The following is a 54,864-nucleotide window of genomic DNA, read 5'->3' as shown; positions in this document are numbered from 1 at the left end:
TGCGCGGTCGGCGGCGAGACGGCTGTGGGCTTCCGACAGCGTCGCCTTGCGAGCGCCACGCCACGGCCGAGCGCGAGATCGGCCGCCATGCCGCCCGCAAGGCGACGCTGTCGGAAGCCCACAGCCGTCTCGCCGCCGACCGCGCAGAGGCCGAAGCCGCCTACGAATACGCCGAGGCGGGCATCAGCGAACTGCCGTCGAGCGAGGACACCGAGACCCGTCTCGCCGCGGTCCGCAGCGACATCGAAGGCCATCGCCGCATGGCCGCGCAGGTCCGCGCCGAGGCACAGGCGCTGGCGCGTGAAGCCGAGCTCGCCGACCGCCGCGTGCAGGCGATCCTCGCCGAGCGCACCGAGTGGCAGAACCGCAAGGAAAGCGCCGCCTCCCACATCGACACGATCCAGACCCGCATCACCGAGGTCTCGATCGAGCGCAGCGATCTCGAAAACGCACCCGCCGCGTTCGCCGAGAAGCGCAGCGCGCTGATCACCGAGATCGAATACGCGGAAAACGACCGCCGCATGGCCGCCGACGCGCTGGCCACCGCGGAGACCGCGATGGCCGAGACCGATCGCGTCGCGAAACTGACGCTCGAGGCCCTCTCCAGCTCGCGCGAGGCGACCGCCCGCGCCGAAGAGCGCATGGAAGGCGCGCGGCGCCGGCTCGATGACATCGAGCGCGAAATCCGCGACATGCTCGAGGTCGAGCCGCAGGCGGTCGCCGGCCTTGCCGAGATCGAGCCCGGCGCGGAGCTGCCGCCGCTGCACGACATCGAGGAAGATCTCGAAAAGATGCGCCGCGACCGCGAGCGCCTTGGCGCGGTGAACCTGCGTGCCGAGGAGGAGCTGCGCGAGGTCGAGACCCAGCACACCGGTCTCGTCACCGAGCGCGATGACCTCGTCGAAGCCATCAAGCGGCTGCGCCAGGGCATCCAGAGCCTCAACAAGGAGGCGCGCGAGCGGCTGCTGACCTCGTTCGAGGTCGTCAACAACCACTTCAAGCGCCTGTTCGTCGAGCTGTTCGGCGGCGGCGAAGCGGCGCTGCACCTGATCGAGAGCGACGATCCGCTGGAGGCCGGTCTCGAGATCATCGCGAAGCCGCCGGGCAAGAAGCCGCAGACGCTCTCGCTGCTCTCGGGCGGCGAGCAGGCGCTGACCGCCATGGCGCTAATCTTCGCCGTGTTCCTGACCAACCCGTCGCCGATCTGCGTGCTGGACGAAGTCGACGCGCCGCTCGACGACCACAACGTCGAGCGCTACTGCAACCTGCTGCACGAGATGACCGGCTCGACCGATACGCGCTTCATCATCATCACGCACAACCCGATCACGATGGCGCGCATGAACCGGCTGTTCGGCGTCACCATGGCCGAGCGCGGCGTGTCGCAGCTCGTGTCGGTGAGCCTGGCAGAGGCCGTGGACATCCTCGACCAGAACGTGGCTTGATATCGCGGTCGCGCCTCGACCATTGACGTCATCATCCGCGAAAGCGGATGATCCACTCCGCAGCGGCCGTTCTTTGACGGCCGCCTTCTCGGAATACTGGATGCCCCGCCTGCGCGGGGCATGACGATGGGACGATGATCTCACCCAACCTCCCCGCCGAACTCAAGGCTGCCCTCGACGCCAGGCTGCAGGGCTTTTCGCGCACCGACGCCGCGCAGCGATCGCAGAAGATCTCGAACGCCTATCGCACCGGCGGCGGCTCCGGAACGATCAAGTCGGAGGCCGATGCGCTCGCCTATGCGCTGGCGCGCATGCCGGCGACCTACGCCGCGGTCGCCGCGAGCCTGAACGCGCTGACCGAGATCGCTCCGGAACTTGATCCGGAAACCCTGCTCGACGTCGGCGCTGGACCAGGCACCGCGAGCTGGGCCGCAGCGGAAGCCTTTCCATCGCTGCACGACTTCACCCTGCTCGATGCCAACGACACGCTCAGCCGGCTCGCGCTCGGGCTCGCGCGGGACAGTTCACGGCTGGCAGATTGCCGCTATCTGCCCGGCGATGCCGGCACGAACCTCGCCGAGGCGTCGCCCGTCGATCTCGTCATTGCGAGCTACGTCATCGGCGAACTCGGCGAGAGAGAGCGGCGGACGCTTGCGGAGATGATGTGGGCCAAGACCCGCCGCGCGCTGGTCGTGATCGAGCCCGGCACGCCGGCCGGCTACGCGCGCATCCTCGCGCTCCGCCAGCATCTCATCGCGGCCGGTGCCTTCGTCGCCGCGCCCTGTCCGCACGAAAAGCCCTGCCCGCTCACCGCGCCCGACTGGTGCCATTTCACCCAGCGCCTGCCACGCTCCCAGGCGCACCGGCAGATCAAGGGCGCAGAGGTGCCGTTCGAGGACGAACGGTTCATCTACGTCGTGCTGACCCGCACGCCGCCTGCCGCGCGCGCCTCGCGCGTGCTGGCGGCGCCGGAGGTCGGCAAGGCCGAGATCACAGCCAAGCTCTGCACCGGGCAAGGCGTCGAACTCGCGAAAGTGGCCCGACGCGACAAGGCGGCGTACGCGAGCGCCCGGCGCTGGCGCTGGGGCGATGCGGTCATGGCGGACAATTAACCGCCTTTCCCGCTTTTTGCCTTGAACTCGGATGGCTCCCCACCCGACCAAGTCTTACCTTCCCTCCGTACCGGTCTCACGCCCGGCCTCGTTTTGGTCTAGGCTGTCGCCGCCTTCTTCCCCATCAGGAGTTCTCCATGTCGACCGGCTGGATCGTTCTCGGCGTCATCGTCGTCCTCGTGCTGTTCGCCTTCAGCGCCTACAACCGACTGGTCGCGCTGGGCCAGCGTGTCAGCCAGGCCTTTGCCGACATCGACGTGCAGCTCAAGCAGCGTCATGACCTGATCCCGAACCTCGTGGAGACGGTGAAGGGGTACGCCTCGCACGAGCGCGGCACGCTCGATGACGTCATCAAGGCCCGCAACTCGGCGATGTCGGCACAGGGACCGGCGCAGGTGTCCGCTGCCGAGAACCAGCTCTCCGGTGCGCTCGGCCGGCTGATCGCGCTGTCCGAGGCCTATCCGGACCTCAAGGCGAATGCCAACTTCCAGCAGCTCGCCAGCGAGCTCTCGGACCTCGAGAACAAGATCGCGGCCAGCCGCCGCTTCTTCAACAACGCGGTCCAGGAATACAACACCGGCATCCAGCAGATGCCCGCCGCGCTGTTCGCCGGCATGTTCGGCTTCACCAAAAAGGACTTCTTCGATCTCGGCGCCAGCCGCACCGAAGTCGAGGCTGCACCGCAGGTGAAGTTCTGAGGAAGCCGACAGGCCGGCAGGGCATCGCGTCATGGCCGCGTATGGTCTCTACACGCACATCGCCTCGAACAAGTTTCGTTCGATGCTGCTGCTCGTCGGCCTCTTCATGCTGTTCTACGTGCTGGTCTATGCCGGTGCGCTGATCGCTGAAGTCCTCATCGACGGCAACGAGAGCGTCGCCTACTATCTCAGCCGTGCGCTTGCCGATCTGCTCAAGGCGGCGCCCTTCGCCACGATCGCGGCGGCCGCCTGGATCGTGATCGCCTATTTCTTCCACCAGTCGATGATCGACGCGGTGACCGGCGGCCACGACGTCACGCGCCAGGAAGAGCCGCGGCTCTACAATCTCCTCGAGAACCTCTGCATCTCGCGCGGCATCACGATGCCGAAGCTGAAGATCATGGACAGCCCGGCGCTGAACGCGTTCGCGACCGGCCTCAATCCGCGACAATATGCGATCACCGTCACCACGGGCCTGCTGAAGGCGCTGAACGATCAGGAGATCGAGGCCGTGCTCGGCCACGAGCTGACCCACATCAAGAACGGCGACGTGCAGCTCATGGTCATCGCCGTCATCATCGCCGGCGTGGTCGGCTTCTTCGGCGAATTGTTCTTCCGCCTGTTCACGAGCTTCAGCTGGAGTTCGGGTTCGGGTGGATCGTGGTCATCTGGCTCCTCGTCGTCGTCATCGCGGTCCTCGTCGTCGAGCGACAACAAGAGTTCCGGCGGCGGCGCCGTGGTGATCGTCATCATCGCGGTCGTGCTGATCGTGGTGGCATGGCTGCTGTCGCAGGTGGTCAAGCTCGCGCTGTCGCGGTCGCGCGAATATCTCGCCGACGCCGGCTCGGTCGAACTGACGAAGAATCCGGACGCCATGATCACGGCGCTGCGCAAGATCGAGGGCCGCGGCGAACTGCCGGGCGCCACCTCGGCGGTGATGGAGCTCTGCGTCGACAATCCGCGCGAAGGCTTCGCCGACCTCTTCGCCACCCACCCCTCGGTGCAGTCCCGGGTCGACGCGCTGGTCAAGTTCGCCGGTGGCCGCGATCCGGGCCCGCTGCCCGCACCGGACGAGACGGAACAGCCGGCGGAACAAACCGGTCAAGCGGATGCCCCACCGCCCCTGCCGCAGGGACCATGGAGCGATGCGGCCAGGACAGATGAGCCCGCGTCCCCCGGATCGGCGCAACGCCCCACCGGAACCGGAATTGGCACTCCGATCGGCAATCCCATGGGTCCCTGGGGCCGTCATTGAGCCGATTTGGCGCCGGCGGCGGCGGGTTTCGCGGCGATTGGGAAAAACCCCGGGAATTGCCGTAACCACGCGCCAAGGAATTGAATTATCCCTTGTTTCTGCCATGTTCGCGCCCAACAGCAGACTCGGGACATCGATTTGGGGCCCGGCCGATTGCGACCTCGCGATCGGGGGCGCGCGTTAGGGGACAGCAATGGCAAAGCCGGCAGTGGTTGTGGTGGGCGCGGACAAGGGCGGGGTCGGCAAGACCACGGTATCGCGCACCCTGCTCGATTATTTTTCCGCCAACAACGTGCCGACACGGGCGTTCGACACGGAGTCTCCGCGCGGAACACTGAAGCGCTTCCACCCCGACATCACCGAGATCGTCGACATGACGACGACGGCCGACCAGATGAAGATCTTCGACACGCTCAACGCGGTGAGCCCGTCGGTGACAGTGATCGACGTGCGCGCCGGACTGCTCTCGCCGGCACTCGCCTCGCTGCGCGACATCGGTTTCCTCGACGCCGCCAAGGCCGGCCAGATCACCTTCGCGGTGTTCCACATCCTCGGCCCCTCGATCGCCTCGCTCGAGGAAATCGCCGAGACCGCGGGCTTCATGACCGGCGCGAAGTATTTCCTGGTGAAGAACTTCATCAACGACACCCAGTTCTTCCAGTGGGACCAGGCGACCTACAATTCGTATTTCCACCGCATCAAGGACGCGACCGAGCTGACGATCCCCAAGCTCAATGAAATGGCCTACGAGCAGGTCGAGGTGTCCTCCGTTCCGTTCCTGAAATTCGTCGCCAACAAGGGCATCCACGACGAGGCCGCCAACTACTCCTTCGTGCTGCGCGGCTATGTCCGGCACTGGCTGGCCAACGTGTGGAGCGAATTCGACCGCATCCGCCTCACGGACCTCGTCGGTTCGAAGCCCGCCGCCCGCAGCAGCGAAAAATAGTTGCGCAGCCTGGGGGGATGCGGCTGGATGGGGCGGTGAATCCGCCCGATATTGCTGTCGATGCCCGCGACCCCCGTCTACATCATCTGCTCGCCCCGCCCGCAGGTCGGCAAGACGCTGCTGGCGCGGCTTTTGACCGAATTCCTGCTGCTCAAGAACGGCGACGTCGCCGCCTTCGACGTCAATCTGAAGGAACCGTCGCTGCTCGACTATCTGCCGAAGGTGACGGAGACGGCGGATGTGATCGACACCTACGGCAAGATGCAGCTCATGGACCGCGTCATCGTCGATGACGGGCTCGCCAAGGTGATCGACCTCGGCTTCCATGCCTTCGACGAATTCTTCAAGATGACGGGCGAGATCGGCCTGCTGAAAGAGGCCGCGCGGCGCCACGTCGCGCCCATGATCCTGTTCGTCGCCGATACCGACCGCGTCTCGAGCCGTGGCTACGAGGTGCTGCGGGAGCAGATTCCGCGCGTCAATCTGATCACCGTGGACAACGAATACGTGGTGCGCGGCGAGCTGCCGCCCGCGATGGCCAGCGGCCGCCTGTTCCGACTGCCCGCGCTGCCCGGCTTCCTGAAGACCTATATCGACCGGCTGAACTTCTCCTTCACCGGCTATCTGCGCCAGGAGAAGGACTCTTCGACCGAGTTGCACCAATGGATCCGGCGAAACTACCTCGCCTTCCGCGAGCTCGAGCTCAGCCTGATCCTGCAACGGTCCTGATATATTTATCCGGGTAATATTGACCGCGATGACGCGTCCGGCTATCACCGTCCGCAACCATCACCCTGTCAGCGAGACCGCGCCGTGAGCATCGACCGGAAAGCAGCAATCGCTGCCTACAAGGAACGCAAGACCATCGCCGGCATCTACGTTGTCGGCTGCGCGGCATCGGGCGAGACGTGGGTCGGCCAGGCGCCAAACCTGGAGACCATCCAGAACCGCATCTGGTTCTCGCTGCGCCAGGGTAACCACAGCTGCCGCAGCCTCCAGGCGGCGTGGAACGCGCACGGCGAAACGGGACTGACCTTCGGCGAGTGCGAGCGGCTCGAGGACGAGGAAACGGACTATGTCCGCAATGCGCTGCTCCGGGAGCGCATGCTGCATTGGCGATCGAAGCTCGGGGCCGAGGCGATCTGACGATCGCCGCGACGGCGGCGCTCGTTCAGTGCCCGTCGAAGGTCATCAACGTACGCACCGGCACGTCCATCGCGCGCAGCTTGGCGGCGCCGCCAAGATCGGGCAGGTCGATGATGAAGCAGGCGGCGACCACGTTGGCACCGATCTGCCGCAACAGTTTCACCGCGCCTTCCGCGGTGCCGCCGGTGGCGATGAGATCGTCGACCAGGATGACGCGCTCGCCGGGCTGGATCGCATCGACATGCATTTCCATCTCGTCGATGCCGTATTCCAGCGAATAGGCGATGCGTACGGTCGTATGCGGGAGCTTGCCCTTCTTGCGGATCGGCACGAAGCCGGCAGAGAGCTGGTGCGCCACCGCGCCGCCGATGATGAATCCGCGCGCTTCCATGCCGGCGACCTTGTCGATCTTGTTGCCGGCCCAGGGATTGACGAGTTCGTCAACCGCACGCCGGAAGGCGCGCGCATCAGCGAGCAAGGTCGTGATGTCGCGGAACATGATCCCCGGCTTGGGATAATCGGAGATGGTGCGGACGCTCGCCTTCAGGTCGTGGTCAAAGGTCATTGGTCTCTCGCTACGGTTTTTCCCTCGTCATCGCGAACCGCCGGTCCGCGCAAGGCGCAGCCTGACGACTGACTCCGCGAGCGATCCAGACAGACAGTCTCTGCGAAAACGGTCTGGATCGCTTCGTCGGTTGGCGCCTCGCAATGACGGCACTCACTCAATTCGCTTCGGCATTCAGCCGGAATGCATTCTCGACAATCCGCAAGCCCACCTCGCCACTGAGCGACATCAGCGATTCCGGATGGAATTGCACACCGGCGACCGGCAGCGTCCTGTGCTCCAGCGCCATCGCGACGCCGTCCTCGGTGCTTGCGGTGACGGACAAGACATCCGGCATGCTCTCGCGCTCGACATAGAGCGAGTGATAGCGGCCGATGACGATCTCGTTGGGCAGATTGCGCATCAGGCGGCCGCCACGCACCTGCACCCGCGAGGGACGGCCGTGGGCGGGATGCGTGAGCTGGCCGAGCTCGCCGCCGAAATATTCGCCGATCGCCTGCACGCCGAGGCAGACGCCGAAGACCGGCAGCTTCTTCTCCAGCGCCGCATCGATCGTCTTGCTGATCCCGAAATCCTCGGGCCTGCCTGGGCCCGGCGACAGCACAAGCAGATCCCAGGCCCTCCGCTTGAGCATGTCGAGCGCGTGCACATGGCGGACCACGGTGACGTCGGCGCCGACCTGGCGGAAGTAATCGGCGAGCATGTGCACGAAGCTGTCGTCGTGATCGATCAGAAGCACCTGCTTGCCGCTTCCTGTCGCATCGGGCGCGAACGTCGACAGCGGCTTCGGCGGATCGCCGCGCAGCGCCTGGAACAGGGCCGCGGCCTTGACCTGGCACTCGCGATCTTCCGCGGCGGGATCGGAATCGAACAGGCAGGTGGCACCGACGCGCACCTCGGCGAGACCGTCCTTCATGCGGATGGTGCGGATGGTGAGGCCGGTGTTGATGCTGCCGTCGAAATTCACCGCGCCGATCGCGCCGGCATACCAGCGCCGCGGCGAGCGTTCGTGATCCTCGACGAACTGCATGGCCCAGAGTTTCGGCGCGCCGGTGACGGTGACGGCCCAGGCGTGGGTGAGGAAGGCGTCGAGCGCGTCGAAGCCGGGACGCAGTATGCCCTCGACATGGTCGACGGTGTGAAACAGCTTCGAGTAGGTCTCGATCTGCCGCCGCGCCAGCACCTTGATCGTACCGGGAACGCAGACGCGCGCCTTGTCGTTGCGGTCGACGTCGGTGCACATGTTGAGCTCGAACTCGTCCTTCTCCGAGTTCAGAAGCTGCCGGATCTGCTCAGCGTCGCCGATCGCGTCGGTGCCGCGCGCGATCGTGCCGGAGATCGGACAGGTCTCGACGCGGCGTCCGTCCGAGCGCACGAACATTTCGGGCGATGCCGACACCAGGAATTCGCCGTCGCCGAGATTCATCAGCGCGCCATAGGGCGACGGATTGATCACGCAGAGGCGCTGGAACACCTCGGCCGGCGAACGATCGCAGGGCTCGGCGAAGAGCTGGCCGGGCACGGCTTCGAACAGATCGCCCCGCGCGAAGGCCGCGCGCGCGGTCTCGACCGTCGCCTGATATTCGCCGGGCGCGTGGTCGGCAAAGCCCTGGCGCGGCGTCTTGAGATAGGGACTTTCCGCCGTCTCGCGCGGCAGGCCTGCGGTCGACTTGCCCTTCCAGGCGAAATCGTAGCTCAGGACGACGCCGCGCCCGGTGGCGCGGTCATAGGCCAGCAGGCGATCGGGGACATAGAGCACGATGTCGCGCTGGTCCCGCTCGCGCGGACGCTTCTGCACGAGATCCTCGATCTGGAACACGAGATCGTAGGCGAAGGCGCCGAACAGGCCGAGCAGCCCGTCGTCATTGGCAGAGAAAGCGCCGATGATGTCGCGCACCAGAGACATCACGCTGGCGCGCCGCGTGCGCTGGTCTTCCTCGACCGGCGCGTCGCCGCGGATGATGTGGCCGGACAGGCGTGAAGTGGTCTTCTCGGAGATCACGACGCAGGGGTCGCGCAGCACGTCGCCGAGAAATGCGATCAACACCGTGCCGCGGTCATTGAGCGCTTCGAGGGTGAAGTCGAAGCCCGCGGTCTCGAGCTTGAGCGGCGGATCGGAGAAGCCGAGGTCGAAGCTCTCGTAGCGGCCCGGCACGGTCGTGCCCGAGGACAGCACCACGCCGCGGCGGCGGTCGAGCAGGCTGACGAGATCGTCGAGCCGGTTGGCGCCGCCGGAAAACTGCTCGGCCACGCGCGTGATCGCGAGACCGGAGCGGGTCGCGTAATCGCTTCTGGCCGGGAGGGCAAAGACTGTCCTGTTCATGTGGTCCTCTTACGAAACTTGCCGAGGGAACGCCACACAGGACAAACGATCAGGCCGCCGCACTGCGTTGGCGACCTCAGACGATTTGGAAAGGAAAATCGCACCGGCCACCTCTTCAGGAGGTGCGCCACCAAAGACGGGTTGGGCGGGCTGCGGTGCTCATGGCCCCGTAGAGACCACGCTGGCGGGATCGCGTCAAGCCGGTTGGCCGGCCCGTGGCAGGCTCACGGGCCGGGAGCGGCACCGGTCTTCGGGTGCCGAAATCGAAGCGATGTGGCGCCCTACCCCAGGTGCTTCCGGAAGAACTCGGTCGCACGGCCCCAGGCGAGCTCGGCGGCCTCGCGATCGTGCACGGCCTGGCGCTGCTCGTTGACGAAGGCGTGCTCTGCGTCATAGCGGAACAGCTCCAGCGACTTGCCGGCGGCCTTCATGCCGTTTTCGAAGGCATCGACGAGCTGCGGCGTGCACCAATCGTCCTTGTTGGCGAAGTGGGCCTGGAGCGGAATCTTGACGTCGGCGGGCTTGGCCGCCTGCTCCGGCGGAATGCCGTAGAACACGACGCCGGCCGCAAGCTCCGGAATCTTCGTCGCGCCGATGATCGTCACGGCGCCGCCGAGGCAGAAACCGGTCAGGCCGACCTTGGCGCCGTTGCGCGACAGATATTGCGTGGCGCCGCGCACCGTCTGCGTGGTGGCGTCCATGAAGTCGAGCGAATTCATCTCTTTGCCGGCGGCATCCGTGTCGTGATACGGCACGACCTTGCCCTTGTAGAGGTCGGGCGCGAGCGCATCGAAGCCGGCGATGGCGAAGCGGTCGCAGAGGCCCTTGATCTGGTCCGACAACCCCCACCATTCCTGGATCACGACGACGCCCGGTGCATTGCCGCGCGCGGCGTTGGCGAGATAGCCGGACGCGTCCTTGCCGTCCGGGCGCTTGAAGGTGATGGCGGTTCCCATGGTGTCCTCCGACGATTTTGGGGAGAGCGGTTGCCGGTATTTTGACCGGTGCGGGCGCGCGGCGCAATCACCGCGCAAACAAACTCTCGTGCCCCCGATGCGAAGCGGCGCGGCGTGCCTTTGCGGCATGATGTCTCGCTGATCGGTGCCCGGCCAGACGCAAGCGCATCCCGGACTGGCCGGCACGAACAAAAAAGCCCCCTTGCGGGGGCTTTTCGATTCCATTGGCCTCGAGCCGCTCAGTGCGAGTTGGCCCAGACCTTCTTCTTGGTGAAGTACATCAGGCCCGCGAAGATGATCAGGAACACGAACACCTGGAAGCCGAGACGCTTGCGCGCCTCCATGTGCGGCTCGGCGGTCCACATCAGGAACGTGGTGACGTCCCTGGCGTACTGCGCGACCGTGGCCGGCGAGCCGTCGTCATAGGTGACCTGACCGTCGCTGAGCGGCTTCGGCATCTTGATGGCGTGACCCGGGAAGTACTTGTTGTAGTACGAGCCATCCGGAATCGTCACACCCTCCGGCACCTTCTCCTCGAAACCCTGGAGGATCGCGTCGACATAGTCGGGGCCCTGCTCCTGGTACTGGGTGAAGAAGTCGAAGATGAACCAGGGGAAGCCGCGGCCGTAGGAGCGCGCCTTGGTGATCAGCGACAGGTCGGGCGGCGCCGCGCCGCCGTTCGCCGCACGCGCGGCCTGCTCGTTCGGGAACGGCGACGGGAAATAGTCCGCCGGCCGGCCGGGACGCTCGAACATGTCGCCCTGGTCGTTGGGACCGTCCTTGATCTTATAGTCGGAAGCGAACGCCGCCGCCTGCGCCACCGAATAGCCGGGGCCGCCGGCCTCGGCGAGGTTGCGGAAGGCGACGAAGGACAGGCCGTGGCAGTTGGCGCAGACTTCCTTGTAGACTTTCAGGCCGCGCTGAAGCGCGCCCCGGTCGAACTTGCCGAAGGGGCCGGCGAACGACCATTTGTTGGCCGGCGGCTTGATCCCGCCTTCGTCAGCGCGGGCGTCCTGCAGGCTGCCGAAGAACAAGGCACCAGCAGCGACGAGCGCGACGGCGACGGAAGCCACGGCCTTGCCGCCCTTGGCGAGGATCGCCTCGGAGATCGAGTTCGGCACCGGCCGCGGCTTCTCGATGCGCGAGAGCAGCGGCAGCACGATCAGGAAGTAGGCGAAGTAGCAGACCGTCAGGACCCGGCCGGCGATCACGTAGATGCCTTCCGGCGGCTGCGCGCCGAGATAGCCGAGCAGGATGCAGACCGCGACGAAGATCCAGAAGAACTGCTTGGCCAGCGGACGATACTTCGACGACCGCGTCCTGGCGCTGTCGAGCCAGGGCAGGAAGCAGAGGATGATGATCGCCGAGAACATCCCGATGACGCCCGCGAGCTTGTTCGGGATCGAGCGCAGGATCGCGTAGAACGGCAGGTAGTACCATTCCGGCACGATGTGCGGCGGCGTAACGCCCGGATTCGCCGGAATGTAGTTGTCGGCGTCACCGAGATAGTTCGGCATGTAGAAGATGAACCAGGCGTAGAGCAGCAGGAAGCAGGAGACGCCGAACATGTCCTTGATCGTGGCATGCGGCGTGAACGGCACCGTGTCCTTCGGCGTCTTGGGCTCGACACCGTCGGGGTTGTTCTGGCCGGCGACATGCAGCGCCCAGACGTGGAGCACGACGACGCCCGCGATGAGGAACGGCAGCAGGTAGTGCAGCGAGAAGAAGCGGTTCAGCGTCGGATTGCCGACCGAATATCCGCCCCACAGCAGCGTCACGATGCTCTCGCCGAAATAGGGAATCGCCGAGAACAGGTTGGTGATGACGGTAGCGCCCCAGAAGCTCATCTGGCCCCACGGCAGCACGTAACCCATGAAGCCCGTCGCCATCATCAGCAGGTAGATGATGACGCCGAGGATCCACAGGACCTCGCGCGGCTCCTTGTAGGAGCCGTAGTAGAGGCCGCGCAGCATGTGGACGTACACGGCGAAGAAGAACATCGACGCGCCGCAGGCATGCATGTTGCGAAGCAGCCAGCCGTAATTGACGTCACGGACGATCAGTTCGACGGACTTGAAGGCGAGATCGGCATGCGGCGTGTAGTGCATCGCCAGGATCACGCCGGTCAGGATCTGCATCCCCAGCATGAAGGAGAGGATGGCGCCGAAGGTCCACCAGTAGTTCAGATTGCGCGGGGTGGGATAAACGACGAAGGAGGAATGGATGAGACCAAGGATCGGCAGACGCCGCTCGACCCATTGCAGTGCCGGATTGCTCGGCTGGTATTCGGATGGTCCGCTCATGATGCGATCCTGAGGAAATAAAACGACGAGACGGCGCGAAGCTTCGGACGGCGGTCCGAGGCTCAGCCGATCTGGATTTTGGTGTCGGAAACGAACTGGTACGGCGGAACCGGCAGATTCGCGGGCGCGGGCCCCTGACGGATACGGCCGGACGAATCGTACTGCGAACCATGACAGGGGCAGAAGAACCCGTCGTAATTGCCCTCATGAGCGATCGGGATGCAGCCCAGATGGGTGCAGATGCCGATCACGACCAGCCACTGCTCGTGGCCGGACTTGACCCGAGCCTCGTCGGACTGCGGATCGGGCAGGCTCGCCACGTTGACGGCGCGCGCCTCGTCGATCTGCTTCTTGGTGCGATGGCTGATGTAGATCGGCTTGCCGCGCCAGAACACCTTGATGTCCTGTCCCTCGGCGACCGGGCTGAGATCAACCTCGATCGGCGCGCCGGCGGCGATGGTCGATGCGTCCGGATTCATCTGGGAGATGAAGGGCCAAAGCGCTGTCGCGCCCCCCACTGCTGCGGCTGCCCCCGTTGCAACGAATAGGAAATCACGGCGTGTCGGATGGTCCGCCGAAGACGCTGTCGTCACGATTCCAACCCTTTCTTCTTATGCCACCGGTGGAACCGCTCCGGGGGGCGCCCAAAGGTCCCCGGAAAGGCTGCCGGCGCCCGCGGCCCCCCGCGGCGGCAGAACTTTGCGTGTTCACGCCGAAACGGGTGAAACAGCAGTCCAGAATCGTTCTATTGGCACCCTTGCCGGGCGAGCGCAAGCCCGCTATCGGCGCGGAAGCGTGCAATGCACGAATTCCCGGCCCGCCGATGTTTTATTGAGACATTTCCGGTCCGCACCAACCCGCCGCGACGCCATGCAGATAGCTCTTTTCCAACCCGACATTCCCCAGAACACCGGTACGATTCTCAGGCTGTGCGCCTGCCTGGGCATGGCCGCCCATATCATCGAACCGGCGGGCTTCCCGGTTTCCGACCGGCTGTTCCGCCGGGCGGGAATGGACTACCTCGACCACGTGACCATCACCCGCCACGACTCCTGGTCGAAATTCGAGGCCTGGCGCGCGGCGGAAGGCCACCGCCTGCTGCTGTTCACGACCAAGGCCGCCACCGATTATCGCGATTTCCGTTACCAGACGTCGGACATCCTGCTATTCGGGCGCGAGACCGCCGGGGTCACGGACGCGGTGGTCGAGGCCGCGGATGCGCGGCTGGTGATCCCGATCACGCCGGGCCTGCGGTCGCTGAACGTAGCGATGACCGCGGCGATGGCGGCGGGCGAGGCGCTGCGGCAGGTCCGGAAGCCGCCGGCCTGATACAGTGAGGAGAGAAGGTTGAGCTACGCGGTCAAGGAAATCTTCCTGACCCTGCAGGGCGAAGGCGCCCATGCGGGACGCGCCGCCGTGTTCTGCCGCTTTGCCGGCTGCAACCTCTGGAGCGGCCGCGAGGCCGATCGCAGCGCGGCGACCTGCAAATTCTGCGACACGGATTTCGTCGGCACCGACGGGACGCTCGGCGGACGCTATCGGACGGCCGCCGACCTCGCCGCCACCGTCGCCGCGCAATGGACCGCGGCGTCCGACAACCGCTACGTGGTGCTCACCGGCGGCGAGCCGCTGCTGCAGGTCGACACCGACCTGGTCGACGCGCTGCACGCGAACGGCTTCGAGATCGGCGTCGAGACCAACGGCACGATCGAGCCCCCCGAGGGGCTCGACTGGATCTGCGTCAGCCCCAAGGGCGGCAGCGATCTCGTGCTCCGTCGCGGCCACGAACTGAAGCTGGTCTATCCGCAGGCGCTGGCGGCACCGGAGATTTTCGAGGGCCTCCCCTTCGAGCGCTTCTCGCTGCAGCCGATGGACGGGCCGGACGCCGCGGAGAACACCGCACGCGCCATCGACTATTGCCTGCGCCACCCGCAATGGCGGCTCAGCGTGCAGACGCATAAATCGCTTGGCATCAGATAGGATTGGTTGACGGACAGATGTGGGAATTGACGAAATCGTTCCGCTTCGAGGCGGCGCATTCGCTGTCGGGAACGACGTTTGGCGCCGCCAGCGAGGAGATCCACGGCCACTCCTTCCGCGCCGAGGTGAGCCTGCGCGGCACGCCCGACCCCAGGACCGGCATGGTGGTGGATCTCGGCCTCGTGCAGCGCGCGATCGAGGACGTGCGGCTGACGCTCGACCACAAGTTCCTGAACAAGATCGAGGCGCTGGGAACGCCGACACTGGAAAACCTCTCCCGCTTCGTCTGGGAGCGGCTGGCGCATATCGGCCAGCTCACCCGCGTCAGCATTCACCGCGACAGCTGCAACGAGAGCTGCACCTATTACGGTCCGCAGGGCTGAATTCGGAGATATCGTGGGGTGGGCGAAGCGTAGCGCGCCCGCGATAGAAGACGATGGAGAGACGGTGGACATGGCGCTGACGCGCCTTTGCCCGCCCTACGGCAGGTCGGTTCGGGAATGAATATGGACGTTTCAACGATCGAAGACCGCAAGGCGCGCGCCCGCGCCTGGTTCGAGCGCCTGCGCGACGACATCTGCGCGAGCTTCGAACGGCTCGAGGACGAGGCCCCGGCCGAGCTCTATCCCACCGAAGCCGGCCGCTTCAAGCGCACGCCATGGCAGCGCACCGACCACAGCGGCGCCGCTGGCGGCGGCGGCGTGATGTCGATGATGTCCGGCCGCCTGTTCGAGAAGGTCGGCGTGCACTGCTCGACGGTACACGGCGAGTTCGCCCCCGAGTTTCGCGCGCAGATTCCGGGCGCGGCCGAAGACCCGCGGTTCTGGGCCTCCGGCATCTCGCTGATCGCGCATCTGCGCAATCCGCACGTGCCGGCGGTGCACATGAACACGCGCTTCGTCGTCACCACCAAGGCGTGGTTCGGCGGCGGCGCCGATCTCACCCCGGTGCTCGATCGCCGGCGCACGCAGGACGACGCCGACACCGTCGCCTTCCACGCCGCGATGAAGGACGCCTGCAGCGGAGCGAACGGCGTTGCCGACTACGACAAGTACAAGGCGTGGTGCGACGAGTATTTCCACCTGCCGCACCGGAAGGAAGCGCGCGGCATCGGCGGCATCTTCTACGACTGGCAGGACAGCGGCGACTGGGAGGCGGATCTCGCCTTCACCCGCGATGTCGGCCTCGCCTTCCTGAAGATCTATCCCGAGCTCGTGCGCCGCAACTTCGCGACCGCCTGGACCGCGCAGGACCGCGAGGAGCAACTGATCCGGCGCGGGCGCTATGTCGAATTCAACCTGCTCTACGACCGCGGAACCATCTTCGGGTTGAAGACCGGCGGCAATGTCGATTCGATCCTGTCCTCGCTGCCGCCCGAAGTGAAATGGCCCTGATGATGAAGCCTGCAATGAAGCCCCTTCCCCGCGCCATGCTGATCGACATGGACGACACCATCCTGTCGGCCTACGGCCGGCCCGAGATCGCCTGGAACACGATCGCCAACGAGTTCGCCGAAGAGCTGGCGCCGCTGTCGCCGCCTGAGGTCGCAGCCACCGTGCTGGCCTTCGCGAAGAACTTCTGGGCCAGCGCGGACGCCTCGTGGCGGATGAGGCTTGCCGAAGCGCGGCATCTGACCGTGAAGGGCGGGTTCGCCGCCCTCGCCGCCGCCGGGCACCGCGCCCTGCCCGACGATCTCGCCATCCGCCTCGCCGACCGCTTCACCACCTATCGCGAGGAAGAGATGTTTGTCTTCCCCGGCGCGCACGAGGCCATCGACAGGCTCAAGGCGCTCGGCATCAAGCTCGCGCTGGTGACGAACGGCGCCGCCGACATGCAGCGCGCCAAGGTCGAACGCTTCGAGCTGGAGCACCGCTTCCACCACATCCAGATCGAGGGCGAACACGGTTTCGGCAAGCCCGAGGAGCGCGCCTATCTGCACGCGATGGAGGCACTCGGCGTCACCGCCAAGGACACCTGGATGATCGGCGACAACCTCGAATGGGAAGTCGTGACGCCGCAGCGCCTCGGCATCTATTCGATCTGGATCGACGTGCACGGCGACGGCCTGCCCGAGGGCTCGACCGTCAGGCCCGATCGCATCATCCGCTCGCTGACCGAACTGGTGCCGGACCGGGCCTGACGCAAAATCTCGAAAACAACCCCATGCACAGTAGCCCCACCGGCAAATTCAGCGGCTTGCGGATTTTACGGAAAGCTTTGACCCGTCGGGCAAAACAGGCGCATGATGCGATGGTCGGGCAGTCGTCCTCCTCGCCGGTGACGACCACCGGCCGCAGCAACACCGAAGATCGCTTCGCCCGGCGCTCCTCATTTGAGTTGCGGTTCCTTGGCCAGATTGCCGAACAGCTTGAGGGCCGCGGCCTGCAGCCTTGAGGTTGCGGGAAATTGCAGTCGATGAATTTCGACCGCCGAGCGGCGCGAAAACACCCTTCTGATCACGTCGACCGGCAAGGTCAGGGGCTTGAACCAGGTGGCCGGATTTGCCGGCTTCTCCACGACCTTCCCGACGGCCTCGCCGAACGCCAGCGTACTCTCGAGGCTGACGAGCCCCTCGCCGGTGCCGTGGGTCCTCTCGATTTCCTTGAGGATCGCATCCTGCTTCTGAATCGCCTGCAGCTCGTCGGAGCGGAGTCCCGTCTCCAACAATTTCTCGACTTCCCTCAGTCGTTCCCTCAAGGACGACAATTCGCGACGAAGCCTGAGCATCTCGTCCGGGATGTTGTCCGGATTTGAACCGGCTCGGTCGAACACGACGCTCGCAAGCGGAGTGATGTTTCGCCTGACTTCTTCGTCCCCCAGATAATTGGCTTGGAACGCCTGGTCGAGTCTGTCCAGCAGCTGCCTGCGAACCTGCCTCTCGGACCTGACGATCGGTTGAAGAACGCTCGCCCGTGTCTCGTCGGGCAGGAGCGAGATGTGATTGACGTCGGCATAGGCGAGATAGAGGAAAGTCCGGAGAAGGAAGGTCGTGCTGCGATGAGACCCGACGTCCTTTTCGAGCTCCATCCGCATATCCACGTCGTCGGGAACGGTGCGGACCCACTCCTCGCCGGTTTTGAAATCGGCGATGTCGTCTGTTTTCACGGCAAAGGCCCGCTCGACCCAATCGGGCTTGAACAGGTTTTCGATCAGGGGCAGGAACCTCTCTTCGTCTGCTTCTTCTCCCAAGAACGCACCGAGATGCCCGCACGTCGCGTTGACCAGCTGCGGATCGAAAGTCGGATCATCCGCACGAATGATTCCGTTGATGGCGGCGACCACGCCGCTGTTATCGGTGAGCGACCGCAGCATTTCGTAAGCCTTCCGACCAAGCACGGCGATCTCGTCGTAGAGGCAGACGGTCTCGATCAACACCGAGAGATCATGAACCGATCGCCAGCTCGTCGTTGCCGGATTGATCTCGTGAGACGTCGCAGACACGAGCAGATTCTGCGTGATCAGTCGTCTACTGGACATCGCGAACCTCCTTACCGCAGGGATTGCACAGCTCGACTATACACATTCGAGCGTGCATGATCCGCGGCCCTGCCAACCATAACCAAACTGTGAAGAGGCTGGGAATCCGCGCCGACCCCCGCCTCGATGGCTGAGCAACGGCGCCGTTTTCCGCGTGTCATGACGGCCTGTTAGCTTCGCGGCCGAGTCGATCAACTCGGAGGACAATCCATGGAATTGAAAGCCGGCGATGTCGTGATGCTGAAATCGGGCGGTCAGCCGCTGACGGTTGCGGAGGTCAAAGGCGACGACATTCTCTGTCTCTGGATGGGCATGGAAGGCGATCTCTTCCGCGAGACGCTGCCGCTGGCCACGCTCATACAGGTCGAAGAAGACGACGAGGAAGAGGACGACGAAGACGAGGATGAAGACGACGAATAGCCGCGCCTGAGATAGCATCCCTGCTGGATCGGAGCGTTCGGCTCCGTCGCGCCCGATGTCCGCTTCTCATGACAGAGCAATAGCGGACATCGCCTTGTGCCGATCAGATCCTGGGCCGTGAACCCGCCTTTGCAAGCAATTGCAGCAAGGCCGCATTGAAAGCCTCGGGCTGTTGGGCAATCGCCAAATGGCGGCCGGGTATGGTGACGAATTGAGCGCCGGGGATGCAGCCTGCCGCTCCCTCCGCCGCGACGTGATAGTAAGATCGCGTGTCTGCGCCGACAGTGATCAATACGGGTATCTTGATCTGATGCAGCATCTCGCATGTGATTGAAGGTTGCGGTGGCGCTGCAAGAGCGGCCGTCCAGGTGCGTGCATTGTCGAGGAACATGGTTCGGATTTCCGGCGTCGTGGTTTCCCAGAAATCAGGCTGGTGATTGACCCCAATCGGCGCAAGCCGAGCCGCCCCTGCCAGGTCGCCGGCTTTCGCCGCCGCGATTGCAGGGCCAAGTGCGGCCGCGCGATCCTCGCTCGCTGTTTTCGCGATCGCAGGGTCGGTCACGTAGGTGAGAGAGCCAGGCTCATGGATGGTCAGGCTGTGCACAAGTTCCGGATGCTGCAAAACGACCAGCATCACGATTGGACCGCTGTACGACCAGCCGACGAGATCCACCGGACCGGCGTTCAAGCCGCGAATGAACGCGGCGATATCGTCTGCATTCGTCTGATGCGAGTATTTCGATCCATCATCGGGCCAGGGAGCCGTCCCGAAATATCGCATGTTCAGACCGATGAAGCGATAATGCTGCGCGATCACTCGGCGCTGCGCGTCCCAAGCCCGGTAATCCGTGCAGCAGCCATGAACGAAGAGGACAGGCGCACCATCTCCCTGTTCCTGATAAACGAGCGTAACACCGTTGGTGGTGGCCTGCTTGATCTCCGGAGCGGTTGGATCGGCCGCCACAGCGAACCCGACGGCAAGCAGTGACGCGAGCAGATTGATTGCGATGCGCGGCAACACGCTCGTGAGTTTCATCATTCCCTCCTAGCGTCGCTCGCTCTACCGAGCGGCCTTGTCGTGCTGGTACGGGATTGCAAATGAACTCGATCACGCCGAGGTGGTATTCACGGCGGCGGAAGCAGAATAGCGTTCCGGCGCGTGCAATACCATCGGTAACTCGTGGCCGGAGCGCGAATGCCGATCATCCCCGAGCGACCTACCCGACGAGCTGCCTTGCCGCCGCCGAGATCATCACCAGTCCGCCCGTGATCACGGCGACGTCGAGGATCGCCGTGTGGATGTGCACCGGCATGCGCTCGACGAAGGCCTTGGCCAGAAAGGCACCGGGGATGGCGATGCCGCCGATCAGGAGCGCGAGGGCGAGCACCTGCGCGGTCACGGCGCCGGCAAGGCCGAACACCGAGATCTTGATGAGGCCGGTGCCGAGCGAGATCATCGCGTCGGTGGCGATGACGGCGGCGCCTTCGAGCCCCGCGGCCATCAGCAGCGAGAGCAGGATCACGCCCGAACCGGACGTGCCGCCGACGAGCACACCGTAGCCGACCGAGCCGGCGGCGAGGCCGGTGTCGCCGATCCTGACCTGGCGGCGACGCAGCAGGCGGCGCAGCGGCACGCTCAGGATCAGCATGGTGCCGATCACGATCGCCGCGCCCGCGTTGGTGAGGCGAGTGTAGCCGTAGGCGCCCAGCGCCGTCGTCACGGCCGCACAGGCGAGCACGATCAGCGCGCGGCGGCGATCGGCATAGCGCAGATAGGCGATCGCGCGGCTCGCATTGGTGAAGATCGCGGAGATCGCGATGATCGGCACGACGGGCTCGGCCCCGACGAGGGGCACCAGCACCAGCGGCATCAGCGCGCCGGTGCCGTAGCCGGCAAGCCCTCCGATGATCGAGGCGAACAAAGCCATCGCCGCCACCAGCACGAGCTGGAAGATCGAGATGTCGGCGAAGCCTGAGACGATTGTCACGTTTTCTGATCGCGGCTGGCGCGTGCCGCAGCTTGATCGGCGATGGAGGCGAGCGCCCCCTCGTCTAGTGGAAAATCCGCCGCGAGCCAAGCGTCCTCGGCCAGCGTCAGCACACGCCCGAGCGCGGGCCCTTCGGCCATGCCGCGGGCGATGAAGTCGGCGGCCTTGAGCGGAAATTTCGGCGCGGTCCAGCGCTGCGGCAACTCCGCCAGTTCGCGCCAGCGTGCCGACGTCACGTCGCCGCCGCCTCTCGCCCATGCCAGCAACACGCGATCCTGATAGCGCTCCGCGCCGAGCCGGTAGAGCAGCCGCCGCGCGGTCGCCTCGTCCCGCGTGGCGAAGCGCCACCAGCGGTGCCCCATCGAATCCAGTGCCTTGGCTTCGACGTTGGACAGCCGCAGCCGCGCGGCGAGGCGCCTTGCATCTTCCGTCACGGCCACCGCCAGCGCCGCCAGACGCCGGGTACTGCTGGCGGGCAGGCCGAGTTCGCGCTCGATGGCGATCATGCCCGACAGCGGTCCGGCATAGACGACGCCGCCGGTCAGCGATTGCAGCAGCCCGCCATCGGCCATCGCCAGCGCTGCGGCGGACGCGCCGGCCGCGACCAGCAGCTTCAGCATCTCCATCCGCACCCGCTCGGCCGAGAGACCGGAGAGGCCCGCCCGGCCGCGGATGCAGGCGAGATAGCCGTCGCGGTCGGGATCGCCGGCGCCGAAGGCGGCATGGATGCGGAAGAAGCGCAGGATGCGCAGGTAATCCTCGGCGATGCGCCGGTCGGGATCGCCGATGAAGCGCACGCGGCGCGCGGCGGCGTCGGCAAGTCCGCCGACATAGTCGTACACGACGCCCTGCGCATCGACTGACAAGCCGTTCATGGTGAAGTCGCGACGCTCGGCATCCCTCACCCAGTCGCGGCCGAAGGCGACCTTGGCCTTGCGGCCGAACGTCTCGGTATCCTCGCGCAGCGTCGTGACCTCGTAAGGTGCGCCGTCGATGACCAGCGTGATGGTGCCGTGCTCGATGCCGGTCGGCACGCTCTTGATGCCGGCGCTCCTGGCGCGCCGCACCACCTCCTCCGGCAGCGCGGTGGTCGCGATGTCGATGTCGCCCTGCGGCAGATCGAGCAGCGCGTTGCGGACGGCACCGCCGACGACGCGCGCCTCCTCGCCGTTGGCATTGAGCAACGAAAGGACGCGGGCGGTCCCGCCCGAGATCAGCCACGGCGCATCGGCGAGTAACGGCTCCGCGCTCATCGTCCGGCCCTTATTTTTCCACGCCCGGTTTTTCCATGCCGGGCACGAGCCTGCCGTTCTCGATATGGGCGGGAACGTAGGTCGAATCCGGCGCGGCACCGGAGAAATGCGCGAACCCGATCAGTCCCGCGATCACCAGCACGAGCGCCGCCAGCGTCAGACGCGCGACGACATAGACCGGCCAGGATGATTGCACGAACAGTCCGGAACGGCCGGCGGCCAGAAACAGCGCATAGACGACGAAAGGGACGAGAAAAATTCCGATCTCGGTCAACACCGGCCGGATCATGATGAATAGATCCGCTCATAAAGCACACGCAGCATTCCGGCCGTCGCACCCCAGATGTAGCGTTCCGCGAACGGCATCGCGTAATAGGAGCGCTCCATGCCGCGGAATTCCCTGCTGTGCACCTGGTGGTTCGCCGGGTTCATCAGGAAGGATAGCGGCACTTCGAACGCGTCATCAACCTCGGATTGGTTGATCGTGAGATGAAAGCCGGGCCGGACCCTGGCGACGGTGGGCAGGATGCGGAAGCCGAAGCCGGTGCCGTAGAGATCGAGATAGCCGATCGGATCGACGAAATCGCGCGACAGCCCGACCTCCTCCTCCGCCTCTCGCAGCGCCGCATCGAGCGGCGAGGTATCGGTGGCGTCGATCTTGCCGCCGGGAAAGGCGATCTGTCCGGCATGGTCGTTCAAATTCGCCGAGCGCTGCGTCAGCAGGATGGTCGGCTCGGGATGGTCGACCACCGCGATCAGCACCGCCGCGGGCCGTACCGGCTGCTCGCGCGCGACGATCTCGAGCATCCTGTCGGTGCCGGGATCGCCCGAGGCCGGAATGATGTTCGGATCGTAGAGGCCGGGCGGGACGTCGAAACGAAGCCGCGCCCTGGAGCGGGCGAAGAATTCCGCCGCACCGGTCGCAACAGGCTCTCCCTTGGGGATAGGCTTGTTCAAAGCGCGGCCCTCACCTGCTCCGCATCGGCCATGGCGAAGAATTCGCCCGCCGACTCGACGCCGAACATCGGCTGGCCATCGACCATCCGCTCCTCGCCCATGTCAACCAGATCGTAGTAGAGCGCACGCGTGACCTTGGCCCAGAGATCGGCGCGCACATGGAGGTAGGGCGTCAGCCCGCCGTCCCTGGACTGCTCGAAACGCAGCCGGTGCGCGGCATCGCAAATGACCCAGTCGTCGACATTGGTCCGGAAGCGCAGCACGCGGCGACTGCCCTCGCCGTCCTTCTGCATCTCGACCGCCATGAACGGTGCGTCGTCGACGCGGATGCCGACTTTCTCCACAGGTGTGACCAGGAAATGCTTGTCGCCCTCGCGCTTCAGGATCGTCGAGAACAGGCGCACCAGGGGAGCCCGCCCGATCGGCGTGCCCATGTAGAACCACGTCCCGTCGCCGGCGATTCGGATGTCGAGATCGCCGCAGAACGGCGGATTCCACAGATGCACCGGCGGCAACCCCTTTTGGGCGCCCTCGGCATCGGACGCATTTCTGGCGGCGGCCGTCAGCCCCTCCAAACCGCGATCGGCGCTCTGCCCTTGGTTCGCCATGGTTTGCCCTGACTTTGTCTCTTGGCACATTTGGTGCAGGCCTGCTGGTGCAGGTCTACGTTGCACTTCGGTGCGCGGTTCCACGCCGGGCGAGCCCGGCGGGGAGGTCGCCACTTCGTGATGCCGTACATAACCCGAAGCCGATAAGGTGGGGATAGTTTAATTCAGCGAATACATGGCCTTCCTGCAAGTTTAGCATAGAGCCATGTCACGGAATGATGCGATGCGAGCAGGCCGCGTTAACGGCTTAAGGAGCTGACGGATGGCGGAAAGTGTCGAAAAGCTGGAAGACGGCATCGTCCGCTCGGCCGAGCAGGTGTCGGGCCAGATTCGCGCCGCGAAGGAGGCGATCGCGTCCGTCATCTTCGGCCAGGATCGCGTGATCGAGAACACGCTGGTCACGATCCTTTCCGGCGGCCATGCGCTGCTGATCGGCGTCCCCGGCCTCGCCAAGACCAAGCTGGTCGAGACCCTCGGCGTCACGCTCGGCCTGGACGCCAAGCGCGTCCAGTTCACGCCCGACCTGATGCCGTCGGACATCCTCGGCGCCGAAGTGCTCGACGAGAGCACGGCGGGCAAGCGCTCGTTCCGCTTCATCGCCGGTCCCGTGTTCGCACAGCTCCTGATGGCGGACGAGATCAACCGCGCCAGCCCGCGCACCCAATCGGCCCTACTGCAGGCGATGCAGGAGCAGCACATCACCGTGGCCGGCGCGCGTCACGACCTGCCGAAGCCCTTCCACGTGCTCGCGACGCAGAATCCGCTGGAGCAGGAAGGCACCTACCCGCTGCCGGAAGCGCAGCTCGACCGCTTCCTGATGGAGATCGACGTCGACTATCCCGATCGCGATGCCGAGCGCCGCATCCTGTTCGAGACCACCGGCGCCGAGGAGACGGCGGCGAAGGGCTCGATGACGGCGGACGCGCTGATCACCGCGCAGCGACTGGTGCGGCGCCTGCCGGTCGGCGATTCCGTGGTGGAGGCGATCCTGTCGCTGGTCCGTTCGGCCCGTCCCGGTCCGGACAGCGGCGAGGCCGGCAAGTCCATCGCATGGGGGCCGGGCCCGCGCGCCAGCCAATCGCTGATGCTCGCGGTGCGCGCACGCGCGCTGATCGACGGGCGCCTCGCGCCGTCCATCGACGACGTGCTCGACCTCGCCGAGCCCGTGCTGAAGCACCGCATGGCGCTGACCTTCCAGGCGCGAGCCGAAGGGCGCACGATTCCGGACGTGATCCGCCAATTGAAGACACGGATCGGTTGATGGCCGCAGAGACCGGGCACACGGCAAGGGAGCTCGTTGCGATCCGACGTGCCGATGGCGAAAGCCGTACGCTCGCCGCCTCGTTGCCGCGCCTCGTGCTGGAAGCCCGCCGTATCGCCGCCAACGTCATCCACGGCCTGCACGGCCGGCGCCGCGCCGGCTCCGGCGAAAGCTTCTGGCAGTACCGCCGTTTCGTCTCGGGCGAGCCCTCGCAGAATGTCGACTGGCGGCGCTCGGCGCGTGACGACCATCTCTACGTCCGCGAGCAGGAATGGGAGGCGGCCCACACGGTCTGGATCTGGCCCGACCGTTCGCCCTCGATGGCGTTCGCCTCGAAGACCGCGCGCGAGTCCAAGCTCGAGCGCACGCTGATCGTCGCCTTCGCGCTGGCCGAGCTGCTGGTCTCCGGCGGCGAGCGCGTCGGCGTTCCCGGCCTGATGGCGCCGACCGCGAGCCGCAGCGTCATCGACAAGATGGCGCAGTCGATGCTGCACGACGATTCCGACCGCCTCAGCCTGCCGCCTTCCTTCGTGCCGTCTGCGCTCGCCGAGACGATCGTGCTGTCGGATTTCTGGTCGCCGATCGCGGAGATCAGGACGACGCTCGCCGGCCTGTCGGGCTCCGGCGCCCACGGCACGCTGGTGCAGGTGGTCGACCCCGCCGAGGAGAGCTTTCCCTATTCCGGCCGCGTCGAGTTCGTCGAGCCCGAGGGATTCGGCGTGATCACGGCCGGCCGCGCCGAAAGCTGGGCGCAGGACTACACCGCGCGGCTGGCGCTGCACCGCGACCAGATCCGCGCCGAGACCAACAAGCTCGACTGGCTGTTCACGACCCATGCGACCGACCGCTCGGCCGCCGAGCTGCTGCTGTTCCTGCATGCCGGCATGCAGGTGAACAAGTCGGGCGCCCGCACCACGACGATCAAGGCGGGGCCGGCCGCATGATGGGATTGCCGCTCGCCTTCACCGAACCGCTGCTCCTGATCGGCCTCGTCAGCCTGCCCGTGCTGTGGTGGCTGCTGCGCGTGATGCCGCCGCGGCCGCGTCGCGTCGAGTTTCCGCCGACGCGCCTGCTGTTCGACATCGCGCCGCGGGAAGAAACGCCCTCGCGAACCCCGTGGTGGCTGACCGCGCTGCGTCTGCTCGCCGCGGCCCTCGTGATCTTCGCCGCCGCCGGCCCGATCTGGAATCCGCAGACCGGTCTCGCCGGCAGCAAGGCGCCGCTGATGATCATGTTCGACGACGGCTGGAGCGCCGCATCGAACTGGGACGTCAGGATCAGGGCCGCCGACGAGCTGATCGCCAATGCCGACAACGACCGCCGCGCCATCGCGCTCGTGCCGCTGTCCGAGCCGAACCGCGACATCACGCTGATGCCGGCCGGCGCCGCCCGCGTGGCGCTACGCCAGCTCGCGCCCAAGCCCTATTCGATCGAGCGCGTCGAAACGCTGCCCGCGATCGATCGCTTCCTCAAGGCCACCGGCGATTGCGAGATCGCCTGGCTCTCGGACGGCGTCGACACCGGGCGCGGCGAGGAATTCGTGCAAGCCCTCGGCAAGACCATCGGAGATCGCAGCCTGACCGTGTTCGACGGCGGCACCTCCTCCCCGCTGGCGCTCGTCGCGGCCGAGAACGCCGCCGCCAGGATGACGGTGAAGGTGCTGCGCACCGACAGCGGCATCGCCGCAGGCACGGTGCGCGCGCTCGACCAGAAGGGTTCGCCGATCGGCGAGACGCGGTACACGTTCGGCCCGCAGGACAAGGAGACCGAAGCGGCGTTCGACCTGCCGGTCGAATTGCGCAACGACATCACGCGGCTCGAGATCTCCGCCGAGCGATCGGCGGGCGCAGTGCAGCTACTCGACAAGCGCTGGCGCAGGCGCGCCATCGGCATCGTCTCGGGCTCGACCAGCGAGACCGCGCAGCCGCTGCTGGCGCCGACCTTCTACCTCACGCGCGCGCTGGCGCCGTTCGCCGACGTGCGCCTCGCCGACAAGGGCTCGCCGCAGCAGGGCATCACGCAATTCCTCGACCAGAAGCTGCCGATGATCATCCTCGCCGATGTCGGCACCGTCGCGCCCGAGCTGCGCGAACGCCTCAACGCCTGGATCGACCAGGGCGGCGTGCTGGTGCGGTTCGCCGGTCCCCGCCTCGCGCAGGCCGAGGACGATCTCGTTCCGGTCAAGCTGCGCAAGGGCGGCCGCACGCTCGGCGGCAGCCTGACCTGGGAGAAGCCGCAGCATCTCGCCGCGTTCGCCGCCGACGGCCCCTTTGCCGGCGTCGTCGTCCCCAAGGACGTCACCGTGAGCCGCCAGGTCCTGGCCGAGCCGGACGCGGTCCTCGCCACCAAGAGCTGGGCATCGCTCGAAGACGGCACCCCGCTCGTCACCGGCGAGCGCCGCGGCAAGGGCGTCGTGAGCCTGTTCCACGTCAGCGCGGACATGCGCTGGTCCGACCTGCCGATGTCGGGCACCTTCGTCGAAATGCTTCGGCGGATCGTCGACATGTCCGGCTACACGTCCAAACCGGGCGCCGGGGTTGCCGGCGAGGCGAGCACGGAGACGGTGGCGCCGCTGCACATCCTGGACGGCTTCGGCGCCTTCGGTCCGCCGCCGGCCACCGCGAAGCCGCTTCCGGCGGACTACCGCGACCGCGCCACGCCCGATCACCCGCCGGGCTTCTATGGTCCCGCAGAAGGTCCGCTCGCCGTGAACACGCTCGCCGCCGCCGATCGCATCGCTCCGTTGAACACCGCCAGCCTGCGCGCGCGGCACGCCACCTACACCAACGCCGAACCGCGCGATCTGCGGGGCTGGCTGCTCTCGACGTCGCTCGGCCTGTTCCTGATCGACGCCATCATCGTCGCGCTGCTCGGCGGCGGTCTCGCGGCGCTGCTGCGCCGACGCGCGGCGCCGGCCGTGATCCTGCTCGGCCTCCTGCTCGGGGGCCTCGCCGTGCTCGCGCCGGCGCCCTCGCGCGCCGACAGCGCCGCCGACGAATTCGCGATGAAGGCCGTGTCGCAGACCCGCCTCGCCTATGTCGTCACCGGCAATGCCGACGTCGATTCCATCGTCAAGGCCGGCATGTCCGGACTGACGCTGTTCCTGGCGCAGCGTACCGCGCTCGAGGCCGGCGATCCCGTCGGCGTCGATCCCGCGCGCGACGAGCTCGCCTTCTTCCCGCTGATCTACTGGCCGATCGTGCCGGGCGCGCCCAAGCCGCCGCCGGACGCCATCAACAAGATCGACGCCTACATGAAGCAGGGCGGCACCGTGATCTTCGACACCCGCGACGCCGTCGAGGCTCCGCCCGGCGAGAACGGCGCTGCGCAGACGCCGGGCATGCAGGCCCTGCGCGAAATCCTGTCGTCGCTCGACGTTCCCGAACTCGAGCCGGTGCCGCGCGAGCACGTGCTGACCAAGACCTTCTACCTGCTGCGCGACTTCCCCGGCCGCTTCACCTCCGGCCAGACCTGGGTCGAAACCCTGCCGCGCGAGGACGACGACGAGACCGCGCAGCGGCCAGCCCGCGGCGGCGACGGCGTCTCGCCGATCATCATCACCTCCAACGACCTCGCCGGGGCCTGGGCGATCCGGCCCGACGGCCAGCCGATGCTGCCGCTGACACCGGGCGAGCCGCGCCAGCGCGAATTCGCCTACCGCGCCGGCGTCAACATCGTGATGTACACGCTGACCGGCAACTACAAGGCCGACCAGGTGCACGCACCGGCCCTGATCGAAAGACTGGGGCAATGATGCGGGTCTTGACGTTCGGCAGCGCCCCAACTGAAGCCGTGATCGCCGGGTTGATCCCGGCCATCCACGCCTTTCCACGCGGCACGAAGAACGTGGATGCCCGGCACCGGGCCGGGCATGACGATGCCGAGAGAGTGACGCCATGAACTACGGCATCGCGTTCACGCCGCTCGTTCCCGCGATCGTCCTGTGGATCGCACTGGCCGCGATCGTCGTCATCGCACTCGTGCTGCTGCTGGCGCGTGCGCGCGGCGCGGCCGTGCGCGTGGCAGCGCTCGCGCTGTTCCTGCTCGCGCTCGCCAATCCGTCGTTCACGCGCGAGGACCGCGATCCCCTCACCTCGATCGTCGCCGTCGTCGTCGACAAGAGCCCGAGCCAGAATTTCGGCAACCGCACCCGGGAGACCGCGCAGGCGCAGGAGGCGCTGGTCGACAGCCTGAAGAAGATCAAGGGCCTCGAGGTCCGTGTCATCGACGCCGGACAGGCCGACGGCGAGACCGACGGCACGAAACTGTTCGGCGCGCTGGCCTCGGCGCTGTCGGACGTCCCGGTCGACCGCGTCGCCGGCGCGTTCCTGATCACCGACGGCCGCGTCCACGATATCCCGGCCAACGCCGCCGCGCTCGGCTTCCAGGCGCCGGTGCATGCGCTGATCTCGGGACAGAAGGACGAACGCGACCGCCGCATCGCGATCACCGCGGCGCCGCGCTTCGGCATCGTCGGGCAGACCCAGACCATCACCTATCGCCTCGACGACCAGGGCGTCAGCAACGAGCGCGCCAAGGTCACCGTTCGCCGTGACGGCGAGGTGATCAACGAGCGCACCCTGACGAGCGGGCAGACCGCGAGCGTCGACGTCGACATCAAGCATGCCGGGCCGAACATCGTCGAGATCGAGGCCTCGCCGCTCGAACGCGAGCTGACGCCGGTGAACAACCGCGCCGTCGTCGCCATCGACGGCGTGCGCGACAAGCTGCGCGTGCTGCTGGTCTCGGGCGAGCCGCATTCGGGCGAGCGCACCTGGCGCAACCTGCTCAAATCGGACGCCAGCGTCGATCTCGTGCACTTCACCATCCTGCGTCCGCCGGAGAAGCAGGACGGCACGCCGATCAACGAATTGTCGCTGATCGCGTTTCCGACACGCGAGCTGTTCCAGCAGAAGATCAACGAATTCCAGCTGATCATCTTCGATCGCTACGCCCGCCAGGGCGTGCTGCCGATCGCCTATTTCGACAACATCGCGCGCTATGTCCGCTCCGGCGGCGCCGTGCTGGTCTCGGCCGGCCCGGACTACGCCTCCAACACCAGCATCTGGCGCACCCCGCTGGATTCGGTGCTGCCGGCAGAACCCGTCGGCGTCACCGAGAAGCCGTTCTATGCGCATCTGTCCGATGTCGGCAAACGCCATCCCGTCACGCGCGGGCTGGAGGGCGCCGCGAGCGAGCCGCCGCACTGGAGCCGCTTCTTCCGCACCGTCGATACCCGCAATCCCGTCAACCCGCCGGTGATGACGGGCGCGGACGGCAAGCCGCTGCTGTTCCTGTCGCGGTTCGGTGAAGGCCGCGTCGCGTTGCTGCTCTCCGACCACATCTGGCTGTGGGCGCGCGGCTATGAGGGCGGCGGCCCCCATCTCGACCTGCTGCGACGGACCTCGCACTGGCTGATGAAGCAGCCCGATCTCGACGAGGAGGCGCTGCGCCTCCAGGTGCAGGGCAAGGACCTCGTGGTGGTGCGCCAGACCATGTCGGACAGCGTCCAGCCCGTCAGCGTGACCTCGCCGTCCGGCGTGGCGCGCGATCTGACGCTCAGCCCCGGCGAACCCGGCGAGTGGCGCGCGAGCCTGCCGGCGAACGAACTCGGCCTGTGGCAGGCGACGGACGGCACGCTGAAGGCGCTGATCAATGTCGGCCCGACCAATCCGAAGGAGTTTTCGGAAGTCACCTCGACCACCGAAACCCTGAAGCCGCTCACGCAGGCGACCGGCGGCGATGCCGTTCGGGTGGTCGACGGATCGCGGGTCGAACTGCCGCGCGTCGTCCCCGTGCGTTCGTCGAGCGCCTTCCACGGCGACGGCTGGATGGGCGTCAGGATGCGCGACGCGAGCGTCGTGAAGGGCGTCGGCGTCCTGCCGATCTTCGCCGGCCTGATCGGGCTCCTGCTGCTGCTCGGCGCATTCGCCGCGACCTGGGTCCGCGAAGGGCGCTGATCCCGGCGTTGCACGAACGACACATCCAGCAACCACCCGTAACAGCGGCCGGCCGCGACGGTTGACATCGCCGAAGCGTTCAGGCGATGTTACATTATAACATCGTGGTGGCCCGGGGGATTTGGGCCTCGCGATGCGGGGTGCATTCACGAATGAAGTGGTTCCGGTCGAACATCAGGCACGGCGCTCGGCTCGCGCTTTTCGCGATGCTGGTGCAGTTCGCGCTGACATTCGGCCACAGCCACTGGTTCGCCCAGGCGGCGCCCCTCGCGCAGTCCGCGCTCCAGACGATCGATGGCACCAAGGATGTCGCCACGGTCGAGCGCGCGGCGATCCAGAAGCAATCCCCTGCCGGTCACGATCATGAGCATCCGGGCGACGACAATTGCGCGATCTGCGCCGTGGTCGCCATGGCCGGCACGGTCGTGTTCGCGACGCCGCCTTTGCTGCTGCTGCCGCAAGTCGTCGAACTGCTGTACCGCACCACCGACGCCGAGTTCATCCATCTGCAATCGGCCGGCACGGCGTTCCAGCCCCGCGCCCCGCCAGCATCCTGATCACATCGGTTGAGCTGCCATTCGGGATCGGCCGTCCTTGCGCCGATCTTCAAGGCCTATCGAAATTGACCCGTCGCGGATCGACGGTGGTGCCGCCTTCAGTGCTTCAGAGCGAGCATGGCGGTGCCTGATCGGAATCAGGATAATGTCGCTGTCTTCAAGACCAGTATTACGACCGATGTTGGCGGGCTCGGGCCTCGCCGCACTCACGCTTTTCTATCTCGGCGGCAGCGCGACGGCGCAGACCGCGACCGGCGGCGCCACGACGCTGCCGGGCATCGAGGTCGATGCTCCCAAGCGAACCCAGCCGCCGCGCCGCCCCAAGGTCCGGGTCATCAGCGACAAGCGGCGCGAGACCCCGCAGGTGCAGCCCCAGACCGAGGCGCAGACCGTCGCCGGCCAGCACGAGAAATTCGACGCGGCCCGCCAGGCGGTGCTCGCGCCGGGCGCGGCCTCGACCCACACGCTCACGCGCCAGGCGATCGAGGCGCTGCCTCAGGGCACCAACGCCTCGCTGGACAAGGTGCTGCTGCAATTCCCCGGCGTGACCCAGGACTCCGCCGCGAGCGGCGATCTGCACGTCCGCAACGAGCACGCCAATCTCCAGTATCGCATCAACGGCGTGATGCTGCCCGACGGCGTCGGCGCGTTCGGCCAGATCCTCGACACCGGCATCGTCGGCAGCCTCAGCCTGCTCACAGGCGCGCTGCCCGCGCAATACGGGCTGCGAACGGCGGGCGTGCTCGACATCCAGACCAAGGCCGACGCCTTCAACAATACGGGCGTGGTCGGCGTCTATGGCGGCAGCAACGGCACGATCTCCACCAACGTGGAATATGGCGGAACGGTCGGGCAGACCCAGTATTTCATGTCGGGGCGCTTCCTCCAGAACAACCTCGGCATCGAGAACCCCACCCCTTCGGTCAACGCGATCCACGACCGCACCAACCAGGAGCGGGGTTTTCTCTATCTCTCGACGATGATCGATCCCAACAGCCGCCTGACCTTCATGAGCGGCGTTTCGAACTCGACGTTCCAGATTCCGAACAATCCCGGCCAGACGCCGAACTTCACGGCTTACGGCGTCTCGAATTTCGACTCGTCCCGGCTCAACGAGCACCAGAACGAGTTCAACCAGTTCAACGTCGTGGCCTACCAGACCTCGAACGGCGAATTCGACACGCAGACCTCCTATTTCAACCGTTACAGCCAGCTGCACTTCTATCCGGACCCGATCGGCGATCTCGTGTTCAACGGCGTGTCCTCGGACATCTACCGCCAGAGCGTGGTCAACGGCATCCAGCAGGACACGTCCTGGCGCGTCGGCTACGCCCACACGCTGCGCTTCGGCTTCTCGGTGAGCGCGGAGCGAACGCTGGTCAACAGCGCATCGACCGTGCTGCCGCTGGCCGACCCCACGGACCCCGACGCCGGCACGATCGACGCGCCTTTCTCGGTCTTCGATTCCAACAGCAAGACCGGCTGGCTGCTCGGCGCCTACGTCCAGGACGAATGGAAGATCACCAACAACCTGACCCTGAACGCGGGCCTGCGCTTCGACCAGATGTATCAATATGTCGATGCGAACCAGCTCAGCCCGCGCGTCAGCGTGACCTGGAAGCCGTTCGAAGGCACGACGTTCCACGCGGGATACGCGCGCAACTTCACGCCGCCGTCGCAGGTCATCGCGGCGCCGGTCAACCTCGCGCTGGTGACGCCGCCCAACGCGCCTGCCAACACGCAGACGCCGGAAGTCGGGCAGAACAGCCCGGTCCTGCCGGAGCGGTCGCACGTGTTCGACGTCGGCGTGGTGCAGAAGATCTATCCGATCCCGGGCCTCGAGGTCGGCGTCGACGGCTACTACAAGATCGCGCGCGACCTGCTCGACGACGGCCAGTTCGGCGCGGCCTATGTGCTGAGCGGATTCAACTACGACCGCGCAGACAATGTCGGCGTCGAGGTCAAGTCGACCTACAACAACGGCAATTTCCGCGCTTACGCCAACTTCGCCTGGGCCAAGCAGGTCGCGACCAACGTGGTGTCGAACCAGTATCTGTTCGGCCAGGACGAACTCAGCTACATCGCGACCCACTACATCTACACCGACCACGCACAGATGTGGACGGCGTCGGCCGGCGCCTCCTATCTGTGGGATGGAACGCGCTACAGCGTCTCGATGATCTACGGCAGCGGCCTCCGCTCGGGCTTTGCCAACACCGATCACCTGCCGGGCTACACGCAGGTGAATATGGGCCTGTCGCACGACTTCAACATCGTCGCGCCGAACAAGCCGACGACACTGCGGTTCGACGTCGTCAACGTCTTCGACACGATCTACCAGATCCGCGACGGCTCCGGCATCGGCGTGTTCGCCCCGCAATACGGCCCGCGTAGAGGCTTCTACTTCGGTGTCTCGCAGCGGTTCTGAAGCGGGGTGAGAGCAGGCTGAATCGTCATCGGTTCAGCCTGTTGCCGAAGCGTGATTCTTCCGGAAAGGCGCCTCGCGCTTTCCAAGATCACGCTTTTAACCCCGCGCCTTGCTCCAGTCGGGGCCCACGGGCCCCGATACGCCCTCGAACGCGCCGTCGACGAGTTCGAACACAAGGATGCGGGCGGCGTCCACCGGGCCCGGCATGGTGACGCGGCCCTTGGGGACCGGCTTGAAGCCGACGCGGCTGTAATAGGGCTCGTCCCCGACGAGCAGCACCAGCCTATGCCCCGCGGCCTTTGCGTCCTTCAACGCGCGATCCATCAACAGCCGGCCGACGCCGCGGCCCCGGAACGGCGGCTCGACGGTGAGCGGCCCGAGCAGCAGCGCCGGCGTCTCGCCGATCAGCACCGGCAATTGCCGCACCGAGCCGATCAGCAGCGTGCCGACGCGCGCGGTGTAGGACAGCTCCAGCAGATGGTCGACGTGCTCGCGGATGCGATAGGCGCTCAGCACGAAGCGGCCGGGGCCGAAAGTGCGCTCATGCAGCCGTTCGATCGCCTGGGCGTCGCCGGCAGCTTCGGGAAGGATGGTCAGTGAGAGATCGTTCATGTCAATTCGCGGGATAGCATCTGTGCGCGCCAAGGTCCATCGGAGCCCGGGGGCACGTTCAGTTCCTTTTCAGGGCCGGATTGGACAGGTAGGCGAGCATCTTCATCTCCCGACGCCCTCTCGTCACCGTATCGAGGACGAGGCCGGACGAGACCGAAAGCATCGCCATGATCATCAAGCCCATCGACAGGACGGCGGTCGGCAGCCGCGGCACAAGCCCGGTCTCGAGATATGTGACCACGATCGGGATCGAAAGCAGGACCGACAGCGCCGCCAGCACGCCTCCGATCGCGGTGAAGAAGCGCAGCGGCTTCTCCGCGCGGTAGAGCTTCAGCATCGTGCCGAGGATACGAAAACCATCGCGCCAGGTGTTCAGCTTCGAGAACGAGCCCTCGGGACGGGCGTAATAGGGCGTCTCGACCTCGGCGACCGGCAATGACAGCTCCAGTGCATGGACGGCGAGCTCGGTTTCGATCTCGAAACCGTCGGACAACACCGGAAAGGATTTGACGAAGCGCCGCGAGAAGATGCGGTAGCCGGACAGGATATCCTGAAAATCGCGACCGAAGGTCCACGCCAGGAAGCCGGTCAGCATGCGGTTGCCTGTCCTGTGACCAAGGCGATAGGCGGCTTGCGCCTGGTCGATGCGAAGCCCGACCACCATGTCGAGGTGCTCGTCGAGCAATTTGTCGATCATGCGTGGAGCGCTCGGCGCGTCATAGGTCGCATCGCCATCGACCAGCACGTAGACGTCGGCTTCGATGTCCGCGAACATGCGGCGGACGACGTGCCCCTTGCCCTGTCGCCGTTCGCTGCGCACGATAGCGCCGGCCTCGCGGGCGACGGCCGCGGTACGGTCGCGCGAATTGTTGTCGTAGACGTAGATCAGTGCCGACGGAAGCGCCGCGCGGAAGCCGGCGACGACGGTCGCGATCGCCGCTTCCTCGTTGTAGCAGGGCACCAGCACCGCGATGCAGGGTTGCGCCGATGTCATCGCGGCAGCGCCTCCAGACTCGCCGGCCTGCGCCGGACTGACGAGGCCTGACGCAATTCCTGTGGCTGCATCAGCCAGGCGAACGAGACGCTCCACAACGACAGCATCGCGATCGGCACCACGTAATAGGGGGTGAAAATGGGGTGGCTGAGAAAGAAGACGAGATTGACGGCGAGATTACCGGCGGCGACGAGTGCGACCCGGCGTGCGCCTCCCTCACCCAGCCGCAGCAGCCACGCCGTCGATCCCAGCGCCAGCACGATCAGCACGAACTGCATGTCGCGCAGATAGCGGCCGAGAGTGGCCAGATCGAAGGCCGGCGCAACCACGTCGGCGCTGCCGTAGGTCGTCGCCATGGGACTTCCGGCATTGATGGCCTGGGCAATCAATGTCGGCGTCACGCCGGCGAGCAGGCCGACGATGAAGCCAACGCCTTGCACGAGATCGGCCCATGTCCGCGACCGCAGGAAGGAGATGCCGAGGAAGAGCGCGTAGCCCGCCACCAGCAGCGCATTCGGCAATCTGAAATTGACCGAGGCTCCCAGCAGCAGAGCAATCAGCGCGATCAGCAGCACGCTGCGTTTCTCCCTGCGCAGCCAGAGCGCGGTCAGGTAGCCCGCGACGGCACAGACCGCCATGGTCGGCGCGACCGAATAGCTCGCCTTGGCCGGATTGATCATGAGATAGACCGCGAGCGCACCAAACGCACCTGCGCCGACCACCGATACCGGCGTCCGCGCCATGAAGATGCCGAACAGTGCGAGCCCGCACACGATGAGACTCGCGGCGACATAGAGCGGGACGACCTGATGGCCCTCGGGGAACAGCGACAGCAAAAATCCCGTGCCCGGAGGGTATTGTATCACGATCTTGCTGCTCGGCATCGGATTGTGACAAGGCCAGCGGATCGGGTCCGCCCATTCGGCAAAGCCGATCTCCTTCATCCGGCCTTCGAAATGGTGGTCGTCGTCTCTCGCTGCGTCGGTGTTCAGCCCGTGGACGCCGAAGCGCTGGAAAAGATGCGCCTGCCTGAGATAGCAGATGTCGTCATACACGCCGCGTGCCTCGCTCCAGCGCGACATCGTGACGATGTTGCTGGCGAGGATCGCAAGGCAGATCAGGCCGAAGGCGAATTTGGCGATCTTCATCCGGTTTCCGTGGCGTTCGTCCGGGCGGGTTACTAGCACAGGCTGCGCTCACCGCCACGTCGCGATCGGCGGCCTGCCCTCCAGCACCTCCGCGATCCGAAGCCGCGTGCCGGGCGTGGTGCCCTCGGGCAGCGCGTCGGCCGCGAAGAACCCGCATTCGACGATCTCGCGGTTGGGCTCCGGCAGGCGCTCCTGGCGGAAATGCCTGACCACGTAGACCGCGACATGATCGCGGCGGGACACATGGCTGTTGAGGAAGATGCCGTGCAGCACGGCGTCCGCCGTGAGGTCGATGTCGCCCTCCTCCTTGAGCTCGCGCCGCATCGCCTGTTCCATGGTCTCGCCGAGATCGACACCGCCGCCGGGCAGATACCAGCCCGCAACGTAGCTGTGCTTGACCAGGAAGATCCTGTCGTCCCCATCCAGCACCACGGCGCGGACACCGAGGGTCATGCCGCGGACGAGCAGGAAATAGGTGTGAAAGAATCGCCGCAGCAGCGGCTCGCATTTTCGTCGTATCCGGTCCAGGCGTCCCGCCATCAGGTCCCCTCGGCGCCCCTTCAGGCTTCCCTTGCGTGATCAGCGCGACCTTGCCATTACAGCGGGGGAATAGCGAGGCAATCGCAATCGATGGCACCTTTCACGCTCGCCCATTTGTCCGATCCGCATCTGCCGCCATTGCCGCGGCCGAGCCTGATCGAGCTCGCCGGCAAGCGCGCGCTCGGCTACGTCAACTGGACGCGCAACCGTCACAAGTACCAGCGCCGCGAGGTGCTGGATGCGCTGGTCGCCGACATCCGGGCGCAAACGCCCGACCACATCGCGGTGACCGGCGATCTCGTCAACCTGGCGCTGGACGCCGAATTCGCGCCCGCGCGCGCCTGGCTCGACGGCGTCGGTCCGCCCGATCGCGTCACCACGATTCCCGGCAACCACGACGCCTATGTCCGCGCCACGCGCCACCGCTTCGGCGAGACCTTCGCGCCCTATGTTGCCGGCGACGACGGCGGCACGGGCTTTCCCGCCATCCGCCGCCGCGGCCCGGTCGCGCTGATCAGCCTCTCCAGCGCCGTGCCGACATTGCCCCTGATGGCGACGGGCACGCTCGGACACGATCAGCTCGCCGCGCTCGAACAAATCCTCATCCGACTGAAGGAGGAGGATGTCTTTCGCGTGCTGCTGGTGCATCACCCGCTGAAGTCCGGCGCGCGCCAGAAGCGGCTGACGGATTCGGCCGCGCTGCTGGCGCTGTTGAAGCGCCACGGCGTCGAACTTGTCCTGCACGGGCACGACCATATCCATTCGACGATGTGGTTCGAGGGCCCCAACGGCAACATTCCCGCGATCGGCGTCCCCTCGGCCTCCGCGCTCGCCCACGGGCGCCATCCGGCCGCGGCCTACAATCTGTTCGCGATCGAGAAGGACAACACCGGCTGGCGCTGCGAACAGATCGTGCGAAGCCTGAACAACAGCCTGCAGATCCGGGAAATCAAGCGCGCGCAATTGATCTAGTGCGCCGTCATGTCGGGCATGCTAGGCATGAGCCCGAAATCCATCGCACGGCAGCGCATGGCGATGAATGGCTTCCGGGTTCGCGCCGACGCGCGCCGGAATGACGGCGTCACGAGCTCCGCAAGGCCGCGAACAGCGCGAAACCGAACAGGGCCGCGGCACCGAGCAGGAAGCCGAACAGGAACGGCCAGACGCGCGAGCGGCGCGGCGGCTCCGCCGGGGCGGGCTTCGGCTCGGGCAAAGCGACCATCGCATGCTCGCGCTCGATCATGCGGCGCGCGACATAATCGGTCACGGCATCGACGATCACGGAGGTGTCGTGCGATTCGGCAAGCAGGATGCGTCCGAAACGGGTGTCTTGAACGAAGCGATACATCCGCTTGTCGCGGCCCATCACGACGTGCGCGACGGCGTCGATCCAGAGCCGGGGCGTATCACCCTGGCTGATGCCGCGGTCGAACAGGTCGACCTGCTCGGGCACCTCGGCAAACAGCGGATCGAGCGCGTCGTTGAGGATCTCCAGCCGTGCGAGTTCGGCGTCGCGCAGGTCGATGACGACCCCGGTCCGGTCGGCGGCCTCGATCCGCGCCCGCAACAGCGCATCGCGCAGCCGCACCGGGCGCGGCTGGATGGCGTGGGTCTCGCTCGTCTCGGGCTCTGACATTGCCGGCCTCGTCCTCAAACATTGCGGTTAACCTATCAGCAACCAAGACGCCAGCAAAGGCCCTATCATTCCAGATACTTACCGCGGCCACGGACGCGTGGCCTGTGCCAAAAATAGACGGTCCCACCCGGCTCGCGCCGGATGGGACCATCCATCCTTGGACGTCTTCTTCAATTCATGCCGGCAGATGCCTCAGGCGGCCGGCGCGCGGTGCGGCTCCTCCACGATCGAGAAGCGGACGCCGGCCTTGTGACGGCTCTCTTCCGACACTTCGCGCCAGCAGTCCTCGGCTTCCTTGCGGGTCTTGAACGGGCCTTTGACCTGGGCCGAGCCCTCCACCAGCTTGTGGAAGTTCATCGAGCCGAATTCGCCGCCGATAACCCAGAAATTGCTGCCTTTGGTCATTTTTTCAGTCTCCTCTAATGTGGCCGGCCTTACTCAGCCGCCTGAACCTTGATGTCCGGACCGCGAGTCCTGAACTGCGCGGTTTCGGTGGAGTCGTGGAGCGCCGTCGTCGACGACTGGCCGCCCGAGATCGTGGTCGAGACAAGATCGAAGTAGCCGGTGCCGACCTCGCGCTGATGGCGCGTGGCGGAGTAACCGTTCTTCTCCGAGGCGAACTCGGCCTGCTGCAGGCGGGAATAGGCCGCCATGCCTTCGTTCTTGTAGCCGCGGGCCAGCTCGAACATGCCGTGGTTGAGCGAGTGGAAGCCCGCCAGCGTCACGAACTGGAACTTGTAGCCCATGGCCCCGATCTCGCGCTGGAACCTGGCGATGGTGTCCTTGTCGATGTTGGCTTCCCAGTTGAACGAGGGCGAGCAATTGTAGGCCAGCATCTTGTTCGGGAATTCCTTGCGCACCGCCTCGGCGAAGCGCCTGGCGTCGTCGAGGTTCGGGGTCGAGGTCTCCCACCACAGCAGATCGGCGTATTTGGCGAAGGCGAGGCCCCGCTTGATGCAGTGGTCGACACCGGTGCCGGGCTTGAGGCGATAGAAGCCTTCCGCCGTGCGCTCGCCGGTGATGAATTCGCGATCGCGCTCGTCGACATCCGAGGTGATCAGCTTCGCGCTCTCCGCGTCGGTGCGCGCCATCACGAAGGTCGGCGTGCCGCAGACGTCGGCGGCGAGGCGCGCCGCGATCAGGTTGCGTTCATGCGCCGCAGTCGGGATCAGCACCTTGCCGCCCATGTGGCCGCACTTCTTTTCGGACGCGAGCTGGTCCTCGAAGTGAACGCCGGCCGCGCCCGCCTCGATATAGGCCTTCATGATCTCGAACGCGTTGAGCGGACCGCCGAAGCCGGCTTCCGCGTCGGCGACGATCGGCACGAACCAGTCGATCTTGGCGCCGCCCTCCGAATGCTCGATCTGGTCGGCCCGCTGCAGCGCGCGGTTGATGCGGCGGCAGAGCTCGGGGCCGGCATTGGCCGGATAGAGGCTCTGGTCCGGATACATCGCGCCGGCGGTGTTGGCGTCGGCCGCAACCTGCCAGCCCGAGAGATAGATCGCGGGCAGCCCGGCACGCGCCTGCTGCATCGCCTGATTGCCGGTCACGGCACCGAGGGAGTGCACATAAGGCATCTTGTGGAGGGAATCCCACAGGCGGTTGGCGGCGCGCTCGGCCAGCGTATAGGCGATCGGGAACGAGCCGCGGAGCTTCTCCGCCTCGGCCGGGCTGTAGGGGCGCTGAATGCCATCGAAACGGCCCTTCGGCGCGCTCGGAACCAGCTGATCAAAACTCTTCGCCATTGTCCTCTCCATCGACACTTTTGACAATGCATTGCGAAATGCGTGTCAGAAGCTAAACGCGAGAAAGAGAACTTCGTACAGGGGTCTTGTATTTGAATGGTGATGTCATGTAACATCAGAACATGTAACTAATGTAATTTTGTAAATTTTGTAAATTATTAGGTCAGGTAGTCTGTCCTTAACGCCTTCGGAGACCCTGTAATGCCCGCCGATTCCGGGAAGAAACTCTTCGTCGGCCCGCGCTTCCGGCGCATTCGCCAGCAATTGGGGCTGTCACAGACCCAGATCGCCGAAGGGCTCGGCATCTCGCCGAGCTACGTCAACCTGATCGAGCGCAACCAGCGTCCCGTCACCGCGCAGATCCTGCTGCGGCTGGCCGAAACCTATGATCTCGACCTGCGCGACCTCGCCACCGCCGACGAGGACCGCTTCTTCGCCGAACTGAACGAGATCTTCTCCGACCCGCTGTTCCGCCAGATCGACGTGCCCAAGCAGGAGTTGCGCGACCTCGCCGAACTCTGCCCCGGCGTGACGCACGCGCTGCAACGGCTCTATGCGGCCTATACCGAGGCCCGCCAGGGCGAGACGCTGGCCGCCGCCCAGATGGCCGACCGCGACGTCGGCACGCGCTACGAGGCCAACCCGGTCGAACGCGTGCGCGAGCTGATCGAGGCCAACCGCAACTATTTTCCGGAGCTCGAGCAGACCGCCGAGACCCTGCGGGACGAGCTGAACGTGCCCGCCGAAGGGCTCTACGCGGCGCTCTCCGCGCGGCTGCGCGAGAAGCACTCGATCCAGACCCGGATCATGCCGGTCGACGTGATGCGCGAGACGTTGCGGCGCTTCGACCGGCATCGCCGCCAGCTGCTGATCTCGGAGCTGGTCGACCTGCCCGGCCGCGCATTCCAGCTCGCCTTTCAGCTCGGCCTCGGCGAATGCGCGCAACATCTGGAAACCATCATCGGCCGCTCCGGCCCGCTGGACGAGGCGCCGCGGCGCCTCTTCCGCATCACGCTGGGTAATTACTTCGCCGCCGCGGTGATGATGCCCTATCCGGCTTTCCTCGCCGCCGCGGAGGCCCTGAACTACGACATCCACGTGCTGGCGCAGCGCTTCAATGCGGGCTTCGAACAGGTCTGCCACCGGCTGACCACCCTGCAGCGCCCGAATGCGCGCGGCATCCCGTTCTTCCTGCTGCGCGTCGACAATGCCGGCAACGTGTCGAAGCGCTTCTCGTCCGGCACCTTCCCGTTCTCCAAGTTCGGCGGCACCTGCCCGTTGTGGAACGTGCATTCGACCTTCGACACGCCGGACCGGCTGCTGAAACAGGTGATCGAGCTGTCCGACGGCACACGCTATTTCTCGATCGCGCAGATGGTCCGCCGGCCGGTGGCGCCGCATCCCCTGCCGCAGCCGCGCTTCGCCATCGGCCTCGGATGCGAGATTCGTCACGCCGCACGGCTCGCCTACGCCGCCGGCATGGACCCGGAGAGAACGGAAGGCACGCCGATCGGCGTCAATTGCCGGCTCTGCGAACGCGAGAACTGCGCCCAGCGTGCCGAGCCGCCGATCACGCGCACGCTGATCCTGGACGAGACGACGCGCCGCGTCAGCTCGTTCGCGTTCTCGAATGCACGGGAATTGTGAGGGGATTTGCGGATCGTCGCGGTCGGCCTGACCGAGACGCGTCCTTGGAAAGAGAGGGAGCCCCTCCAGCGAGGAGCTCCCGGGTATTTTGCTAGAAGCAGCGGCGGACGTGGCGCACGACGACGCGGCCGCTCGGACGAATATCCCTGACCACAACGGTGCGGCAGTGCATCTGGTTGTAGGCGCGGTGGGGGTTGTGATGCCGATATTGCGAATGATGATGCCGATGCCCGTCCTTGATCACGATGCGCTCGGCGAGTGCGGGGCCGGCAAACAGAAGCGATGCGGCGGCGGCTCCGAACAGAAGTTTCTTCATTTCAGACTTGGTCTCCGATGGGTCAGTTAACTCAGACCAATCGCCGATGCCCTGCTGCAGTTCCGTGCTATGCCGATTTGCCGCAGGCTTCGATCCGAAACATCCGTCACCGCGACGGCCTGCGGGATCGGACATGATCGCGTCGACAGGCAGCCTCACGCAGTCTTGCGGCACAGGAGATCGACGACGGAGACGCGCCGGCCGCTCCGCTCGGCGGCGACGACCCCGCTGCCCGCGATCTCGGCCGCCGGGCCCGAACCAGGCGGAAAGACGCGCACAACGCGGCCTTTTCATTTTGTAAACCGGAAGATTGCAATCGCGGTGCGTCCGGAATTGCCAAGGTGGGGCCTGATCTGCATAGTCCCGCGCACCGATTTGGTGTGACTGTTTTCGAAGGGGAAAGAACAACATGGCGGACGCCGACCTGGATGTCGTGATCCGGCAACTGGCCAGACAACTGCATACGGGCCTGATGACCCGCGCCAAGGAGCGGCGGGATCGCTTCAACGGTCTTGCAGCCAAGGCCAAGGGCAAGGAAAGCCGCGACCGCTTCAAGATGATGGCCAAGGCCACCATGGATCAGGCCACCTCCGCCGCCCGGCGCCTCCAGATGTCCGCCGACAACGTCGCCGACAGCTATGCGCGGTCGATGCGGCTTGCCGCAAGCGCGCCGGTCGTGGAGAAGGCCGAGAAGGCGCCCGCAAAGGAGAAGCCGGCCAAGGCGAAGAACGCCAAGAAGACGAAGCAGGCGAAATAAGCGCCTCCTTCCCACTTCCCTGCACAGGGCAGTCGCGCCTGAAGATGTAACAGAGGTCGTCATGCCCGGGCTTGTCCCGGGCATCCACGTTCTTGGTCGTCGGGCAAGGTGGCCCGTGGCCGCTTCGCCCGCAGGCGCGACACATCCCGGGATAGAGGCGGCCCCCGCTACCGCGGCATGGAGACGGGAGCGGACTCCTCACTCGACAGCTCGGCGAGCTTCGCGCGCGCCGCCTCGTGCTGTCGGCCGTCCTTGCCGGCCGGCAATGTCAGCACCGCTTCGAAATCGGCCCGCGCATCGTCGGCCTGCCCGCGCGCGAGGAGCGCCAGGCCGCGGTCGAGGCGGGCCTGCGCATCCGACGGGTCGAGGCGGATCGCCGTGTTGTAGCTCAGGATTGCCCGGTCGAGATCGCCGCTGGCCGCGAGCGCAAGGCCGCGCTCGTGATAGGGCGTGGCGAGCCGGGGGTCGTGCGCAATCGCCTGGTCGTAATCGTCGATGGCAAGCTCGATCTCGCCATTGCGCCTGTGCGCCCGGGCGCGGTCGCGATAGAGCGACGCACGATTGGGATTGAGATGGATGGCCTCGTTGAAATCGGCGATGGCCCGCTGCCAGTCGCCATGGCGCAGCGCGATGCGTCCCCGCCCCTCATAGGCGAAGGCGATCAGCGGCCCGCGGAAGGGGCTGAAGCCGATCACGGCCGAACAGATGTCTGGCTCGTCCTCGTCACCACAATTGACGACCGTATGCGTCGACAGGCCGACGAGCACGCCCAGAACGATCAGGAATGGCACGGCAGCTTTGGTCATGTTCGACGGCGGCCGGCATCAAGCCGGCCACGCATCCCCTTTCGAAAGAACGGTCAGGCACCCGTGTTAGCACCGGGCCGGACGATCCTTTGTGCGCCAGCTCACAAAGCCGGCGGCAATTTCCGAAAGAGCCGGGACTGAGGCTTGCGCCTCATCCCCACGGGCCGCGTGAGGACGAGCGGCCCCAGGGCCCGCGCGGCGGAGTGTTCTCGTTGGCGCCGACCGACGGCGCCGCATGCGCGCCGAGTTCGGCTGCGAGCTGCTGGAGCGCCGCGATGCGGTTCTGCGTCGAAGGATGGGTGGCGAAGAGGCTGTCCACGCCATGTCCCGACAGCGGATTGATGATGAACATGTGCGCGGTCGCCGGATTTCTCTCCGCCTCCATATTGGGCACCTGATGCGCGGCGTTCTCGATCTTCACCAGCGCCGACGCCAGCCACATCGGCTGGCCGGCGATGCGCGCGCCGAGATTGTCGGCGGCGTATTCTCGGGTGCGGCTGATCGCCATCTGCACCAGCATGGCGCCGAGCGGCGCGAGGATCATCATCAGGATCGAGCCGACGATGCCGGGACCGTTGTTGCCGCGATTGCCGCCGAAGAACATGCCGAACTGCGCGAGCATGGAGATCGCGCCGGCGATCGTCGCGGTGATGGTCATCAGCAGCGTATCGTGGTTCCTGATATGCGCGAGCTCGTGCGCGATCACGCCGGCAAGCTCCTCGCGGCTGAGCTGGCGCATCAATCCCGTGGTCACGGCGACCGCCGCGTTCTGCGGATTGCGTCCCGTCGCGAACGCGTTGGGCTGCGCCTCGTCCATGAGAAACACGCGCGGCATCGGCAGCCCGGCGCGGCCCGCGAGCTCGGCGACGAGACCGACGAGCTCCGGCGCCGTCGAGCGGTCGACCTCGTGGGCACCGTACATCGACAGCACCATGCGATCGGAGTTCCAGTACGCGAAGAGATTGGTCGCGGCCGCAACGACGAGCGCGATCATCGCGCCGGAGGCGCCACCGATCAGGTAGCCCACGCCCATGAACAGGGCTGTGAGACCCGCAAGAAGCATTGCGGTGCGGAAGTAGTTCATACCTATCTCCCAAGGGCATCCAAGGGCGGCCGGACCTTGGCCCGGCAGCCTCCACCTATGGACGCCGACAGCGCGCGCAAGATGATGCGTCGCGGAGCCGCAGACACGCGGCGCGATGCCGGCCCCTCCATCATAGCTAAAGTTTGATCTGGATTTGCACAAAACCCCGTGCAGACGCTTAGCAGCTTGGAAAGCGCGGCTTCGGCTTAATCCGCGGTAACCGGGCACGCCGCGCAGCCCTCGCGCATTGTCCGGTTCCGTTGGCATCCCGTCTTCCAAGGTGACCGTCATGATGGACCGCTCGCGCGCCGCTTCCGTCGACTCCGCTTCCACGCCCTCCCCGCACGACGCCAGGAGCGACAGCAAGACTGAAGCGAAGACTGATGCCAAGGGATTGCAGGACGCGCTGCACGAACAGCTCTTCGCCAATGACGAGCCGGGCCTCGCGCCCGAGACGCAGCCGGTGCCGGAATCGGGACGGCGCTGGCCGCGCCTGCGCCGTGGCGCCAAGATCGCCATCGGACTAGCCATCATTGCCGTGTTTGGCTGGCTGCCATTACGCGCGGTCTGGGAGAATTCGAGCGTCGAGGCCGTGCTGAACTCCCGTATCGTGACCCTGCGTACGCCGATCGGCGGACGCGTGGCGGCTGCCCAGCGCATCTCCGATCAGGCCAAGCTCGACGCCGGGACCGTGATCCTGCGTGTCGTGAACTCGCGCGGCGATCGTACCCGTCTCGACGATCTCCGGCGGCAGAAATCGCGTCTGGAGAACGAGCGGCCGAGCCTCGCCACCAAGCTCGCCGCGGCGCAGGCGTCGCAAAAGGATCTGGCGCGGCAGGCGGCGCAATTCCGCGAAGGACGCGTGCTCCAGCTCGAAGCTCGCATCGCGGAAATCCAGACCTCGATCGAAGCCGCGGCCGCGCGCCGGGACGAGGCCAGCGCCGCCGTCGACCGCGCATCGTCACTGGCGAAATCCGGCAACGTCTCGACGGTCGAACTGGCGCGACTGACGCGTGAGCTCTCCGTCTCGCAGCAGACCGAGCTCGGCGCGCGCAAGCGCCTCGACGCCGCCAAGGTCGAGCTCGCGGCCGCCCAGAACGGCTCGTTCCTCGGCGACAGCTATAACGACCGCCCGAGTTCGGTACAGCGCGAGGAAGAGATGCGCCAGCGTGCCGGCGATCTCGAGGCCGATCTCGCGCGCACCGACACGGAGATCGCCTGGCTCGCCAACGAGATCATCACCGAAGAAGTCCGCTTCGCCGACCTGTCCGAAGCCAACATCACGACGCCGGTCGCTGGACGCGTCTGGGAAATGATGACCTCTCCGGGCGAAGACGTGCAGGCCGGCCAACCGCTGCTCAAGGTGCTCGATTGCAGCGGCGCGGTCATCACCGCCAACGTCACCGAAAGCGTCTACAACCGCCTGCAGCTCGGCGACCACGCTACCTTCGAGCCGAACGACGGCGGAGAGCGGATTTCCGGCACCGTGGTCAACCTCACCGGCGCGGCCGGCGCGCCGGCCAATCTCGCCATCAATCCGGATGCGCTGAACAAGGAGCCATACCGCGTGACCGTCGCACTTCGCGATGCCGCAGCCCAGACCTGCACCGTGGGACGCACCGGCCGCGTCGTGTTCGACCGTCACGGGACCGTGCAATGATGGCGGCACTGACGCCCGGGCTCATCGTGCTCGGCGCCTTCATGGCGATCGTGCCGCTGCTCAGGCGCGACAGCACGATGGCGCGCTCGTTCCTCGCGATCGTGTCGCTGGTTTTCCTGCTCCGCTATCTCTACTGGCGGATGACCGCGACATTGCCTCCGCCCCATCTGACCGCGGACACCGTGATCGGCTATCCTTTCATGCTGCTCGAGGTCACCTCGCTCGTCGCGGTGGCACTGTCCCTGCTGTTCCTGAGCCGGACGATCGACCGCACCGGCGCGGCCAGGATCGACGGCCGCGCCACCGACCCGCACGCGCCGCCGATCGACGTCTTCATCTGCACCTACAACGAGGAGCGATCGATCCTCGAACGCACGATCATCGGCGCGACCGGCATGGAGTACGGCAATTACCGCGTATGGGTGCTGGACGACGGCCGACGCCCCTGGCTGCGGCGGCTCGCCGGCGAACTCGGCTGCGAATACCTGACCCGGCCCGACAACCGCCATGCCAAGGCCGGCAACATCAACCACGCCCTCGCGCATGTCGGTGAACTGCCGCAGCCGCCGGCCTTCGTCGCCATCCTCGATGCCGACTTCGTGCCGCGCCCGGACTTCCTCGCGCGCACGGTCTCCCTGATGGATGATGCGTCGGTCGGCGTGGTGCAGACGCCGCAGCACTTCGTCAATCCGGATCCGATCCAGACCAATCTCGCCGCAACCGACGTCTGGCCGGACGAGCAGCGATTCTTCTTCGATATCCTGCTGCCGGCGAAGGACGCCTGGGGCGTCGCCTTCTGCTGCGGCACCTCGTCGCTCATCCGCTACCCCGGCTTGATGCGGATCGGCGGATTTCCGACGGACTCGGTGACCGAAGACTATCTCGTCACCCTTCGCCTGAAGGAATACGGGCTCAACACGGTCTATCTCAACGAGCGATTGACGATCGGGCTCGCGCCCGAAGGGCTGAAGGAATACATCACACAGCGCGCCCGCTGGTGCCTCGGCTTCATGCAGATCGTGCGTGGGCGCAGCGGACCGTTCTCGCGGAATTCGAAACTCTCCTTCGTCGACCGCCTCTCGCTGATCGATTCCTTCATGGGCTGGAGCGTGGTCTACGCTTCGAAGGTGGCCGGCCTGATCGTGCCCTGGCTGTTCCTGCTGTTCGGGATCAAGGCCGTCCAGGCCGACCTCATCGAGCTGCTGCGCTTCTTCCTGCCGTTCTATGTCTGGCACAGCCTCAGCATGGCGTGGCTGTCGCGCGGCCGTTCGCTGGCCATGATGACGGACGTATCGCAGCTCATCGCCGCGCCTGCGATACTCAAGGCGGTCGCGACCGGCCTGTCCAAACCGCAGGGACACAAGTTCAAGGTCACGGCGAAGGGCGGCGACCGCGACCGGAGATTCGTCGAATGGCCGCTGCTGCGGCTCTACGGCAGCGCGCTACTGATCACGCTTGCGGCGATCGGCTATGCCTTCATCCTGCACCTGCGCGGCGAGAACATCGCCTATGGCGGGCTGGCGCTCGCCTGGAGCCTCTACAACGCCTTGATCCTCACAGTGGTCTGCTTCGTCTGCATCGAGCAGCCGCGCAAGCGCAAGGCGGAGCGCTTCGACCGCAACGAGCCGATCCTGCTGCGCCACGACGGCAAATCGCATCTCGCACGGCTCGCCGATATCTCGATCACCGGCGCGCGGCTGATCGATCCCGATCCGCCGGCACTCGGCAGCACGGTCGAATGCCGCATCTATGGCCGCTCGATCGCCGCGACGGTGGTGCGTCGGACCACCGACGGCTTCGCGGTGCGCTTCGAGGAGGGCATGGACACGCGCGTGCATGCGATCAGGGCGTTCTATGCGGGCGAGTATGTACGAGCCTATCGGGGCGTCAGGGCACTTCCGGTCGGAAAAGCGCTGCTGATGCGGTTGTTCGGATAGGCCGGCGCGACATCCGTTCGCTCGTGTTCCCCGCGCTTCCGTGGCATGGAAAGGATGGCCTGAGGCCGTCACTTCACCTAGACTTCGGCCGAATCCATCGCCCCCCTCCCTGCCGGAACTTTCATGCTCAAGACCCGATTTCCGATCGCGGCCGCCGCGCTCCTCGCATGCTCCGCCACGGCCTTTGCCCAGTCGGCGCCGCCGCCGGCAAGGCCCGCGGCACCCAGGGCCACCGCGCCTTCGCCGCGCGCGGCTTCCTGCCACAACGGCGCGAACTTCGATCGCTTCCTGGCAGAGGTCAAGCAACAGGCGGTTGCCGCCGGCGTCTCGCAGCGGACGATCGCGGAGGCCTCGCCCTACCTCGTCTACGACCAGGGCATCGTCAATCGCGACCGTGGCCAACGCGTGTTCGGCCAGCTTTTCACCGAATTCGCCGGCCGCATGGCCGCGCCCTATCGCATGCAGAACGGCCAGCAGCACATCAAGAAACATGCAGCCGCATTTGCGCGTGCCGAAAAGGAGTATGGCGTCCCGCCGGCGGTGATCGCCGCGTTCTGGGGGCTGGAGAGCGACTTCGGCGTGAACATGGGCAATCTGCCGACGCTGAAATCGCTGGTGTCGCTGGCCTATGACTGCCGCCGCTCCGAGATGTTCGTGAACGAGACCATCGCGGCGCTGAAGATCATCGACCGCGGCGATCTCACACCCGACGAGATGATCGGCTCATGGGCCGGCGAGCTCGGCCAGACGCAATTCCTGCCGACGCATTACGTCAACTATGCCGTCGACTATGACGGCGACGGCCGCCGCGACCTGCTGCGCTCGGAGGCCGACGTGATCGGCTCGACGGCGAACTACATCGCCAACGGATTGAAGTGGCGGCGCGGCGAACCATGGCTGGAAGAGATCAAGGTGCCGTCCAACCTGCCGTGGGACCAGACCGACCTCAGCGTGCAGCAGCCGCGATCGAAATGGGCGCAATTGGGCGTCAGCTATCCCGATGGCCGTCCGCTGCCGAACGACAATCTCGCCGCCTCGGTGCTGCTGCCGATGGGCCGCAACGGCCCGGCCTTCATGGCCTATCCGAACTTCGCGGCCTACACCGAATGGAACAACTCGCTGATCTATTCGACCACGGCCGGATACCTCGCGTCCCGCATCGCCGGCGCGGCCCCGATGCGCAAACCATCCGCACCGGTCGCGCAACTGCCGTTCAACGAGCTGAAGGAATTGCAGCAGTTGCTCGTGCGCGCGGGCTTCAATGTCGGCAAGATCGACGGCGTGCTGGGACAGCAGAGCCGCGCAGCCGTGAAGGCGATGCAGATCAAATACGGCCTGCCCGCCGATTCCTGGCCGACCGCCGAACTGCTCGCCCGCATGCGCGGGGGCACGGCGCAGGCACAGCCCCAGGCGACCGTGCGGTAGGGGGTGGCCCACTCTCGATGATGCCAGGCCGCCGGGTCTCGCCTTCGGCGAGCCCGATGACGGCTCCGGCGGGGGCATCCGATACGCCGCAGCTCATCGAGGCGATCACCGCCGTCCGGGAATACTGCATCGCCTGGTCGCGCCGGGCGATGATGGCGGTGCGTGTGGGGGTCGACGATGTCAGCCCCACATCAATTCCTTGGAATTTTCGCACTGCCAGGGGCATTTTCACGATTGTATTTTGCCATGCCGCTCCCATGTCTGGAGCTCAGGTTTTCTCCTGACATCCTCCATCATCGAAGCGAGCATCACATGTCCTTTTACGACGCCGTCGTCCCCGCCTATCTGCAGATGCTGAACAGCCTGACCGGACTGCTCACCAAGGCCGAGGCGCATTGCGCTGGCGAAGACCATCGACTATGTGAAATCGTTCAAGCCCGAGCAGTTCGAGGGCGCGGACGCCAAGGACGTCACCTTCCCCGCCGGTCCGGACAAATCCATCACCATGAAGGGGCAGCAATTCCTGAGCTCGTTCTCGCTGCCGAACTTCTATTTCCACGCCGCGACCGCCCACGGCATCCTCCGCCACAACGGCATCGAGATCGGCAAGCGCGACTTCCTCGGGGCCAACTGAGATCGTCCGGTTCGCACGGTCGCGGCGGAGGTCGAACCTGTCGCCGCGGCCGGAATTGCACATGAATTATGCTATGCCCGCGCCTGCGGGCAGCCCGGCTGCACTTTCGACATGGCTGCTCCCTTGCGCGTTGCGCCGCGATGCACAAGTGTTGCGTACCTCTCACCGCTGGAAAGCAAACCTATGAGCCGTCCGACGAAATTGTTTGAGCCCTACAAGCTCGGCCCGATCACGCTGGCGAACCGCTTCGTGATGGCGCCGCTGACGCGCAACCGCGCCGCGCCCGGCACCTTCGTGCCGAGCCCGCTGGCCGCCGACTATTATGGTCAGCGCGCGTCCGCAGGCCTGCTCGTCACCGAAGCGAGCCAGATCTCGCAGCAGGGCCAGGGCTATCAGGACACGCCCGGCATCTATTCCAAGGACCAGGTCGCGGGCTGGCGCAAGATCACGGACCGCGTGCATGAGCGTGGCGGAAAGATCTACATCCAGCTCTGGCATGTCGGTCGCATCTCGCATGTAGCGCTGCAGGCCAACGGCGCGGCCCCGGTGGCGCCGAGCGCGATCCGCGCCAAGGGCAAGACTTTCGTCAACGGCACCTTCGCCGACGTCTCCGAGCCGCGTGCGCTCGAGCTCTCCGAAATTCCCGGGATCATCGACGACTTCAAGCGCGCGACGCGCAATGCGCTGGAGGCCGGCTTCGACGGCGTCGAGATCCACGGCGCGAACGGCTACCTGCTCGACCAGTTCGCCAAGGACGGCGCCAACAAGCGCACCGACGCCTATGGCGGCTCCATCGAGAACCGGGCGAAGCTGACACTTGAGGTCTCCAAGGCGATTGCCGCCGAAGCCGGCGCTGACCGCACCGGTATCCGCATCTCCCCGGTGACGCCGGCGAACGACATCGCCGATTCCAATCCGCAGGCGTTGTTCGACTACATCGTCGACGGCCTCAACGCGCTCAAGCTCGTCTATCTCCACGTCGTCGAGGGCGCCACGGGCGGACCGCGCGATTTCGCGCCGTTCGACTATGCGAGCCTGCGCAAGCGCTTCTCCGGCACCTACATCGCCAACAACGGTTACGATTTCGACCTCGCGACCAAGGTGCTGGATGCCGGCGCGGCCGATCTGATCGCGTTCGGCAAGCCGTTCATCTCCAACCCCGACCTCGTCGAACGGCTGAAGAAGGGCGCGGCGCTGAACGACTGGGACAAGAACACGTTCTACGGCGGCGGCGCCAAGGGCTACACGGACTACCCGACGCTGGCGGCCGAGCCGGCGGAGTGATTTTTCTTCTCCCTCTCCCCGCTTGCGGGGAGAGGGAGAGTCTCCGCAGGAACGGGAGCAATTGAGTTCGCGGCGAGTCCCCCCTCACCCGACGGCTTCGCGATCGACCTCGCCGCGCCAGCGGGGCGAAGTCAGAAACAACAAAGGCCGGGATCGCTCCCGGCCTTTGTTGTTGGCCACCACAAGTCGTCGCCCCTTATTGCCGCGTCATCGCATCCTTGCTCTAATGCGGCGATGGATGACACCGCCGAGCAGCTCGTTCGCCGCGCCACGGCAGCGTTCAACGCAGGCCGTCCCGATGAAGCGCGGACACTTTGCGAACGGGGCCTCGCGCGGGAGCCCGGCGACCCGATGCTGCATCATCTGCTGGCAGCCATCCTGTTTTCACGAAACGAGACCGCGCCGGCCGAGCTGCACATCGCGGCAAGCCTGGCGAAGCGTCCCGCCAACGCCGCGGCGCGGCTGCTCGCCGCCCGCATCGCGCGCGCCGAAGGGAAGTTTGAGGCCGCGATCGCGCATCTCGATGCCGCGATCGCCATCAACCCGCAACGCGAGATCTTCGTCGAGAAGGCCCGCACACTCGATCTCGCCGGCCTGAGGCCGCAGGCGCGCGAGGCTTGGCATGCAATCCTCAAGGTGATCCCGCGCCATCACGAGGCCGCGGCACGGCTCGGGCGAATGGCCTGGGAAGACGGCGATCCCGCGACCGCTGCGCGCCTGCTCGAACAGGCCACCACGGCGGAGGCACCGGCGTCGGTGTGGTTCGATCTCGGCCTCGCACGGCAGGATCTGCGCGACCACGACGGCGCGGCGAGCGCCTACCGCAAGGCGTTCGAGATCAAGCCGGATCATGCCGAAGCCGCGCTCAACCTCGGCATCTGCCTGCAGGAGGGCGGACAAATCGACGACGCCATGCGCGCCTTTGCGCGGGCCTATCGCCTCCGGCCGCAACTGTTCGGCGGCATCGCGATGGCGTTGACCTCGGCGCCCCACGGCCGGCTGTGGCTCGACGAGGACGCGCTGCGCCGGGCGCTAGGTCGTTAGGCGTCCGCGCTTCGCCCGGAAATGCTTCCGGTAGACATTGGGTGCGGCCAGCACCTCGGACACGACTTTCTCGTAGGACTGCTGGTGGGCCTCGTCGAAGGCCTCGAACACGAGCTCGGGCGCCTCGCGGGGCACCGCGAAGCACTGCGCGATCGGCGTGCCCTTCTCGAGGACGCCGGAGAAATCGGGCTGCGTCCAGACCGCCGGGAAATTGATGCCGCCGTCGTGAAACCGGTCGGCGTCGACCAGCCCCGACACGAGACGGAACGGCAGGTCGTCGCGATTGACGGGATGCGTCGCGAACAACGACCAGCCGGCGTCGAGTTCGATGGTCCAGAAACTGTTGAACTTGATCGCGGACCGTCCATTCGCGAACGGCGCCGCGGCGAATTGGGACGCGGGGTGAAAACTCAGCGGCGCGCGGGGATGCCCGGACGTCGCCGGCTCGGGAATGTCCCAATCCCATGAGAAGGTCCCGGCCTCGACCCTGATGTCGCACGGCAGCGGAATCATGACCCCGTGAGCCATCGCATCAACGAACGGCGGACATTGCTTGACCGTGCGTATGTCGCGACCGTGGATGTCGGAATGCGCCTTCGCCGGCATCGCGCGCAGCCAATCGGGCAGCGCCGTGCGGGCCGGAAAAGGCCGCAGCAGATGGCCGGCCAGGCTGGGATCGCAGCGGAAAGTCATGCGCATGGCGAAGCCTCGCTTCGGAAGATGACCCCACCAATTCAGATCACGGCAATCGATAAGGCAAGAGGCCGATACGACAAAAGGCCGGGATCGCTCCCGGCCTCCTGATCTCACGGTGGCCGGGACGAGCCCGGCCACGTTGGCTTTCGCGAATTACTTCGCTTCGGCGCGCTTCGGCGGGCTCGCCGGCCACGACTTGATCAGCGTGTCGTAGTCGACGGTCTCGCCCTTCGGCTTCTCGTTCGCGAGCTTGCGCTGCGGAGCGATGTTGCCGTCCTTGGCCGACTTGTCGTACCAGTACTCGGCCGTCTTCTTCGGGTTGAGCTTCGGACCGCAGGCACCCTGCACACCCGACTTCTCGAGACGCTCCATCACCGAGTCCTGAGCGGCTGCCAGCGCATCCATCGCCGCCTGCGGCGTCTTCGCACCGGACGACGCATCGCCGATGTTCTGCCACCAGAGCTGAGCAAGCTTCGGATAGTCAGGCACGTTGTTGCCGGTCGGGGTCCACTGCACGCGCGCGGGCGAGCGGTAGAACTCGATCAGGCCGCCGAGCTTCGGCGCACGCTCCGTGAACGACTTGTCCCATATGTCGGATTCACGGATGAAGGTGAGACCGACATGGCTCTTCTTCAAGCTGACCGTCTTGGAGACGATGAACTGCTGATAGAGCCAGGCCGCCTTGCGACGGTCGACCGGGGTCGACTTCAGAAGCGTGAGCGAGCCCACGTCCTGATAGCCGAGCTTCATGCCGTCCTTCCAGTACGCGCCGTGCGGCGACGGGGCCATACGCCACTTCGGCGTACCGTCCGCGTTCATCACCGGCAGGCCGGGCTTCACCATGTCGGCGGTGAAGGCGGTGTACCAGAAGATCTGCTGGGCGATATTGCCCTGCGACGGCACCGGGCCCGACTCGGAGAAGGTCATGCCCTGCGCCTGCGGCGGAGCATACTTCTTCATCCAGTCGAGATACTTGACGATCGAGTAAACCGCCGCCGGGCCGTTGACGTCGCCGCCACGCTCGACGGAGGAGCCGACGGGACGGCAGCCTTCCATGCGGATGCCCCACTCGTCGACCGGCAGACCGTTCGGAATGCCCTTGTCACCGTTACCGGCCATCGACAGCCAGGCGTCGGTGAAACGCCATCCGAGCGACGGGTCCTTCTTGCCATAGTCCATATGGCCGTAGACCTTGACGCCGTTGATCTCCTTGATGTCGTTGGTGAAGAACTCGGCGATGTCCTCATAGGCCGACCAGTTC

General features: G+C 66.0%; 51 protein-coding genes and 2 pseudogenes. 29 read left to right on the top strand and 24 right to left on the bottom strand.

The genetic code is table 11. From position 1 onward, the window contains the following. From QM712_RS26200 to QM712_RS26170, 7 genes are all read left to right on the top strand, one after another. Nucleotides 1-1,445: chromosome segregation SMC family protein (locus tag QM712_RS26200; RefSeq protein ID WP_415026047.1), on the top strand; the 1,445-nt coding region annotated here is incomplete at its 5' end. Between the two features lie 134 nt (nucleotides 1,446-1,579). Beyond that, nucleotides 1,580-2,557: a small ribosomal subunit Rsm22 family protein gene (locus tag QM712_RS26195; RefSeq protein WP_415026046.1), complete on the top strand. Its 978-nt coding sequence runs from the start codon at nucleotides 1,580-1,582 to the stop codon at nucleotides 2,555-2,557. A 137-nt stretch (nucleotides 2,558-2,694) separates the two neighbouring features. After that, on the top strand, nucleotides 2,695-3,255 hold the full coding sequence (locus tag QM712_RS26190; RefSeq protein WP_415026045.1) for a LemA family protein: 561 nt from the start codon (nucleotides 2,695-2,697) through the stop codon (nucleotides 3,253-3,255). A gap of 31 nt (nucleotides 3,256-3,286) precedes the next feature. Continuing rightward, nucleotides 3,287-4,510, top strand: coding sequence for a M48 family metallopeptidase (locus QM712_RS26185; RefSeq protein ID WP_415026044.1), 1,224 nt, complete (start codon nucleotides 3,287-3,289; stop codon nucleotides 4,508-4,510). Between the two features lie 193 nt (nucleotides 4,511-4,703). Then, on the top strand, nucleotides 4,704-5,456 hold the full coding sequence (locus tag QM712_RS26180) for a hypothetical protein (protein WP_415026043.1): 753 nt from the start codon (nucleotides 4,704-4,706) through the stop codon (nucleotides 5,454-5,456). Nucleotides 5,457-5,516: 60 nt separating this feature from the next. Then, nucleotides 5,517-6,185: a hypothetical protein gene (locus QM712_RS26175; protein WP_415026042.1), complete on the top strand. Its 669-nt coding sequence runs from the start codon at nucleotides 5,517-5,519 to the stop codon at nucleotides 6,183-6,185. An 84-nt stretch (nucleotides 6,186-6,269) separates the two neighbouring features. Beyond that, nucleotides 6,270-6,602 (top strand): GIY-YIG nuclease family protein, encoded by a 333-nt coding sequence (locus tag QM712_RS26170; protein WP_415026041.1) that lies wholly within the window; start codon nucleotides 6,270-6,272, stop codon nucleotides 6,600-6,602. Nucleotides 6,603-6,627: 25 nt separating this feature from the next. Here the strand turns inward: QM712_RS26170 and QM712_RS26165 are convergent, their stop codons facing one another. From QM712_RS26165 to petA, 5 genes are all read right to left on the bottom strand, one after another. Beyond that, nucleotides 6,628-7,167 (bottom strand): adenine phosphoribosyltransferase, encoded by a 540-nt coding sequence (locus tag QM712_RS26165; RefSeq protein ID WP_415026040.1) that lies wholly within the window; start codon nucleotides 7,165-7,167, stop codon nucleotides 6,628-6,630. Between the two features lie 157 nt (nucleotides 7,168-7,324). Beyond that, on the bottom strand, nucleotides 7,325-9,490 hold the full coding sequence (locus tag QM712_RS26160) for an anthranilate synthase component I (RefSeq protein WP_415026039.1): 2,166 nt from the start codon (nucleotides 9,488-9,490) through the stop codon (nucleotides 7,325-7,327). A gap of 281 nt (nucleotides 9,491-9,771) precedes the next feature. Beyond that, on the bottom strand, nucleotides 9,772-10,446 hold the full coding sequence (locus QM712_RS26155) for a dienelactone hydrolase family protein (protein WP_415026038.1): 675 nt from the start codon (nucleotides 10,444-10,446) through the stop codon (nucleotides 9,772-9,774). 239 nt (nucleotides 10,447-10,685) lie between these two features. After that, nucleotides 10,686-12,749 (bottom strand): cytochrome b/c1, encoded by a 2,064-nt coding sequence (fbcH, locus tag QM712_RS26150; protein WP_415026037.1) that lies wholly within the window; start codon nucleotides 12,747-12,749, stop codon nucleotides 10,686-10,688. A 62-nt stretch (nucleotides 12,750-12,811) separates the two neighbouring features. Beyond that, the gene (gene petA / locus QM712_RS26145) at nucleotides 12,812-13,342 is read right to left on the bottom strand and encodes a ubiquinol-cytochrome c reductase iron-sulfur subunit (protein WP_415026036.1); all 531 of its coding nucleotides are present in this window, start codon (nucleotides 13,340-13,342) and stop codon (nucleotides 12,812-12,814) included. 277 nt (nucleotides 13,343-13,619) lie between these two features. Here petA and QM712_RS26140 point away from each other — a divergent pair, with 277 nt between their 5' ends. From QM712_RS26140 to QM712_RS26120, 5 genes are all read left to right on the top strand, one after another. Further along, a complete protein-coding gene (locus QM712_RS26140; RefSeq protein ID WP_415026035.1) occupies nucleotides 13,620-14,078 on the top strand; it encodes a tRNA (cytidine(34)-2'-O)-methyltransferase in 459 nt (152 codons plus the stop codon). A gap of 18 nt (nucleotides 14,079-14,096) precedes the next feature. Next, complete coding sequence (gene queE, locus QM712_RS26135; RefSeq protein WP_415026034.1) at nucleotides 14,097-14,729, top strand: 7-carboxy-7-deazaguanine synthase; 633 nt, start codon at nucleotides 14,097-14,099, stop codon at nucleotides 14,727-14,729. A 17-nt stretch (nucleotides 14,730-14,746) separates the two neighbouring features. After that, entirely contained in the window at nucleotides 14,747-15,112 is a 366-nt protein-coding gene (locus tag QM712_RS26130; protein ID WP_415026033.1) for a 6-pyruvoyl trahydropterin synthase family protein, read from the top strand. Nucleotides 15,113-15,235: 123 nt separating this feature from the next. Further along, complete coding sequence (hemF, locus tag QM712_RS26125) at nucleotides 15,236-16,123, top strand: oxygen-dependent coproporphyrinogen oxidase (protein ID WP_415026032.1); 888 nt, start codon at nucleotides 15,236-15,238, stop codon at nucleotides 16,121-16,123. After that, nucleotides 16,123-16,869: an HAD family hydrolase gene (locus QM712_RS26120; RefSeq protein WP_415026031.1), complete on the top strand. Its 747-nt coding sequence runs from the start codon at nucleotides 16,123-16,125 to the stop codon at nucleotides 16,867-16,869. The genes hemF and QM712_RS26120 overlap by 1 nt, the downstream gene beginning before the upstream one ends. A gap of 188 nt (nucleotides 16,870-17,057) precedes the next feature. Here QM712_RS26120 and QM712_RS26115 read toward each other — a convergent pair whose 3' ends face one another. Then, entirely contained in the window at nucleotides 17,058-18,104 is a 1,047-nt protein-coding gene (locus QM712_RS26115) for a hypothetical protein (protein ID WP_415026030.1), read from the bottom strand. A gap of 312 nt (nucleotides 18,105-18,416) precedes the next feature. Here QM712_RS26115 and QM712_RS26110 point away from each other — a divergent pair, with 312 nt between their 5' ends. Next, the gene (locus tag QM712_RS26110) at nucleotides 18,417-18,626 is read left to right on the top strand and encodes a YodC family protein (RefSeq protein WP_415026029.1); all 210 of its coding nucleotides are present in this window, start codon (nucleotides 18,417-18,419) and stop codon (nucleotides 18,624-18,626) included. 103 nt (nucleotides 18,627-18,729) lie between these two features. On the opposite strand, the gene QM712_RS26105 is transcribed toward QM712_RS26110, so the two are convergent. The 6 genes from QM712_RS26105 to QM712_RS26080 form a co-directional block, all read right to left on the bottom strand. Then, nucleotides 18,730-19,662, bottom strand: coding sequence for an alpha/beta fold hydrolase (locus QM712_RS26105; protein WP_415026028.1), 933 nt, complete (start codon nucleotides 19,660-19,662; stop codon nucleotides 18,730-18,732). Nucleotides 19,663-19,843: 181 nt separating this feature from the next. Beyond that, on the bottom strand, nucleotides 19,844-20,614 hold the full coding sequence (locus tag QM712_RS26100) for a sulfite exporter TauE/SafE family protein (RefSeq protein ID WP_415026027.1): 771 nt from the start codon (nucleotides 20,612-20,614) through the stop codon (nucleotides 19,844-19,846). Beyond that, complete coding sequence (locus QM712_RS26095; protein ID WP_415026026.1) at nucleotides 20,611-21,867, bottom strand: CCA tRNA nucleotidyltransferase; 1,257 nt, start codon at nucleotides 21,865-21,867, stop codon at nucleotides 20,611-20,613. Before QM712_RS26095 ends, QM712_RS26100 begins: the two co-directional genes overlap by 4 nt. A 10-nt stretch (nucleotides 21,868-21,877) precedes the next feature. Beyond that, nucleotides 21,878-22,156: a DUF6111 family protein gene (locus QM712_RS26090; protein WP_415026025.1), complete on the bottom strand. Its 279-nt coding sequence runs from the start codon at nucleotides 22,154-22,156 to the stop codon at nucleotides 21,878-21,880. Then, nucleotides 22,153-22,824, bottom strand: a complete 672-nt coding sequence (locus QM712_RS26085) for a CoA pyrophosphatase (RefSeq protein WP_415026024.1) — start codon at nucleotides 22,822-22,824, stop codon at nucleotides 22,153-22,155. The genes QM712_RS26090 and QM712_RS26085 overlap by 4 nt, the downstream gene beginning before the upstream one ends. Continuing rightward, nucleotides 22,821-23,432, bottom strand: a complete 612-nt coding sequence (locus QM712_RS26080; RefSeq protein WP_415026023.1) for a DUF1285 domain-containing protein — start codon at nucleotides 23,430-23,432, stop codon at nucleotides 22,821-22,823. The genes QM712_RS26085 and QM712_RS26080 overlap by 4 nt, the downstream gene beginning before the upstream one ends. A 262-nt stretch (nucleotides 23,433-23,694) precedes the next feature. Between QM712_RS26080 and QM712_RS26075 the strand changes: the two genes are divergently transcribed. From QM712_RS26075 to QM712_RS26050, 6 genes are all read left to right on the top strand, one after another. Next, entirely contained in the window at nucleotides 23,695-24,693 is a 999-nt protein-coding gene (locus tag QM712_RS26075) for an AAA family ATPase (RefSeq protein WP_415026022.1), read from the top strand. Further along, nucleotides 24,693-25,637, top strand: coding sequence for a DUF58 domain-containing protein (locus tag QM712_RS26070; RefSeq protein ID WP_415026021.1), 945 nt, complete (start codon nucleotides 24,693-24,695; stop codon nucleotides 25,635-25,637). The genes QM712_RS26075 and QM712_RS26070 overlap by 1 nt, the downstream gene beginning before the upstream one ends. Further along, nucleotides 25,634-28,447, top strand: a complete 2,814-nt coding sequence (locus QM712_RS26065; RefSeq protein ID WP_415026020.1) for a DUF4159 domain-containing protein — start codon at nucleotides 25,634-25,636, stop codon at nucleotides 28,445-28,447. Before QM712_RS26070 ends, QM712_RS26065 begins: the two co-directional genes overlap by 4 nt. 142 nt (nucleotides 28,448-28,589) lie before the next feature. Further along, the gene (locus tag QM712_RS26060) at nucleotides 28,590-30,653 is read left to right on the top strand and encodes a hypothetical protein (RefSeq protein ID WP_415026019.1); all 2,064 of its coding nucleotides are present in this window, start codon (nucleotides 28,590-28,592) and stop codon (nucleotides 30,651-30,653) included. A 152-nt stretch (nucleotides 30,654-30,805) separates the two neighbouring features. Further along, complete coding sequence (locus QM712_RS26055; RefSeq protein ID WP_415026018.1) at nucleotides 30,806-31,210, top strand: DUF2946 domain-containing protein; 405 nt, start codon at nucleotides 30,806-30,808, stop codon at nucleotides 31,208-31,210. Nucleotides 31,211-31,388: 178 nt separating this feature from the next. Then, nucleotides 31,389-33,638 (top strand): TonB-dependent receptor, encoded by a 2,250-nt coding sequence (locus tag QM712_RS26050; protein WP_415026017.1) that lies wholly within the window; start codon nucleotides 31,389-31,391, stop codon nucleotides 33,636-33,638. A gap of 96 nt (nucleotides 33,639-33,734) precedes the next feature. Here the strand turns inward: QM712_RS26050 and QM712_RS26045 are convergent, their stop codons facing one another. Genes QM712_RS26045 through QM712_RS26030 form a run of 4 tightly spaced genes read right to left on the bottom strand, consistent with a single transcriptional unit; the run spans nucleotide 33,735 to nucleotide 36,932 of the window. Continuing rightward, nucleotides 33,735-34,250: a GNAT family N-acetyltransferase gene (locus QM712_RS26045; RefSeq protein ID WP_415026016.1), complete on the bottom strand. Its 516-nt coding sequence runs from the start codon at nucleotides 34,248-34,250 to the stop codon at nucleotides 33,735-33,737. A 58-nt stretch (nucleotides 34,251-34,308) separates the two neighbouring features. Then, nucleotides 34,309-35,244 (bottom strand): glycosyltransferase family 2 protein, encoded by a 936-nt coding sequence (locus QM712_RS26040; RefSeq protein WP_415026015.1) that lies wholly within the window; start codon nucleotides 35,242-35,244, stop codon nucleotides 34,309-34,311. After that, nucleotides 35,241-36,392: a hypothetical protein gene (locus QM712_RS26035; RefSeq protein WP_415026014.1), complete on the bottom strand. Its 1,152-nt coding sequence runs from the start codon at nucleotides 36,390-36,392 to the stop codon at nucleotides 35,241-35,243. The genes QM712_RS26040 and QM712_RS26035 overlap by 4 nt, the downstream gene beginning before the upstream one ends. 48 nt (nucleotides 36,393-36,440) lie before the next feature. Then, nucleotides 36,441-36,932 (bottom strand): NUDIX domain-containing protein, encoded by a 492-nt coding sequence (locus QM712_RS26030; protein WP_415026013.1) that lies wholly within the window; start codon nucleotides 36,930-36,932, stop codon nucleotides 36,441-36,443. A gap of 90 nt (nucleotides 36,933-37,022) precedes the next feature. Between QM712_RS26030 and QM712_RS26025 the strand changes: the two genes are divergently transcribed. Continuing rightward, nucleotides 37,023-37,904: a metallophosphoesterase family protein gene (locus tag QM712_RS26025; protein ID WP_415026012.1), complete on the top strand. Its 882-nt coding sequence runs from the start codon at nucleotides 37,023-37,025 to the stop codon at nucleotides 37,902-37,904. 109 nt (nucleotides 37,905-38,013) lie between these two features. Here the strand turns inward: QM712_RS26025 and QM712_RS26020 are convergent, their stop codons facing one another. The 3 genes from QM712_RS26020 to aceA all read right to left on the bottom strand — a co-directional run bounded on the left by QM712_RS26020 (nucleotide 38,014) and on the right by aceA (nucleotide 40,313). Further along, a complete protein-coding gene (locus QM712_RS26020; protein ID WP_415026011.1) occupies nucleotides 38,014-38,568 on the bottom strand; it encodes a hypothetical protein in 555 nt (184 codons plus the stop codon). A 192-nt stretch (nucleotides 38,569-38,760) separates the two neighbouring features. After that, a complete protein-coding gene (locus QM712_RS26015; RefSeq protein ID WP_415026010.1) occupies nucleotides 38,761-38,973 on the bottom strand; it encodes a hypothetical protein in 213 nt (70 codons plus the stop codon). A 29-nt stretch (nucleotides 38,974-39,002) separates the two neighbouring features. Continuing rightward, entirely contained in the window at nucleotides 39,003-40,313 is a 1,311-nt protein-coding gene (aceA, locus tag QM712_RS26010) for an isocitrate lyase (protein WP_415026009.1), read from the bottom strand. A gap of 201 nt (nucleotides 40,314-40,514) precedes the next feature. On the opposite strand from aceA, the gene QM712_RS26005 reads away from it, so the two are divergent. Further along, on the top strand, nucleotides 40,515-41,960 hold the full coding sequence (locus tag QM712_RS26005; RefSeq protein WP_415026008.1) for a helix-turn-helix domain-containing protein: 1,446 nt from the start codon (nucleotides 40,515-40,517) through the stop codon (nucleotides 41,958-41,960). Between the two features lie 91 nt (nucleotides 41,961-42,051). On the opposite strand, the gene QM712_RS26000 is transcribed toward QM712_RS26005, so the two are convergent. Further along, a complete protein-coding gene (locus tag QM712_RS26000; RefSeq protein WP_415026007.1) occupies nucleotides 42,052-42,411 on the bottom strand; it encodes a hypothetical protein in 360 nt (119 codons plus the stop codon). Between the two features lie 274 nt (nucleotides 42,412-42,685). Here QM712_RS26000 and QM712_RS25995 point away from each other — a divergent pair, with 274 nt between their 5' ends. Further along, a complete protein-coding gene (locus QM712_RS25995; RefSeq protein ID WP_415026006.1) occupies nucleotides 42,686-43,033 on the top strand; it encodes a hypothetical protein in 348 nt (115 codons plus the stop codon). 167 nt (nucleotides 43,034-43,200) lie between these two features. Here the strand turns inward: QM712_RS25995 and QM712_RS25990 are convergent, their stop codons facing one another. Next, on the bottom strand, nucleotides 43,201-43,839 hold the full coding sequence (locus tag QM712_RS25990; RefSeq protein ID WP_415026005.1) for a tetratricopeptide repeat protein: 639 nt from the start codon (nucleotides 43,837-43,839) through the stop codon (nucleotides 43,201-43,203). A gap of 151 nt (nucleotides 43,840-43,990) precedes the next feature. Beyond that, on the bottom strand, nucleotides 43,991-44,923 hold the full coding sequence (htpX, locus tag QM712_RS25985) for a zinc metalloprotease HtpX (RefSeq protein WP_415026004.1): 933 nt from the start codon (nucleotides 44,921-44,923) through the stop codon (nucleotides 43,991-43,993). Nucleotides 44,924-45,212: 289 nt separating this feature from the next. Between htpX and QM712_RS25980 the strand changes: the two genes are divergently transcribed. The 7 genes and pseudogenes from QM712_RS25980 to QM712_RS25950 all read left to right on the top strand — a co-directional run bounded on the left by QM712_RS25980 (nucleotide 45,213) and on the right by QM712_RS25950 (nucleotide 52,907). Beyond that, nucleotides 45,213-46,583 carry an HlyD family secretion protein gene (locus tag QM712_RS25980; protein WP_415026003.1) on the top strand — a complete coding sequence of 457 codons (1,371 nt, stop codon included), beginning with the start codon at nucleotides 45,213-45,215 and terminating at the stop codon, nucleotides 46,581-46,583. Further along, a complete protein-coding gene (locus tag QM712_RS25975) occupies nucleotides 46,580-48,520 on the top strand; it encodes a glycosyltransferase (protein WP_415026002.1) in 1,941 nt (646 codons plus the stop codon). Before QM712_RS25980 ends, QM712_RS25975 begins: the two co-directional genes overlap by 4 nt. A gap of 123 nt (nucleotides 48,521-48,643) precedes the next feature. Continuing rightward, complete coding sequence (locus QM712_RS25970) at nucleotides 48,644-49,945, top strand: lytic murein transglycosylase (protein ID WP_415026001.1); 1,302 nt, start codon at nucleotides 48,644-48,646, stop codon at nucleotides 49,943-49,945. A gap of 56 nt (nucleotides 49,946-50,001) precedes the next feature. Beyond that, a complete protein-coding gene (locus QM712_RS25965; protein ID WP_415026000.1) occupies nucleotides 50,002-50,229 on the top strand; it encodes a hypothetical protein in 228 nt (75 codons plus the stop codon). A gap of 28 nt (nucleotides 50,230-50,257) precedes the next feature. Then, nucleotides 50,258-50,579, top strand: a pseudogene (locus QM712_RS25960) (DUF1993 family protein). Nucleotides 50,580-50,762: 183 nt separating this feature from the next. Beyond that, nucleotides 50,763-51,863, top strand: a complete 1,101-nt coding sequence (locus QM712_RS25955; protein ID WP_415025999.1) for an alkene reductase — start codon at nucleotides 50,763-50,765, stop codon at nucleotides 51,861-51,863. A gap of 234 nt (nucleotides 51,864-52,097) precedes the next feature. Continuing rightward, entirely contained in the window at nucleotides 52,098-52,907 is an 810-nt protein-coding gene (locus QM712_RS25950) for a tetratricopeptide repeat protein (RefSeq protein WP_415025998.1), read from the top strand. Here QM712_RS25950 and QM712_RS25945 read toward each other — a convergent pair. Both QM712_RS25945 and QM712_RS25940 read right to left on the bottom strand, forming a co-directional pair. Further along, the gene (locus tag QM712_RS25945) at nucleotides 52,896-53,606 is read right to left on the bottom strand and encodes a hypothetical protein (protein ID WP_415025997.1); all 711 of its coding nucleotides are present in this window, start codon (nucleotides 53,604-53,606) and stop codon (nucleotides 52,896-52,898) included. The genes QM712_RS25950 and QM712_RS25945 overlap by 12 nt on opposite strands. A gap of 150 nt (nucleotides 53,607-53,756) precedes the next feature. Continuing rightward, a pseudogene (locus QM712_RS25940) lies at nucleotides 53,757-54,864 on the bottom strand (carbohydrate ABC transporter substrate-binding protein); the annotation flags it as partial.

Origin of the sequence: Bradyrhizobium sp. (assembly GCF_047605465.1) — a bacterium.
Taxonomy (GTDB): Bacteria; Pseudomonadota; Alphaproteobacteria; order Rhizobiales; family Xanthobacteraceae; genus Bradyrhizobium.
Note: the sequence above shows the minus strand (reverse complement) of the source record. Positions and strands in the feature narration are given on the sequence as shown.

What these genes read in the sequence shown, in the direction of transcription:
- QM712_RS26195 (WP_415026046.1), top strand. Translation starts at nt 1,580, where the DNA reads ATGATCTCACCCAACCTCCCCGCCGAACTCAAGGCTGCCCTCGACGCC.
- QM712_RS26190 (WP_415026045.1), top strand. Translation starts at nt 2,695, where the DNA reads ATGTCGACCGGCTGGATCGTTCTCGGCGTCATCGTCGTCCTCGTGCTG.
- QM712_RS26185 (WP_415026044.1), top strand. Translation starts at nt 3,287, where the DNA reads ATGGCCGCGTATGGTCTCTACACGCACATCGCCTCGAACAAGTTTCGT.
- QM712_RS26180 (WP_415026043.1), top strand. Translation starts at nt 4,704, where the DNA reads ATGGCAAAGCCGGCAGTGGTTGTGGTGGGCGCGGACAAGGGCGGGGTC.
- QM712_RS26175 (WP_415026042.1), top strand. Translation starts at nt 5,517, where the DNA reads ATGCCCGCGACCCCCGTCTACATCATCTGCTCGCCCCGCCCGCAGGTC.
- QM712_RS26165 (WP_415026040.1), bottom strand. Translation starts at nt 7,167, where the DNA reads ATGACCTTTGACCACGACCTGAAGGCGAGCGTCCGCACCATCTCCGAT.
- QM712_RS26160 (WP_415026039.1), bottom strand. Translation starts at nt 9,490, where the DNA reads ATGAACAGGACAGTCTTTGCCCTCCCGGCCAGAAGCGATTACGCGACC.
- QM712_RS26155 (WP_415026038.1), bottom strand. Translation starts at nt 10,446, where the DNA reads ATGGGAACCGCCATCACCTTCAAGCGCCCGGACGGCAAGGACGCGTCC.
- fbcH (WP_415026037.1), bottom strand. Translation starts at nt 12,749, where the DNA reads ATGAGCGGACCATCCGAATACCAGCCGAGCAATCCGGCACTGCAATGG.
- QM712_RS26140 (WP_415026035.1), top strand. Translation starts at nt 13,620, where the DNA reads ATGCAGATAGCTCTTTTCCAACCCGACATTCCCCAGAACACCGGTACG.
- QM712_RS26130 (WP_415026033.1), top strand. Translation starts at nt 14,747, where the DNA reads ATGTGGGAATTGACGAAATCGTTCCGCTTCGAGGCGGCGCATTCGCTG.
- hemF (WP_415026032.1), top strand. Translation starts at nt 15,236, where the DNA reads ATGGACGTTTCAACGATCGAAGACCGCAAGGCGCGCGCCCGCGCCTGG.
- QM712_RS26120 (WP_415026031.1), top strand. Translation starts at nt 16,123, where the DNA reads ATGATGAAGCCTGCAATGAAGCCCCTTCCCCGCGCCATGCTGATCGAC.
- QM712_RS26110 (WP_415026029.1), top strand. Translation starts at nt 18,417, where the DNA reads ATGGAATTGAAAGCCGGCGATGTCGTGATGCTGAAATCGGGCGGTCAG.
- QM712_RS26105 (WP_415026028.1), bottom strand. Translation starts at nt 19,662, where the DNA reads ATGAAACTCACGAGCGTGTTGCCGCGCATCGCAATCAATCTGCTCGCG.
- QM712_RS26095 (WP_415026026.1), bottom strand. Translation starts at nt 21,867, where the DNA reads ATGAGCGCGGAGCCGTTACTCGCCGATGCGCCGTGGCTGATCTCGGGC.
- QM712_RS26090 (WP_415026025.1), bottom strand. Translation starts at nt 22,156, where the DNA reads ATGATCCGGCCGGTGTTGACCGAGATCGGAATTTTTCTCGTCCCTTTC.
- QM712_RS26080 (WP_415026023.1), bottom strand. Translation starts at nt 23,432, where the DNA reads ATGGCGAACCAAGGGCAGAGCGCCGATCGCGGTTTGGAGGGGCTGACG.
- QM712_RS26075 (WP_415026022.1), top strand. Translation starts at nt 23,695, where the DNA reads ATGGCGGAAAGTGTCGAAAAGCTGGAAGACGGCATCGTCCGCTCGGCC.
- QM712_RS26070 (WP_415026021.1), top strand. Translation starts at nt 24,693, where the DNA reads ATGGCCGCAGAGACCGGGCACACGGCAAGGGAGCTCGTTGCGATCCGA.
- QM712_RS26065 (WP_415026020.1), top strand. Translation starts at nt 25,634, where the DNA reads ATGATGGGATTGCCGCTCGCCTTCACCGAACCGCTGCTCCTGATCGGC.
- QM712_RS26060 (WP_415026019.1), top strand. Translation starts at nt 28,590, where the DNA reads ATGAACTACGGCATCGCGTTCACGCCGCTCGTTCCCGCGATCGTCCTG.
- QM712_RS26055 (WP_415026018.1), top strand. Translation starts at nt 30,806, where the DNA reads ATGAAGTGGTTCCGGTCGAACATCAGGCACGGCGCTCGGCTCGCGCTT.
- QM712_RS26050 (WP_415026017.1), top strand. Translation starts at nt 31,389, where the DNA reads ATGTTGGCGGGCTCGGGCCTCGCCGCACTCACGCTTTTCTATCTCGGC.
- QM712_RS26045 (WP_415026016.1), bottom strand. Translation starts at nt 34,250, where the DNA reads ATGAACGATCTCTCACTGACCATCCTTCCCGAAGCTGCCGGCGACGCC.
- QM712_RS26040 (WP_415026015.1), bottom strand. Translation starts at nt 35,244, where the DNA reads ATGACATCGGCGCAACCCTGCATCGCGGTGCTGGTGCCCTGCTACAAC.
- QM712_RS26035 (WP_415026014.1), bottom strand. Translation starts at nt 36,392, where the DNA reads ATGAAGATCGCCAAATTCGCCTTCGGCCTGATCTGCCTTGCGATCCTC.
- QM712_RS26030 (WP_415026013.1), bottom strand. Translation starts at nt 36,932, where the DNA reads ATGGCGGGACGCCTGGACCGGATACGACGAAAATGCGAGCCGCTGCTG.
- QM712_RS26025 (WP_415026012.1), top strand. Translation starts at nt 37,023, where the DNA reads ATGGCACCTTTCACGCTCGCCCATTTGTCCGATCCGCATCTGCCGCCA.
- QM712_RS26020 (WP_415026011.1), bottom strand. Translation starts at nt 38,568, where the DNA reads ATGTCAGAGCCCGAGACGAGCGAGACCCACGCCATCCAGCCGCGCCCG.
- QM712_RS26015 (WP_415026010.1), bottom strand. Translation starts at nt 38,973, where the DNA reads ATGACCAAAGGCAGCAATTTCTGGGTTATCGGCGGCGAATTCGGCTCG.
- aceA (WP_415026009.1), bottom strand. Translation starts at nt 40,313, where the DNA reads ATGGCGAAGAGTTTTGATCAGCTGGTTCCGAGCGCGCCGAAGGGCCGT.
- QM712_RS26005 (WP_415026008.1), top strand. Translation starts at nt 40,515, where the DNA reads ATGCCCGCCGATTCCGGGAAGAAACTCTTCGTCGGCCCGCGCTTCCGG.
- QM712_RS26000 (WP_415026007.1), bottom strand. Translation starts at nt 42,411, where the DNA reads ATGTCCGATCCCGCAGGCCGTCGCGGTGACGGATGTTTCGGATCGAAG.
- QM712_RS25995 (WP_415026006.1), top strand. Translation starts at nt 42,686, where the DNA reads ATGGCGGACGCCGACCTGGATGTCGTGATCCGGCAACTGGCCAGACAA.
- QM712_RS25990 (WP_415026005.1), bottom strand. Translation starts at nt 43,839, where the DNA reads ATGACCAAAGCTGCCGTGCCATTCCTGATCGTTCTGGGCGTGCTCGTC.
- htpX (WP_415026004.1), bottom strand. Translation starts at nt 44,923, where the DNA reads ATGAACTACTTCCGCACCGCAATGCTTCTTGCGGGTCTCACAGCCCTG.
- QM712_RS25980 (WP_415026003.1), top strand. Translation starts at nt 45,213, where the DNA reads ATGATGGACCGCTCGCGCGCCGCTTCCGTCGACTCCGCTTCCACGCCC.
- QM712_RS25975 (WP_415026002.1), top strand. Translation starts at nt 46,580, where the DNA reads ATGATGGCGGCACTGACGCCCGGGCTCATCGTGCTCGGCGCCTTCATG.
- QM712_RS25970 (WP_415026001.1), top strand. Translation starts at nt 48,644, where the DNA reads ATGCTCAAGACCCGATTTCCGATCGCGGCCGCCGCGCTCCTCGCATGC.
- QM712_RS25965 (WP_415026000.1), top strand. Translation starts at nt 50,002, where the DNA reads ATGACGGCTCCGGCGGGGGCATCCGATACGCCGCAGCTCATCGAGGCG.
- QM712_RS25955 (WP_415025999.1), top strand. Translation starts at nt 50,763, where the DNA reads ATGAGCCGTCCGACGAAATTGTTTGAGCCCTACAAGCTCGGCCCGATC.
- QM712_RS25950 (WP_415025998.1), top strand. Translation starts at nt 52,098, where the DNA reads ATGGATGACACCGCCGAGCAGCTCGTTCGCCGCGCCACGGCAGCGTTC.
- QM712_RS25945 (WP_415025997.1), bottom strand. Translation starts at nt 53,606, where the DNA reads ATGCGCATGACTTTCCGCTGCGATCCCAGCCTGGCCGGCCATCTGCTG.